Origin of the sequence: Variovorax sp. dw_954, from assembly GCF_018449755.1 — a bacterium.
In the GTDB taxonomy this organism is placed as follows: domain Bacteria; phylum Pseudomonadota; class Gammaproteobacteria; order Burkholderiales; family Burkholderiaceae_C; genus Variovorax.
Window position 1 is genome coordinate 56,380 of sequence record NZ_JAAVVD010000028.1, and the last position, 53,783, is coordinate 110,162.

Here is a 53,783-nt window from a genome sequence, read left to right on the forward strand (position 1 = left end):
GAGTTCGTCCCGCAGCGTCGACAAAGCGCCCGCCGCGAACACGGTGCGCGGCAGCTCCAAGGTCGAAAGGATGGGTACTGGCGTGGGCACGGTCTCCTGCAGCCCTTGTCGTTCAATCTCTGATGCTTGCGCTGTCATTCCTCGGGTCTCCTGCATTGGTGATGCAGCGAACTGTAGGTTCGGGAATAGAGCGACGGAAGATGGCAAAAGAAGGTGGTCGATAGCTGAATCTGATCACGCGCCCGGCATTCAGCTTGCGATCGCTTCGCCTTCGCCCGGTCGTCAGCGTCGCGCGTAGTGCACGGCGGCGCGGCGAAACATGTCGGCCAGGTATTCAGCGGCCGGCGTCAGCGGCAGGGCGCTGCGGCGGATGAGGACGATGCTCGGCGCCGGCAGAGCTTCCTTGACGTCGATCACCTGAAGCGCGTTGCGCGTCAGTGGAAACTCGCTGTATTGACGCAGCGTGATCGCCAGCGCATCGGAGGACATCAGCGTCGTCATCAGGCTCAGCATCGAATCCGCTTGAATGGTCGTTTGGGGCGGCTGCAACTTGTGCCGGGCGAACAATTGCGCGAACTCGCTCTCGGCTCTGCTCGTGATGCCCGTGGTCGCCCACACCTCGTCCGTCAGTTCTGCCAGCGAGCGCGCCTTGGCACGCGGATGCCCGCGCCGCGCGAAAACGGCGCGAGTGTTGTCGAACATCTTCTCGACCGCGAATTCGCGCGACGGCGCGCGGTCGGGCGACGGTCCAATGTAGAAGTCCATGCTGCCATCGCGCAGCCGGGGTTCCGCCGCAGGGAACGCTCCTTCGACGATGCGCAGCCGCGTTCGCGCGTAGCGCTTCTGGAACTGCGGCAGCGCGTTCGGCAGCAGCGTCATGTGCGCGACGATCGACAGGCAGACCTCGACGTCGCCTTGGTCGCCACCGAGGAACTGGCTGACTTCCTCCTGTGCCCGGCGTGCCTCGCTGCCGATCACCTTTGCGCGCCGTATGAACACCTCGCCCACGGGCGTAGGCGTCATGCCTCTCGCGCGCCGCTCGAACAAGGTCGCGCCCAGTTCGCGCTCGAGCTCGCCGATGCTGCGCGTCAGCGCAGGTTGCGACATACCGAGATGCCGCGCCGCAGCCCGGAGGCTTCCCTGCTCGGCCACCGCGGTCACTGCCTCCAACTGGTTGAATTTCATGGTGATAGCTGAAGCTGATCAGTAGAACAACTCTGCCATCTTATGGGAATTGGAGCGTCTTCATAGACTTCGCTGCATCCAGGCTAGCGTCGGCGCCGCGGCAGTCGCAGCGACCGGCATGAAGCGATACAACGATTCCGGAGACACATGAAATGAACCGCCGCAAACTGCTAGCCGCCACACTCACCTTCGCCGCGCTCGGCACCGCCCTGGACCTGCATGCGGCCGACTACCCCAGCAAGCCCATCACGATCATCGCGCCCTCCGGTCCGGGCGGTGGCTACGACCTCACGGGTCGGATGCTGGCGGACGTTCTCAGCCGACAGATGGGCGCATCGTTCATCGTCGAGAACCGCGCCGGCTCCGGAACGCTGATCGGTACCCAGGCGGCAGCCGTGGCACCCCCGGACGGCTACACGCTGCTGGTCGGCGGCCTGAGCAATCTGGTCTTCAACGCCGCGCTCTACAAGAAGCTTCCTTACGACCCCAAGGACTTCGTTCCGATCGGGCTGGTTGCGCGCTATCCGTACCTGTTGGTGGCAAGAGCCGACCTGCCCCAGAACGACCTCAAGGAACTGCTTGCCGAACTTCGCGCCCACCCCGATCGGCTGACCATCGCCACATCCGGACCGGGCAGCGGACAGGAAGTTATGGCGACGCTGTTCGCCAAGTCGACGGGCACGAAGATCACTCAGGTCTCCTACAAGGCGGCAGCGCCGGCGTACCAGGATCTGATCGCCGGCCGGGTGGATCTCTTTCTGGACACTCTCACCACGGCCAAGCCCCAGGTCGACGCCAAGCGCATCAAGGCCATCCTCCTGACCAGCGAGAAGCGCAACCCCTCTCTGCCTGCGATTCCGACAGCCGCCGAGCTTGGCCTGCCGCAACTGCAGATGGGTACCTGGTTCGGTCTGTTCGCACAACGCGGCGTGCCGCCCCAGGTGCTCGAACAACTGCGCGTGGCCTTGCGCGCCGCCGTGCAAAGCGGAGAACTGGCTCGCCGGCTGGAGCCGCTGGGCATCGAGGTCATGAACCTCGATCAAGCCGCGACGGAAGCCTTCATCAACGCCGAATACGCGCGTTGGACCAAGACCATCAAGCAGTCCGGCACCACGCTCGACTGAGCCCTGCACCAATCCGACGACACATCACATGGACAAGCTTGAACTGACTCCCGCGGAGCGCGATGCACTCCGCCTGCTGATGGCGCGTGCCGAGATCGCGCGCGTGGCGCAAGACTGGGGGCTCGCGCGCGACGCGGGTCGATGGAACGAACTGCAGGCGCTCTTCGCACCCGACGCAATCATGCACGCGACCTGGTTCGTGGGCAGCGCGTCCGAGTTCATCGAACGCTCCCGCGAGGCGGCCAAGGCCGGTGCACGCGTGCAGCACTTCATCGGCACCTCGTCGATCGATATCAACGGCGATCGTGCCATTGCAGAGACCCGGATGATCCTCACGGTGCGCGGCAAGCTGCAGGGGGTCGAAGTGGACGTCACTTGCCAGGGCCGCTTCTACGACTTCCTGGCCAACGCAGACGGTTGGCGCATTCAGCGACGCGTGCCGATCTACGAGCGGGACCGGATGGATACGCTTGTGCCAGGCGCGCTGGTCACGCTGGACCCGGATCGGCTCGCGCGCCACCCGGAAGGCTATCGCCATCTGGCCTACCTGCAATCCGACGGCGGTGCCCGCATCGGCACTGACCTTCCGACGCCCCACAGCGATGCGCTGGCGCGTCTTTGCGCCGAAGGCGACGCCTGGTTGGGCCGCGGCGCCGGCGCGGCCACGTAGCGCGAGCGCCAACCCGGCAAAGCCGGGCCCCCTCCCTCGAATGTTTCGGACATGCCACCGCCGGTGGCGTGCGAACCCCTGCGCGCCATCAAGAAGTGCGCCTGTACCTGGAGACCTCACCCATGAAAAAAATGCCTCTCGGCGGCGTTGGACTCGGCCTGATGCTCGTCGGCGGTGCTGCGATCGCGCAGTCGTCCGTCACCCTGTTCGGGGTGGTCGATGCAGCCATCAGCGGCTTCACCAACAAGTCCGAGGACCGGTACGGCCGCAGCGCCACGATCAGCCAGCTCGTGCTGCGCAATTCCGGCTACAACACCAGCCGGCTCGGTTTCCGCGGCACCGAGGACCTGGGCGGTGGCCTGGCCGCCAGCTTCTGGCTGGAGGCCCCGATCACCAACGATGACGGCGGCGGCATCGCAACCTTCTCGCGCCGTTCCACGGTCAGCCTGTCGGGCGGGTTCGGCGAAGTGCGGCTCGGACGCGACCACACGCCTACTTACTGGACCAACAGCGTGTTCGATCCGATGGGGCAGGTCGGCGTGGGTGCCAACCTGCTCAACTCCATCGGTTCGACCTCGCCCGGCCGTGACTTCAAGGCCAGCACCAACTACCCGCGTGCGAGCAACTCGATCGGCTATTTCCTGCCGTCATCGCTCGGCGGCTGGTACGGGCAGCTGATGTACAGCTTTCACGAGAACGTCAAGTACGACCCGGGCACCGTGACGCCGCCCGGCGTCAACGCTGCGGGCACGCTGAATCCCGGCACTGTCGCGGCGACGCGCGCGGGTCGCTACGTCGGCGGCCGCTTCGGCTATGCGAACGGATCGCTCGACGTTGCCGCAGCCTACGCCGAGGACACGACCGGCGACAACTTCTATGCCGGCACCACCGACACCACCAAGACGGCAAACGTGGGCGCGAGCTACGACTTCGGGGTGTTGAAGCTGTTCGGCGAACTGTCGCATGAGCAGCGCGTGCGCGACTACGCGATCAGGCCGATCGGCGGCGGCACACCCGACATCAATCTCGACGGCTACCTCGTGGGCTTCACGGTCACTGTCGGCGTCGGCCTGATCCGTGGCGCGTACTCGGAGGTCCGCTACGACATGCACACGGCCGCACTGCCCAACCCCAAGTCGAGCAAGGTCGCGCTCGGCTATGTGCACAACCTTTCGAAGCGCACCGCGCTCTATGCGACGGTCGCCCGCATCAGCAACAAGAACGGCGCCGCCCTGACCATCAACGGCGGGCCTGCGTTCCTCAACAACGCGACCTATACACCGGGCGTCGCCACTGGCTACGACCTCGGTATCCGCCATGCCTTCTGAAGCGCAAACCTCGATGAAGCCCAGGCTTCACACGCTGGTCTGCAGCACGCGCCCCGGCCGCATCGGGCCGGCGATCGCTGGCTGGGCCCATGCGTTCGCGCAGGCGCATGCCAGCTTCGATTCGACGCTGGTCGAACTGGCGGACTTCGCGCTCCCTGTATTCGACGAGCCGGAACATCCGCGCCTCCAGAAGTACCACCACGCTCATACGCGCGCGTGGAGCGCATCGGTGTCAACGGCGGACGCGTTCCTGTTCGTCATGCCGGAGTACAACCACGGGCCGCCCGGCGCGCTGATCAACGCGATGAATTACCTGGTCGGCGAGTGGCACTACAAGCCGGTCGGCTTCGTCAGCTACGGCGGAGTCTCCGGCGGCATCCGTGGCGTCCAGGCGACCAAGCAACTGCTGAGCACGCTCAAGCTGGTGCCGATTCCGGAGGCGGTCGTGGTGCCGCATTTCAACCAGCACATAGGCGCCGAGGGCGTGTTCTTGCCGAGCGACCTGCACACCGCTTCCGCAAAGACGATGCTCGACGAGCTGCACCGGTGGACACGCGCTCTCGCTGCGCTGAGAAAGTAGAAAGCCGCACCGGCTGGATGCGCCTCGGTCACGCTGCGGCTACAGCACCGCGGCGCTGCGGGGATCGATGACGATCTTTGCATGCTTGTCCGGCGCGGCAAGGGCATCGAATGCGCCGGCGACACCATGGAGCCCGACAGTGCCAGTGACAAGAGGCGACGCGTCGATCTTGCCGTCGGCCAGCATCCGCAAGGTGTCGCGAAACTCCAGCGGGTCATAGCCCATGACGAAGCGCAGATCGATTTCCTTGTTGATCGCCATCACCGGGCGGAACCGGTCCGGCGTCATGCAGACGCCGGCAACGACGACGCGGGAATTGAGCGGAGCGTCGGTGATGATCCTGTCGATGATGCCGGGAACGCCGACGCACTCGAACACGATCGGCCGCTTCGGCGCGGTGGCGCCCAGCGCCTTCAGGGCACCGAGGGTCAGGTGCCACGGCAAGGGCAGGCTGCGCAGCCCCTTCATGGTCTTCAGCCCGCCTGCCGCATGGTCAGCGATCGAGGTGGTGTAGCCACGAGATGCGAGCGCCTCGTAGGGCGAGGCAGCCGCGGGGTCGACCACCACGGTTGCGCCACAAGCCGTGGCGAGCGCGCGCCGGGCCGGCGTAGAAGAAAGGGGCGCTGGTGCATCACAGCGACAGGGGCTCGTACGTGTCGATCCGCTACAGCGAGCGGCTGGCCGAAGCCGGTATCGACCCCTCGGTGGGCAGCACCGGCGACAGCTACGACAACGCACTGGCCGAGACCATCAACGGCTTGTACAAGGCGGAGATCATCCACCGGCGCGGCCCCTGGAAGACGCGTGAGGCGGTCGAACTCGCCACCCTCGAGTGGGTCTCATGGTTCAACCACCACCGCTTGCTTGAGCCCATCGGCTACATCCCGCCGGCCGAAGCCGAGGCCAACTACTGGCGCCGACAAGCTCAGGCTGTGACCGCAACCAAGCCCCAAGCGGCAGTGCTTCAGGAGGGTTGAACCATGAGTACATGGCCCAACCGGGGGGCCTCCGGCGGCCCCTGCGGGGGCTGAAATAATGAAAGCCAGAACAGCCAGAAGAGAAGTCAGACCATCCCGGTCTGACTCAAGCCAATAGGCCTCCTCGAAAGCCGGTGCGGTCCAGTCTAGAAACTGTGGCCCAAACCGGTCCATCCCTCGTTCAGATCCGCCCATCCACGGCTGCAGGCTGGAGCCTCATCCAGCCGCAGATGGTAAGGCCCGGCGAGCGCCGTGCACTCGAGTTCCGCAGCGCTTGCTGTCCTTCCCAGAACTTCCGGCGGCGAGATCACCGCCTTCGGCAAGCTCCATGCGATAAATGCGCGGCCGACACAGCCGCCGCTCCACGGGCGCGTGATCGAGACTACGCGGTGAAATGCGACAAAAGTTGTAACCGTACGGGTGATGGACTCCGATTGAAATTCGTTCTCTTCGGCTGTGATTGTTGCCACCTTGAAGCGGACCGTTGCCGAAATCGAAGGCGCTCGGCATGGCCGTTGATCGGACAAAGCCGGCTGCCATGCCTCACCGCGTCGTCCGGCTTTGTCGAAGTCGCGCGTCCTAGCGGACCCCGGCGCCCTTCAGCATGAACGCCGTCACCTGCTCGATCAGGTAGCGTTGGTCCTTGTCGTCGCTCTCGGCGACCTTGCGGAACAGCGCCACCTGGGTCGCGTGGTCGGCATAGAACTGCGTCACGGCCCACAGGTGGAACAGGAACAGCATCGGGTCCACCGGGTCCATCAGGCCCTGGTCGATCCAGTTCTGGATCACCGCCGCCGCCTGTCCGGTGCGCTGCTGGCTGTGGCTCATCATCGAGCCTAGCACCGGGGCGCCGCGCATCATCTCGGCCGTGAATATCCGCGAGCGCAGCGGGTGCTCGAACGAGAACATCATCTTGCGCCGGATCAGGTCGCCGAGCACCTTGCGTGGCCCGAAGGCCTCGTCGCTGAAACCGAAGACGCCGATCCAGTCGTCGATGATGCCCTGCAGCACCTGGCGGTAAAGCGCTTCCTTGCTCTCGATGTAGTAATGTAGCTGCGCTTTCGACAGGCCGGCCTTGTCGGCGATCGCCTGGGTCGACGCGCCGGCCAGGCCTTCGCTCGCGAAGACCTCGACCGCGGCGCGGTGGATCAGGCCCTGCATCTGCGCGTATTTGCGCGCACGACCGCGCGTGGCGGGTGCGTCGAGCGGCTCGTCCGCCGCATCCACGGCGTCGGGGGTCTCGTTGTTCGGTGCTGTTCTCATCGGATGCGGATGGTGCCAGAGTGCCGCGCGGGCGGCTCAGAGATCGATCACCAACTCCTCGCCGCGGGCCCGCGAACAGCACAGCGCCACCTTGTGCGTGCGTTCGCTGCCCGTGAGGCAGAAGTCGCGGTGCTCCGCGCCTTCGCCTTCGGCGCCGACCACGCAGGTGCCGCACAGGCCCTGCTCGCAGGAGACCGGGATGTCGATGCCGACCGCATGCAGCGCATCGACCGCGCTCTGGTCGCCGGCCACCGGCACGCGGATGCCGCGCTGCGCGAGCCGCAGCACGAAGGGCTTGCCGGTGACGCCCGCGGCATCGGCAGGGGCTGCGAAGTATTCGGTGTGCACCGCGTCCTCGGGCCAGTGCGCGGCGGCGTCGCGCACGGCCTGCATGAATCCGCCGGGCCCGCACACGTACAACTGCGTGTCGGCTTCGCGCACCGCGAGCAGCCGCCGAATATCGATCTTCCGTGATGCGTCGCCGGCATCGAAATGCAGGCGCACGCGCGACGCCAGCAGCGGATCGCGCAGCGCCTCGGCAAAGGCCAGGTGCTCTTCGCTGCGAACGAACAGGTACAGCATGAAGTCGGCGCTGGCGCGTGCCAGCGTCTGCGCCATCGCGAGCAGCGGCGTCATGCCGACGCCCCCGGCCAGCAGCAGGTGGCGGCGCGCCTCGCTGCGGATCGGAAAGCTGTTGCGCGGCGAGCTGATCGGCAGCAGGTCGCCTTCGCGGACGCGGCCGTGCATCGAGGCCGAGCCGCCGCGGCTCGCGGCCTCGCGCTTGACGCCGATCAGGTAGCGCGAGGCTTCGCGGCCCCCGGCGCCGGCGTCGCAGGCGAGCGAGTACTGGCGCGAGAAGCCGCCGGGCATGTGGACATCGATGTGCGCGCCGGCCTGGTAGCCGGGCAACGCCCGACCGGCCGGATGCACCAGCTCGAAGGAAAGGATCTCCGGCGTCTGGCGCGCGATGCGCGCGACCCGGACGGTGAGAGTGCGCTCGGTCATCGTCGGTGCCGTTACTTCGCGGCCGCCTTGCGGATGTCGATGCCGACGCCCTTGTTGACGAACTGCCTGGTGTAGGCGTCGCGGTAGTTGAAGTCGGTCGGCTTGTAGAGCCCGGCCGACACTGCTTTGTCGTAGAAGTCCTTCATGCGCTCGTCGCTCATCGCGCCGATGCCTTGGGTAGTCGCGTCGCCGACGTCGATGTGGGCGCGCAGGATCGGCATCGACTTCTCGATGTAGTCATCGCTGATGTCCGGATTGATCTTCTGGATCATCGCATCCGCTGCCTTGCGGTCGCCGTAGAGATAGTTGTAGTAGCCGATGTTGGTGGCTTCCACGAAGCGCTTCACCAGGTCGGGTTTGGTCTTGACGAGGTCCTGCCGGGTTTCGACCACCATGCCGTAGGTCGACCAGCCGGCGTCGGCCAGAGACAGTACCACCGGCATGAAGCCGGCCTGCTTCTCGACCGCCAGCGGCTCCGAGGTCGCGTAGGCCTGCTGCACCGACTGCTTGTCGGCCAGGAACTGCGAGAGGCTGAAGTTGTAGGGGCGCACCTGCTCGTCGCGCATGCCGTAGGCCTTCTTCATCCACTGCCAATAGCTGATCTGGCCGTCCTTGGCGAGCAGCACGGTCTTGGCCTTGGCGAGGTCGGAGAACTTCTCGAAGCCCTGCCCCGGGTGGGCGATGATGGCCTGCGGATCTTTCTGAAAATAGGCCGCAACCACCACCGTCGGCACCTTCTGCTTGATGTTGTCGAAGGCCATCAGCATGTTGCCGGTCATCAGGAAGTCGATCTTTCCGGCCGGCAGCATCGGCCGGTTGTTGACCTGCGGCCCGCCTTGCTGGATCTCGACGTCGAGGCCGTACTTCTTGTAGGTGCCATCGGCCAGCGCCTGGTAGAAGCCGCCGTGGCCGGGCTGGGCGCGCCAGTTGGTGGCGATCGTGACCTTGTCCTGCGCGAAGGCCGCCAGGGCGGTGCCGGCAAGCAGGGTGGCGATCAGGCGGCGGGCGATGAAGCGGGATTCGGTTTGCATCGTGGGTCCTCGGGTTGTGTCTCGGTGGTGAAGGTTCAGGCGTCGCGCGCCATGTCGGGGTGCCAGCCGCGCGTCTTGCCGGGGTTCATCAGGCCCATCGGGTCGCTGCGCTTCTTGAAGTCGATCTGCTGCGTGTCGATGGTCTTCATGCCGCCGTCCTCGATCGTCACGACATGCGGGTTAAAGACCTGGCAGCCGCCCTGCGACTCGATCTCGCGGATCAGCTCGTACTGGTGGGCCTCGCCCTTCCAGCGCACCAGCAGGATCGAGAAGGTGCCGTACTCGCCACCGGCGCGCGCGAACTCGTGGTGCTGCAGCACGTCGTCCCCGAAGATCGCGATGTGGCGGTCGACCACCGCGGGGTCGAAGGGCTGTGCATAGGCCACCTGCAGATAGGTCCAGCTGCGGTCGACCTTGAGCGCCTGCAGTGTCGTGTGGTTGTAGGCGCATTCGTAGGCCGGCGGCAGGCCGGCGGCGTGCAGCTCGGCCTCGGTGCCCTCGAGCGACACCGTGCCGCCATGCTCGGCGACCAGCGCGCGGAAGGCCGGCATCGAAGCGGGCGCGACCATCGCGAACATCGCATGCTGGTCCGGCGGAAAGTGCGCGCCAAGGTTGGCGTAGTAGGGTGAGAAGCGCGCGTCGACGGCCGACAGCAGGAACAGCTCCAGCGCCGGCGTGCTTGCGGCGATTCCGAAATCCATCACGCGCCGGTAGCTGTCGAATAGCGCGATGCAATGCTCCCAGTCGACGGCTGGGCTCAGCGCCACCTCGACCTCGGTCAGGATGCCGTTGGTGCCATAGGCGTGGTGCACCTGCTGGATCTCGTCGCCCTGCAGTTCGATCACACGCGGCTCGCGCTCGACGGTCATGATGCGCGCCCGCAGCAGGTTGCCCGGATCGCGCAGGATGCCGTGGCGGATCGATCCGATGCCGCCGAATCCGCCGGCGATGAAGCCGCCGATCGAGGCCACGTGCCAGGTCGAGGGCCACATGCGCAGCGCCTGCCCGGTCTCGGCCACGGCGAGCTCGATGTCGTGCATGCGCGCGCCGGCCTGGACCCGCACGCTGCCGTCGCCGACATCGAGCACGCGGCTCATCGGCGTCACGTCGAGCACCAAGCCGCCCTCGAGCGGGACGCATTGGCCGTAGTTGCCGGTGCCGCCCGCGCGCACCGTCAGCGGCAGTTTCCATCTGGCGGCCACGGCGGCAGCCTGCCGCACGTCGTCCTCGGTCGACACCTTGATCACCAGGTCGGCGACGCAACCCGCGAGCTGCTCGGTGAGGATCGGGCTGTACCAGTAGAAGTCCTTCGAGAGCTGCTTGCGCTGGTTCGGCGCGGCGATCACGTTGAGGCCGTGCAGCTCGCGCCGGACGGCGTCCCAGTCGACGGCGGCGGGCTGCTGCAGCGGTTTCGGCACTGCGCTCATCGCTCCCTCCGCATCTCGCTTTCGTGCCAGTGGCCCAGCACGGCGCGCGACAGCGCGGCAAACACGATGAAGATCACGATGCCGAGCAGGGACACCAGCAGCAGCGCCGCGAACATCATCGGGATCTCGGTCCGGAAGCTCGACTCGAGGATGCGCGAGGCCAGCCCGGTCTCGCGGCCCGCGGTGCCGGCCGTGAACTCCGCCACCACCGCGCCGACCAGGCTCAGGCCGCCGGCGATCTTGAGTCCCGCCATGAAGTAGGGCAGCGCGCTCGGCGCCAGCAGATGGCGGAAGGTCTGCCAGGGCGAGGCCTTGTAGAGCTGGAACAGGTCGCGCAGGTTGCTGTCGGCGCTCTTGAGGCCGATGACGGTGTTCGACAGGATCGGGAAGAAGGCCACGATCCAGGCGCACAGCAGCAGTGCGGCCGTGGTGCTCGACACGTAGATCAGAATCAGCGGCGCAATCGCGATGATCGGCGTCACCTGCAGGATCACCGCGATCGGAAACAGCCCAATCTCGACCCACTTGAAGAGCGCGAAGGCGATCGCCAGCAGCACGCCGCCGACGATCGCCGCGGCCAGCGACAGCAGCGTGAGCTTGACCGTGAACCACAGCGCGCTCGACAGCGTGTCCCAGTTGTCGACCAGCGTCGTGAGGATCAGCGACGGCGCGGGGATGATGTAATGCGGCACGTTGTTGATCCGCACCACCAACTCCCACATCAGCAGCAGGCCGATTACCACCGCGACGGGCACTGCGGTGCGCAGCGTCGACTCGCGCCGTCGCAGGCGGTCGTCGCGGCGTTGCAGTTCGGCGGCCGATGGTGCCTCGCCGAGCGCGGCCAGCGCCGTGTTGTCAGTGATCGATGTCGACGCCATGGAGGGCTCCGTGCAGGGATTGCGACACCGCGGTGCAGTGCGCGTTGTAGCCGGTGGATGTGCGGAAGGCTTCGCCGCGCGGATAGGGCTCGTCGATGCGGATCTCGTCGACCACGCGGCCCGGGCGGGGCGCCATCACGACGATGCGGTTCGACAGGTAGACCGACTCGTAGACACTGTGCGTCACGAAGATCACCGAGAAGCGGTGCTCGCGCCAGATCGCCAGCAGGTCGTTGTTGAGCTTGATCCGCGTCATCTCGTCGAGCGCCGCGAAAGGCTCGTCCATCAGCAACAGGCGCGGCCGCGTGACCAGCGCCCGGGCGATCGACACCCGCATCTTCATGCCGCCCGACAATTCGCGCGGGTAGACGTCGGCGAAGCGCGAAAGACCGACCATCTCGAGCGCCTGTGCGACCACGGGCGCCGCGGCGTCGCGGCTCATGCCGGTCAGCTTGAGCGGCAGCCAGACGTTGTCGAAGACCTTGGCCCACGGCATCAGTGTCGGCTCCTGGAAGACGAAGCCCAGCTCGCGGTCGCTGGTCGATGCAGCGCTGTCGGCGCGCGACCAGGTCAGCTCGCCCGAGCTGATGCGTGTGAGGCCGGCGATCAGTCGCAACGCCGTGCTCTTGCCGCAGCCCGACGGGCCGAGGAAGCTGATGAAGTCGTGTTCGCCGCAATCGAGCGACATGCCCTGCAGCGCGAGCGTGCCGTTGGCGAAACGCTTGCTGACCTGGCGCAGGCTGACCAGGGGTTGTGTGGATGGCGTGAGGCTTTCCATGGCGGACTCCGGGGCCGAAGCCGTCAATGCCACGCGGGCTCGTTCGCCAGGCGCTCGATCGGGAAGCGGTGCACCTCCTGCAGCAGCTGGACGAAATTGCGCCCGACATGGTCGAGCACGGCGCGACCTTTTTCGGCCGTGGCCAGGGTCGCGTCGCCGGCCGCGCCGGCCGGGTTGATGTCGTGCATCTGCCAGCCGAGCTTGCCGCTTGGCGTGATCGACAGGAAGCGATTTTCCTTCGCCATGTCGTCGGTCAGCGAATGGAAATTGCGGAAGTTCTCGGACCGCACATGGTCGGGAGTCAAATGCAGCATGACCGAGCTTTCGAGGTCTCCGGCGTGCACGCCGTGCTTTCCCTCGTGGGCCGTGAACAGGCCTTCGGGCAGCCCCAGCGTGTACCAGTTGGCGGCCACCACCATCATGTCGTGCGACTCGCGCAGGTCTCGCGCCACGATGTCCATGATCGACATCTGGCCGCCGTGGCTGTTGTAGAGCACCAGCTTGCGTACGCCGGCGCGGGCGACGCAGGCGCCGATGTCTTTCCACTGCGCGATCAGCGTTGAGGCCGACACCGTCAGCGTGCCGGGGTATCGGGAGTGTTCGTTGCTCTTGCCGTAGGCGATGGTCGGCAGGAACAGCACGGGCAGGTCGTCGGGCAGGTGCGGCAGCGTCGCGCGCACCATGCCGTCGATGGTGGCGGTGTCGGTCGACATCGGAAGGTGCGGACCGTGCTGCTCGGTGGCGCCTACGGGCAGCACCGCGATCAGGTTGGCGCGGTCGAGCCGAGAGAACTGCTCGCTGGTCAGGTCAGACCAGTAGCGGCTGCGCGGGCGATTGGAAGGCATGAAGCGGCTCCTGCATCGGGAAGGAACCTAAATTATCCATATGGTAAAAAAAGATTGATTATGGTTTACCCATAATATAGGCAGCGACATTGAAACAATCTGAAAGGCGCGCAGCATTCATCCGACCGATTGGTCAAATGAAATGGAGTTGCAAATGAGCTCGGCGACGCACGGGAAACGCGAGTACTTGATCGCGCGGTGACCGGCTTCCTGCTGCATGGTGCGTACATCGAACAGTTCGGTTTTCGGCTGCAGCCCTGCGGCACCGACTCGGACAGACCGCGCCGCCGCGAGCCTCAACCTTGCGGCAGATACATCGTCGCCTCGACCTCGACGAGCACCTCGTCGCCCGGCAGGAAGCGCGACACCTCGACCACCGTACTCACCGGCGGTTCGCCCGGATAGAACAGCCCGCGCACCCGGTTGTACGGTGCGTAGTGGTGCAGGTGACGGAAATACTGGACCAGCTTGACCACGTTTTCCATCGTGCCGCCGTATTCAACCGCCAGCGTACGGATTCGCTCCAGCACGAACCAGCTTTGCGCGACGATGGGCGCCTCGAACACGTCGACGGACAACTGTCCGGTCGCATAGCCGAGGCCTTGGATCGCAGTGCGCGCGATGTCGGGGATGTCGTCGTAGCCGGCTACCGCGCGCCGGGTGGCCGGATCGAGCGCGACCACGCCGCTCATGAAGACGAAATCCCCCACTCGCTTGGCCGCCGCGTAGTTGGCCATCGGCTTGCCCATGCTCATTGTTCAATCTCCAGCACTGTTCCGTTGCGGATCACCGTGCGGCGGCGGCCGCGCGCGTCCAGCAACTCGTACTCGTCGGTGGCGGCGAGCAGCACGAGGTCGGCAGGACAGCCCGGCGCGATGCGTCCGTCCCAGGCGAGCCCCAGCGCCGTCGCCGGGCTCACGGTGATCGCGTCGAGCCAATCGGTTGCCGGTGCAAGGTGCGCCATCTGCACGCCGAGCCCGAAGGTCTCGACCAGATCGTAGCTGCCATAGGGATAGAAGGCGTCTTGCACGTTGTCGGTGGCAAGGCTGGCGCGCATGCTTCGCAATGCGGCTTCGCGGATGCGGGTGATGCCACGCGCCACCGGCGTGCGATGCCACTCGCCCTGCAGGTAGAGGTTGGTGCTTGGCAGGGCGATGAGATCGATGCAGGCCTGCGCGCACAAATCGAGCGTGCGCCCGGCCTGTGCATCGTCCTGTGTCGCGAGCGAGCACGCGTGCCCGCAGCTGATGCGCCGGCGCTCATGGCGCGCGAGCGCCAGTTGCGCGATGGTGCGCAGCCCGGTCGCATTCGCGTCCAGGCCTTCGTCGACATGGAAGTCGAGCGCCAGGCCGTATTGCTGCGCAAGGTCGAAGACCCTTCCGAGCTTGTGCACCAGACCTTCATTGCGATAAACGAAGGCGCCCATGACGCCGCCCGCGTGCTGAACGGCTTGCGCGATGCGGTCGCCCGCCGCCGAATCGGCAAACAGGTCCAGCGGGGTGAGCGAGACGAATTGCAGTTCCACGCGGCCGCTCCATCGCTCGCGCAACTGCTCGAAGGCATACAGCGACACAGGCGCGTTCGGCTCGACCCAGTCCAGATGCGTGCGCAGCGCGCGGGTGCCGCACTGCCACGCCTCGCCCACGGCGCGCTCCATGCGCGCGTCGAACGCCTCGCGTGTCCAGCGCGCGGCATGTTCGCGCATCCGTTGGATGGCGGCGAACAGGTCACCCTCGGCCGCACCCACCTCGCGCACCGTGTAGTTCTTGTCGATGTGCGCATGTGCATCGACCGTACAGCTGATGAGCGTGCCGCGCGCCACCGGATCGACGGCGGGCGCTATCGCGCTGACATGCCGATCCACGATCCGGACATCGAAGACATCGCCTTCGCCGAGATCCGAGGCCTGCAAGCGACGCGGAATGCGTACCGATTCGAGCTTCACGCCGTGGCCTGCCTCTTTGGCAGCCAGCCTTTTGCCAGCTTGGATCTCAGCATCCGGTTATCCACGATGCCCTCGTGAACGGACGGAAGACACTTCTGCGCTGCCGGCGGAAGCAGGCTGCTCTGCTGTCGAGTGTGCCTGCGCTGGAAAGGACGCAAGCCAGCAGAAGAAGGTGTCGGATGTTTTGCATTGGCATGCCCGTCGAGAGACGGGCGCGACATCATAGCTTCGACGGCCACGCGTATCTCCTCATGATAAGATCCTGCGACGCGTTCGCTTGTAAATTTGCGTGGGTTCTTGGCCTCCATCTCGGTGTCGGCGGTAGCCCTGCCCAAGCGCACTTTATTGGCGAGCCAGCAGCCGCGTTGATGGAGGTAGTCACCGACGCAATTGATCTCGTGCTGGCCGATTTGCTTCTTCCGCCTCAAGCTGTCCCGTGCAGGCTCGCGCGATGGAGGCAGGGCTGCAGGTGCTGAGAGAGCGTCTTGAAGTGATGGCCGGGTTTGCTGGATCGTCGACTAGGAGGCGCCGTCAAGCGGGAGCGCACGAGCAAAAGAACTCATGCCTTGGCGATCGTCTTTCCCGACGCATGCCCGGCGAGAACCATGTGCGGCTGCGGCATCGACGATAGTTGAACGTACTCGATTTTCCTTCAGTGTTCGCGCCGGGCGCGCCCCGACTCGTATAGGACGTGCAAGGCGCGATTGCGCCTCTGCCGCCCCCAGTCCAACGGACAGATGTCTACCAGGTCGGTCGGACGGATCGCTTCGCCACGCTGTGCCACTTTCCAGAGCAACTGCTCCAACAACTGGCCATCGTGCATGGCTTGCGTTTGGGGCGATCTGGTCGAGCAGGCGCCAACGCGGACACCGAGAATTCGCGCTGGCTGCTGGAGCACCTTCTGCAGGCAGAGAGCACGGAGCGGTCGATGCGTTCGGTGAGTCACCAGATGCATGCGGCGAAGTTCCCGGTGCATCGTGACCTGGCGGGCTTCGACTTCACCGTGTCGCCGGTGGACCGCAAGCTGATCCACCAGTTGGCCGAGGGCGAGTTCACCGAAGTCGCGCACAACGCCGTCCTGGTCGGTGGACCCGAGTACGCGACATGATGCTCACCTCAGTACGTTATTGATATTCAATGGGAATTTGCCGCGGATCTTCTGGGAGCGGGCGGCGACTGGGCGGCTGAGTCGCCGCACGAACCTCAGGACGCTGGAGATCGCAGCGCTTGATGACCCATGGCGCGCCTTTGCGCGCCTGCGAGGCATTCAGCGTGCCGGCAGTGATCATGCGCAACACAGTCATGTTGCTTGTTCCCAAGGCGTCGGCTGCCTGCTCCAGCGTGCCCCCGCCGCGTTCCTCTCGCTCGCCGACCTTGAAGACGCCGATGTCATGCGCGCAACGGAACGACCGTACCCGCGACTGGGTCCAGGTAAGTTCTCCGCCGGTGCGGTGCCCGAGTCGGTTGAGCAGTGAAGCGATGCTGCCGTCATTGAGTTGGCGTGCCAGCTGCGAGACAAGCGTTTGGACTTCGACATTGGCCGTCCAGCGATGTTGCCCGGTGCGGTTCTTCATCACGCTCAAATCAGTGTGGTCGCCGCCTTGCCAATGGAGCACAAGCTCAATCCGTCCTTCGCCTACCCGGGCGACGATCTCCTTGATCACGATGCGCAGGATGCGCTTGCGCACTTCGCTGGTCGCCGCGGGATGGCCCCACACTTGTGGCAGGTCGGTGCCCAGCGCGAGCAGCGCCTCGCGTTGCTGCGGTGTGATAGCGGGTGCCTGCTCGGCAACCAGCGCGTCTATCGCTTCTTGACGCTGCGACACCAGCGCCAGTCGTTCATTCCATCGCCGCTCAAGCTCGCCCGCCACAAGCCGGTTGCCCCGGTCCACGGCATCGAACTGTCGCTGAGCACGGGCGGCTTCGAAACGAGCTTGTTCCAGAGTAAGTTCGAGTTGCCGTCGCTTGGCCCGGCCGTCGTCGGCTCGTTGCTCGATCGCGCGCAATGCAGCCTGAAGGCCGATGGGCCTTAGTCTTACTGTGTTAGTTAATTTGCTCGCGCTGATGCCGTAGGCAGCAGGGACATCGAGGCAGGTTACGAGCCAGCAGCGCGCCGATTCGCAATCGCAAGCTCGTGATGGAGGATGGGACGTGGCGCTGCGCCCTCTGGGCTTCCCCGAGGCTTGTAATGCGTGGGTAGGGCAGGCTCCTCGCGTGCGGAGTTTTTTTTACCCCCGACCTCGTCGGGGTGCTGCAACCGCTGCGCCAGCAGGAAGCCGTAGGCGGCGATGCTGAGACTGGCGTGGTGGTGGAAGCCGCGCCAGCCGCGGCCTTCGTACTGTCCGAGGCCCAGGTCCTGTTTGAGATCCTGGTAGTCGCGCTCGATGCGCCAGCGCATCTTGGCCTCGTAGACCATCCGCTCCAGCGACGCGTCCTCGGGCAGCGTGGACAACCAGTACTTCAGCGGCTCATCGTGCCCTTCGAGCCACTCGATCAGCAGCCATTGCGGTTCGCGCAGCTCGCTGCGCTGCGCGTCGCGGTGCGCAGCACGCACGCGCACGCGGGCGAAGTGCGAGCGCAGCGCGGTGTTCGTGCCCTCGCGCCAGGTGACCTCCTGCCAGTCGTCTGGATCAATGTCGAAGGCCACGTCCTTGACCGTACGAGGCCGGTGCTCGGGGGCATTGGCGCCGCCGCGGCGCAGCAGTCGGGGGATGGGGCCCTTGCCGCTGTAGGGCCTGGGCGGCAGGGGTTCATGCCCGGGCGACCACACCGTGACGCTGCCTGTCACGCCCACGACGTAGGGCAAGCCAAGTTCGCTCAGGCGTTCGCGAAACGCCGTTTCCACGCCGTAGCCCGCGTCGGCCAACACGCAGTGCCTGGGCGCTCCCTGGGCCAGCAGGTTCTCGATCTGCTGCAGCGCGATCTGGGGCTTGGTGGCGAACTTGAGCGCTTCGGGCACGCCGGCCTTCTCGCGTCGGGGCGCATCGTCGGCCCACTCCTGGGGAAGGTACAACTGCCACGCCACCGGAATGCTGGCCGCCGCGCAAGCCAGCGATACGCTCACCGCCACCTGGCAGTTGTCCTGCTTGCCCAGCATCCCACAGTACTGGCGCGCGACGCCCACCGCGTGCCGCCCCTGCTTGGGAAACCCCGTGTCATCGATGATCCACCAGCCGCCGTCGCTGAAATCCATCAGCGGCACGACCCACTGGCATATCCCCAGCAGCATGCGCTCGTCCGACCAGTTCGCGTCAGCCACGAAGTGGTGCAGCGACTGGTGGCGCGAACGAACATTCAGCGGGTCCATATGCGCGGCCATCGGCTCCACGCTCTTGCGCTGCAACGGCGACATCAGCCCGGTGGTGTAGCCGCGCAGCCCGGCGTGCCGGTCTGAATGTCCCAGGCCCTCGCTCAGGTGGGCCATGTACTGCTCGAAATCCTTCAGGTCTTCCATCGATCGCCCTTTGCTGCGCAGTATGCACACGGCCCGCATTGCGCAGGTCATACAGGCCAGGAAACTTGCATGTTGATAATCTGGCGCTAGTATTAGCGACAGATAAACGAAAGTAAAGCCCATGGCGCATCGACCCGAAACCATCGTCAAGCAGGCGCGCGAGCGCATCGCGCGAATTCGAGACACCCTCGGCGAGATCGACTACCTGTGCTCGGGTACGCTGCTACAGCGAACGAAGGTCTGTGGAAAGCCGGGCTGCCGTTGCGCCAGCGACCCGGACGCTCGCCACGGTCCTTACTTCGAGTGGGGGCACATGAAGGACGGCAAGCTCGTTCACCGCACGGTGTCGCCCGAACAAGCCGCCATCCTGGAAGTCGCCATTGCCAACCATCGCAAGGCAAAGAAGCTCATGCAGGCTTGGGAGCAGGAGACAGAACGGCTCCTTGATGCGCAAGCGCCGCGCAACCCATAGCCCCGTGGACACGTCGATTCAGAAGGAGACCAATTTTAATGACACAGTAAGATTAGCAGAGCGAGAACCTCGTCTGCGACGGCGCGATCTACGCGCAATGAGCCAAACGAGATGCACATCTCTGCGCCGTGATTGATAGCCGCACCTCGGCAGTGGTAGCGGCGTATGGTGCCGTCGCTGCCACTGTAGGCCACATGCAGCTTGCGACCGCAATGCGCACAGCGCGGCAATCCGGCCAGAAGCGCCTCGCCCCGGCGAACGGCGCCGCGGACCATGCCGCCGCGCATGTTGGTGTTGTCGGCAATCACACGTTGAATGTGGTCGTAGGTGTCCCACCCAATGTAGCCTTCATGGTGCTCGACGATCAAGGCCTGCCAGTCCTCGCGCTCGCGTCGATTGCCGCGCACGATCCGCTTCCTTCCGCCCTCGATTCGGGTACGTGTTTCGGTGCGGCCGAAGGCGTATGCGCCTGCATAGTCCGGGTTGCTCAGGATGTGAAGCACGGTGTTGTAGGTTGGCAGTCTCCAGACGACGCTGCGGCGGCTGTCTTCGTAGATGGCCGTGGGGAGCTCGATCTTCTCCTGCCGGAACCACAGCAGCACCTGGCGAATACTGCCGACTTCGGCGAAGCGGGCGAACACCGAAGCAATGGCCTCGCGGATGCGCAAATCAGGATCCAGTTCGATACGATCATCCTCACTGCGAACGAACCCGATGGCCACGGTGGTGTGCAGATCGCCGCGCGCGGCCTTGAGCTTGATCGCCTCGACCGAGCGCTGACGCAGCAAGGACAATTCCATCTCCGACATGGTGCCCTTCATGCCGAGCAGCAGTCGATCGTTGACGCTGCGCGGGTCATATACGCCATCTGGTCAATATCGAATTGGCGCCGACAACCCAGGAGCCCAAAAGCCGCCAGCCCTGTCACCGACTGCGCTGGCAGCGCAACGCCGGCTCCTGCCCCGAGGAGATCGTGACGATCCGTGGACGCTGTAGAACCCGCGAGTGTCGGTGCAGTTGGCGTAGAAGAACTGAGCGGGTGCGCGCGGGTGCGCCCACGAGCTTGTCGAAGGAAGCGACGCGATTTTCAACCTTGATTGTCGTGAACGATCTGTCCCGCGCTCGCCGTGTTGACCGCAGCAGCAGCGGCGTCGATCACCAAGCGACTGCGTTCCGAAGTCATGTGAATAGTCAGGTGCTGAACCGGTAACTTTCGAAGGTCGTAGAGGAGCCGATCGAATCGCAGGAGCGGTGCCCCCGATGTCCGTCTTTAACAGGCGGACGATTTCGGGATCGGCCGCCACCGCCGAAATTGTGACCAAGCGCCGACAGAGGTAGTCGGTCAATCCAGTTGCGCGCCTGACGCCTTCACTGCAGGCCCCCAGCGCTTCAATTCCTGACGAACGAGTTGATCGAAGCTTGCGGCCGTCCCACCGTTGACGACCGAGCCAACGCTTTCATAGTGCTTTTGAACTTGGGGGTTCTTTAGTGCGCGGTTCACAGCGGCGTTCAGTTGCTCGACCACTGCGGGTGGCATTCCGGCCGGGCCCACCAATCCGGCCCAGGTCAAGGCCTGAAAGTTCGGGACGCCCTGCTCGGCGACGGTGGGAACCTTGGGAAAACGCGGGGAGCGCTCGGCACCGCTGGTTGCAAGTGCCTTGACCTTGCCGGCGCCGAGCATCGGCGTAATGGAGCTCGCCGCATCAAACCCGGCCTGCACGCGTCCGCCGATGAGGTCCGTGATGAGCGCGCTCGAGCCCTTGTATGGGATATGTGCGGCGTCGAGCCCGGTTTCGCTCTTCAGCATCTCCATCGCGATGTGGCCGGTGGTGCCGCTTCCGCTCGAACCGTACGAAACCTTGCCAGGGTGCGCCTTCGCATAGTCGATGAACTCACGAAGGGTGTTGAATGGCGAATCTGCCGCAGTTACCAGGAACATGGGGCTCGTATTGATCAGGACGATCGGCGTGAAGTCCTTGGATGAGTCGTAAGGGATATTGCGAAACAGAAACGGATTGATGGCGAGCGGGGCCGTCGAGGTGAGGAGCAACGTGTAGCCGTCGGGCGCGGCCTTCTTGACGAATTCGTGTGCGATGATCCCCGAGGCGCCCGGCTTGTTGTCAACGATCACAGGTTGGCCCATCTCCTCGCTGAGCCTCGCCGCAACGATTCGCGCACCCACGTCAGAGGACTGCCCCGCTGGAAAGCCAACGACGAGGCGAATGGGGCGGCTGGGAAATCGTTCCTCGGTGTGACCGACCTGAGCGAGGATGGTCAGAGCTGCGGCACTTGCCAAGATTTTTGAGAGTTGTCTCCGGTGCATGTTTTTTCTCCAAGCGCGTCTGTGAAATGAAAATTCGAGAGAAGGTCGATTGGGCCGTCGGCTAGTGAGGTGGCGGCATTCAGTGGCATAAGCAGCCCAGCGGCTTGTGACCGACCGGGCACAGGAAAGCGACATTGAAACCGGCTGGATTCAATGAACAGACACGAATTCGCTCTCAAGTGAACGCCGAGTCGTCTCGATGCCGAAGATCGAGAGAATGACTGCCTGTGCAATGCCCAATGCCATCACGGTGAAGATCACTCCATTGACGCCGTTGAACGCATACAAGACGGCAACCGCCTGCGGCGCAAAGATGGATGCAGCTCGACCGGAGACACTTGCGATGCCGGCACCGCGCAGTCGCACTTGCGTCGGAAAGATCTCCGGGACATAGGTCGAGAAACCCATGGTCGAGCCAAAGTAGCTAACGGTCATGAACGCTACGCCGACCACCGTTGTCGCAGTGAGGCTGCCCGCATTGGCATAGGCCCAGCCGAGCGCCACTGAACCGATGGATGCCAGCACAATCCACTTCTTGCGGCTCCATTTGTCGGTCACCTGCGCCGCGAGCAGGACACCCAAAAGGCTTCCACACGACATGAGCGCGGTGTGGCCCAAGGAAGAAGACATGGACAGGCCCTGCTTGACCAGGAAGGTGGGCAACCAGATGATGAATCCGTACAGCGAGGCAAGCGCCACCACGTTCAGTGTCACTGCGACGAGTGTCGAACGAAGCAGGGGCGGCCGGAACAAGTCAACGAATCGAAAGTTGGAAGGCATCACGTTGGGGACGGGGAGGGGGTCCGCCAACGGCCGTCCTGTCTCTGCTCTGACCTCGGCTTCGATCGCATCGAGGATCTCATTCGCCTCGGAGCCACGTCCAACCGATTCCAGCCAGCGCGGCGACTCGGGCATCTTTTGGCGCATCACCCAAACCATCAGACCACCTACACCCGCAATGCCAAACATCCAGCGCCATCCAAGGGTCGGGATCACGAAGTAGCTCACGACGTTCGACACGAGAAGCGCCGACGTCGCCAAGAAGAAGAGCACAGCTCCCCATTTGCCGCGTTTGGCGGGCGGAACGAACTCCGAGATGGTGGCGTAGCCGACAACGATCTCAGCCCCAAGGCCGATGCCCATCACGAATCTGAAGAAAATCAACCACTCCATGCTCGGCGAGAACGCAGCAGCGACGGAGGTGGCGCCGAACAAGATCAGGTTGAACTGGAAGGTGAATTTCCGGCCAAATCGGTCGCCCAGCCAGCCGGCCATGAATGCGCCGATCAAAGTGCCGAGTGCTCCGGCCGAGGCAAAGTTGGCATTGCCGGCCATCGTCGACCATCCGGTCGAGGTGAGCGCGACCATCACGCCGCTCGCAAGATAGAGGTCGAATGCGTCGAAGAAAAGACCTGCGCCGATCATCAGTGCCATCCGACGATGGAACATAGATTCGGGCAGGCGATCAAGCCGCTGCGCGGCGGTATAGGCCATTTTGATGTCTCTTTCTTTAATCGGTATCGGGCGACGGTCGCCTCCGCGGGGAGGCTCAGATCACGCAAAGCGCCATGATTTCGTCCAGTGACGACGCGGCTTCCAGGTTCAGTACCTTGTCGATCAGTTCCTCGGCGGCGCGAGGTGTGATGGCTCGCGTGGCATTGGTCATGAACTTCGCCTTGAGCGCAGCGCTCGACAGTGGCACGTCGGCTGTACCGAGGCTTGCGGGCTTGCGGCAACGCACGATGCGGCCATCCTTGAGGTGAACAATGACCTCTCCAGGAAAGTGCACCGGAAAATCGCTGGCCGGGTCGTCAACGCAGAACGTCTTGTCAGCGATTGCAAGAACGTCCGGCGAGTCGAGCGGTTCGTCATGGAACGCCGCAATATCCACCCGACCTCTGGCCAACGCGAGGGCCACCACATATTGAACGCTAAACAGTGCGCGATAGGGGATGGAGGGCTTGATGCAGGCTTCACGCGGCAGCGCCACCATCTTGTGGAGATCGGCCGTCAGGGGGCACTCGATGCGCTCGATCTCGTCCAATTCAAACTGGCCGCGCAGCTCCAGCGCCGCGTCCACGAAGGCATGAATGAAGTGGCAGCACGGATACGGCTTGAGCGCGATGCCCAGGGTCTGCCAGACCTGTTGCGGCTCGCCCAAGCCGAAGCTCGGCAACTTGTCGCCTTCAGGAATGCGCTGGATATGCGTGAAGTAGAAGCCGCCCTTGGCGGCCTCGAAGACGGTGTTCGGGCCGAGGAAGCCAGCGCGGCCAAGGGCCACCGCCGCGAGCGCGCCGTGCGCAGACCAGCCAGGGTGCAAGCGCTTGAGCCAGGAGATGCCACCGATCAGAATGCCGGAGGCCTGACTGCCGCACAGGCCGAGCGACGAAACCAGCGACTTATGGTCGACTTTGTAGAGACGTCCCGCCGCAGCCGCGGCTGCAAACGTGCCGCACAGAGCGGTCGGATGGAAGCCGCGATTATGGAAGTCCGGTGCGCCGACCGTGGCAAGCCGGCAGCCGATCTCCAATGCCGCGATGAAGGCGAGAAGAACCTCCTCGCCTGTCGATTTGTTGGCTTGCCCTGCTGCGACCGAAGCAGCCATGGCCTGCGCACTGGCATGGTAAATGGCGCCGATGTGTGTGTCGTCAAAGTCCAGCGCATGGGCGAGCACACCGTTGACCAACGCGGCAGATGCGGCGGGGAGCCGCACGCCACTGCCGATGGCCGTGGCGTCATCGCCACGCCCCAACTCCTGAGCACCCTGCAGTACGGACTGACCGATGTCGAATTTGGAGGAAGCCAGGGCGATGCCGATGACATCGAGAAAGTGCTCTTTCGCCAGCGCCACTACATCGGCCGGGACATGTTCTAACTTCAGATTCAGCGCAAACTGCGCGATCTTTTCGGATTCGGTTTGCGCGAGCGCATGGACTTCGGTTTGGCTGGTTGCGTTCATGATCTTTTTAAACTCTGACGTAGATGTGTTGATTAGGTAGAAAGCGATCTCACGCGACCTTGAGCCCGGCATCCTGACCAAGGCGCGGTTGGACACGTTCAGCCAGTTGCCACGCGAGCGTCTCGCGGTCCCCGTCGGGCGCGTGAAGCACGACGATGCATATTGGCTTGTCGGGAAACTCCGCCGCGGAGATCGGGAAAATGCTGCTGACCGTGACGTGACGTGACGTGACGTGACGTGACGTGACGTGACGTGACGTGACCGTGACCGTGACCGTGAGCGCGACAGCGACGCACGCAAGGCGAATGGCTGTCGCATTCAGTCATCTGGGTTCGGTTGGAATGTCGATCGTCATGAGGGGCGCATGCTGCTGCGCGCCGAACGTGTCACGTTCGTTGATGCTGCCCTGTGCCCAATTGCGACGCAGCGTGAACTTGAAGGCTTGAGCAGGCTTGAAGAACAGCAACGCGACGATGTCTTCCCTTTTGACGCCGTACAGGCGGCACATCAGGTCGTGAGTCAGTACACCGCTTTGTTCCACGAACTGGTAAGTAGAAGCATCCTTGAACATCACATCGAAGGTGATTTCAAACGGGCCGGAGTTCTTGCTACGGATGACCTGGGCCAAATCTTTCAGTTGCGTCATGCCACCTCCTCGATGCGGTATGGAAAGAGTTCAAGCGGCGATTCGACTTCCATCAGGTGGTAGAGCGAAAAGCGGCACACAGGTCCGATCGGGTTTTCCATCGGATTGAGCGGCAGGGCGAAATTCCCTGCGGTCGCCATCTGGCCGGGGTAGGGCATGTGCAGCACGCCGATGCGTGCGTTGCTGCAGATCGCGGTAGCCAGATCCTGCGTCGGTGCCGTCACTTCGCCCAGGATGCCGACTTCCAGCGGCACGAAATCCTTCTCGGGTTCGAGGGCGCCCATCACGCCGTTCTTGCCGTAGACGTGAAAGTTGATCTGTGCCTCACCCGAACGTAGTTCGGGATAGACGGTGTTCAGACGCTTCTTCAATGCTTCGAGGAAAGCGTCGATCTGGCCGATCAGTATCGGGTCGCGGATGCCGCCCATGAAGATCGTGCGTTGTCCGGCGATCGCGGCGGCCTCGAGCTTGACCAGGTACTTGGGTGTGGGGCGAAACACACTGCCGCTGACGCGCACGCTTCGGTCGTTCAACGGCGTGTATTGCGCGCCGTTCAGATCCAGCACCCCGCCAGGGCCGGATAGCAGATCCGGTCGCGTTTTTTCGTACAGCGTGTGGGCGGCAACGGACAGCGGCGTGCAGCGCTCGTTCGGGCTCATGGGCTCGAGGTCGAAGCTGTCCTGGCGGATCGTGGCGAGGATCACCTTGCCCTTGGGCTCGGCGCAATTGGCGCCGCACTCCATGATCTTGCCCATGTGCCAGAAAATGCCCGGGTCCTCGATGCCGTGGAGCATGCAGAACGCGGCGTAGGGCGCAGGATCGTAGGCGCGACCTGCCACGACCACGTTGACGTCGGGATGCTCTCTCAAAACCGCCAGGATCGGTTCGACGCCCATCTGCGCGACGATGTGTTCCGAAGTCTCGATGTCGTTTTTGGTTGCGGGGGGTGCGGAGGCGCAGGACGTGACGCGACCGGCATCGAAGCGTTCATGCACGAGTTCACGCTTGACGTCGGCATAGATGGCCGCGACCTTGAGCTTGTAGCCCTTGTCCTTGGCGATGCGACGAATGATGTCAATCGTCTCGTCGACGTGCTTCCCAATGCCCGGTCCTCCTGCAGAACCAAGGAGGAGGGGGATCTTGTTTTTGTCGCAGCCGGCGAGGATCAGGCGAAGGTCGCGCTCGAGCGCGCTTTCCGTCACGATCATCTTGCCGAGTCCGAGCAGATAGGGGCCGGGATCGGTCGAACCCGCATCTACGACCACGGCGTCGGCGCCTGCATCGATGCCGCGCAAATAGTCGACTTCGGGGATTCCATAGCCGAGCATGCCCACGGGCGTGAGGATCTTGATTTCAGGCTTCTTTGTCATACTGCTTTTGCCTTCTGCGCCAACAGAGCGTCTTGCGCGCGACGCCAGTCACGAGGTTGAGGACGCTTCAATCCAAGGTTTTCGCGCAGCGTGTCACCGCCGTACTCCTTGCGGAAAAGGTCGCGGCGTTGCAATTCCGGCACAACCAGACGAACGAAATCTTCGTAGCTCCCTGGCGTGTGCAAGGCTTGGATCACGAAGCCGTCGCAAGCACCGTTGAACCACTCTTCCATCTGGTCGGCAACTTGTGTGGGTGTGCCGACGAAGTTCGGACCTTCCGCGACAGTGCCGCGGCCCGAGGCTTCCACGAAATCCCTGACGGAAGGGTTCTTCTTGCCGCTCTTGGCAATCACCTTGTCGCGCAGGCCGTGCCAAGAGATCGAAGCGAGCTCTTCATCGGAGAACGGCTTTTCGTAGGGACGCGCAGCGAAATCGACGTTGAGGACTTCGCACAGCAGGGCCAGCCCGTCGAAGGGGCGTGCAGTCGACATGGCCAAGGCCAGCTTGTCCTGCGCATGAGCCTCTGACTCGCCGACCACGAACTTGACCGCGGGTGCGACCTTGACCTGCGCCGGGTCGCGACCCGCTTCGGCAATTGCGTTCTTGAAGTAAGCGTATTGCTTCTTGCCCACCTCGAGGTTGGGGTAGGCGGCAAAGACGAGTTCCGCCCAGCGTGCGGCAAACGCCATGCCGCGTCCGCTCGAGCCGGCCTGGAGGATCACCGGATTGCCCTGACGCGAACGCGGCACCGGAAGCGGGCCCTTTGATTTGAAGAATTTTCCGGAGTGATCAAGCCGGTGCACCTTGTCCGGATCCGCGAACCGGTCGTTCGCCTTGTCCAGGATCAACGCGTCGTCCTCCCAGCTGTCCCAATGGCCTTGCACGACTTCCATGAATTCATCGGCGCGGTCATAGCGCAGGTCATGTTCCAGATGCTCGTCGCGGCCGAAGTTTGCAGCTTCCGAATCGTTGAGCGAGGTCACGACGTTCCACGCCATGCGCCCCTTGGTCATCAGGTCGAGTGTCCCGAACAGGCGCGCCACGTGAAAGGGCTCGTAGTAGGTGGTGGAGTAGGTAGCGCCCAGTCCGAGCTTGGTCGTTGCGGCGGCCATGGCCATGAGAATCGTCGACGGGTCCATCTTCACGCAGCGAACGCCGTGGGCGACCGTCTCGCGGTGATCGTCGCCATAGATGTCTGGCATTGCCAGGCGGTCGTCGAAGAAGGCCATGTCGAACTTGCCGTCTTCCAGCGTACGGGCGATGCGCTGGTAGTACTCCGGCGTCATGAAGTCGCTCATGCTCGCGGGATGGCGCCACGAGCCGACGTAGTTGGTGCAGTTCTGCGCCTGCATGAAGGCGATCAGACTCATCTGCCGCGAAGGTGGGTTGTTTTTCATGGAATGTGTCCTTGCTGTGTGGAGTGGATGTATTCAGTCGACGCGTGCGCCTGAGGCGACGACGGCCTTACCCCAGCGCGCGTGCTCCTGAGCGAGATAGGCTTGGAGCTGCGGCGGTGGTCCGCCGAGCGCGTAGCTGCCAGTCGAGACGAACTGATCGAGCACGACGGGGTCCTTGAGGGCCGCGTTCACAGCCGTGTTCAAGCGCTGGACGATGGGTGCGGGCGTGCCCTTGGGTGCAAGGATCGCGGACCACGGCATCGCCTCAAAACCGGCTAGGCCTTGCTCGGCCAGCGTGGGCAAATCCGGCGCCGCTTCGAAGCGCTTGAGCGTGGCGATGCCCAGCAGCTGGATACGCCCGCCCTTGACCATTGCCAGCACCGCACCCGCCGTGTCAAAGGCCACGTTGACCTGACCGCCCATTACGTCGGTGATCATCGGCGGCGAGCCTTTGTAAGGCACGTGAAGCAGCTCGATGCCGGCTTCCTTCTTGAGCATCTCCATCGCGATGTGGCCGGTGGTGCCGTTGCCGCTTGAGCCGTAGCTCAGTTTTCCAGGGCGCGATTTGGCCAACGCGATCAGCTGCTTCAGGTTCTTGACCGGCGAGTCCACGGACGTGAACAGCACCAGCGGCGACGCCGAGACGGACGCCACTGGCTCGAAGTCCTTGATGGGGTCATAGGGCAGCTTCTGGTAGAGCCAGGGGTTGATCGCGAGCGTGCCGGTCGATCCCATCAGCAGTGTGTAGCCGTCGGCTGGCGCGTTCTTTACCGCCTCGTGCGAAATGATGCCGGCAGCGCCCGGACGGTTGTCGACGAAGACGCTACGCCCGAGCGTCTGCGACATACTTTGCGCGATGCGCCGGGCGCTCGTGTCGGTGCTCTGTCCCGCGGGAAATCCGACGATGAGCCGGATGGGTCTGTCTGGATAGTCGCCGGCGAGGGCGGGTTGCCATGTCGCGGCCAGCGATGTCGCCGCCATTGCCGACAGGCAGAAGTCTCTGCGATTGACCATGATTTTGTCTCCGAGGTTTGTCTGTCCCCGCCCCTTGGCGCATCTTTGTGCGGGCCCTATCGGCTTTTGGAGCGTGCATCGATTGTTCGGCGCGAGCTCTGCACAAACAAATCGAGAAGCGCTATATTCTTATAAATTGACTCTATAAGTAATCACGATGCCTCGTTCATTCATCTCGACTGAACTCCGCCGTGAAATGCCCCATGTCCCTGTGACGGCAGGACTCGAATTGATTGAGTTGCAGACATTCATCGTGGTGGCCAAGGCGCGCAGTTTCAGTGCCGCCGCGCAACAGCTGCACGTCACGCAGCCGACCATCACCGGCCGGATCCATCGGCTAGAGGCCTCGCTGGGGGCGCAGTTGTTGCGTCGCACGACCCGTAAGGTCGAAACCACGGAAGAGGGCGAGCGGCTTCTCGAGGAGGCAGTGAAGACGCTTGAGGGCCTTTCGCGATTGGTCGACGGGTTTCGCAAGAACGCACGCAGTGGTCGCCAGCGGGTGGTGGTGGCTGCAACGCCGACGATCGCAGCGCTGCGCCTGCCTCCGATCATCCAGGCCTATGCCGAGCGCTACCCGGATGTGGAAGTCGAGCTTCTCGACCTTCAGTACATGAACGTGCTCGCTGCCATTGACGATGGGCGGGCCGATCTGGCGGTGCTGGCATACGAGGGCACAGACAAACGCTATCGCTTCACGCCGCTCTGGCACGATGACATGGTTCTTGTTGCCCCCAAAGGTCATGCATTGGCCCGACGCAAGAGCGTGAACACCAAGGACATGTCCTCCATCGCGCTCATGGTCGTGGACCAGTACCAGGGCGTGCGTGCGCGCATCGCTGCCGCACTGCAGGCTCAAGGCCTCGCGCTGCCTGCGTCCAAGGTCGTAGGTAACCTTAATACGCTGCTCGGCATGCTCGATGCGGGCATGGGCGTGACGTTGCTGCCCCGCTCCGTGTCCTCGCGAGGCAGCGTGGCCAAGCACGCGCGCATCGAGATCGAAGGCGTCGACATGACACGCACCTTTGGCATTGCGACGGCGCGCAGTGCAAACCCGGGCGCGTCAGTACAGAGTTTCATCCGTTTTCTGCGTCAGTCAGACCTGCATCCGCAGGTTTGATTCATCAAGCTAAATTATCAATTCATAGCGACAGATGAATTGTTGAATAGGCGCTCGTTTCCTAGACTCTCTGCATCGACAAGCAGATGGAGACAACACATGGAATCGATCGCAGCATTCGAAGCACGGCAACTACGCGACGTGCTCGGCACGTTCGTCACGGGTGTCACCGTGATCACCACACGAGACGGCAACGGGGTGGCACACGGCGTGACCGCCAACTCTTTCAGTTCCGTGTCGCTCGACCCGCCACTCGTGCTGTGGAGCCAATCCCTATCTTCGCGCAGCTACGGCGCATTCCATGACAGCGACCATTTCGCGGTTCACATCCTGGCAGACGACCAGATCGAGGTGTCGAATCACTTTGCGAAGTCGCGCGACGACAAATTCAGCGGCGTCGCACACGGGCGAGGCATCGGCGACGTACCGCTTCTGGACGGTGCGGCCGCCCATCTGGAGTGCGTGAAGGTCGCAGAATATCCGGGCGGCGATCACGTTGTCTATGTGGGCCGCGTCGAACGCATCGCGCAGTCTGGGCGACGTGCGCTGGCATTCGGAGGCGGCAAGTACATGGTCGCCTACTCACACGATCTGGGCCCCACTGCGCTGCGCCTGGGCACCTCGAAACCAGCCGATCTTCAAGCCATCAAGCTTGCCACCGATGCGCTGCCAGCCGTCTCGACGCGCCTCGGAGAACACACGCTGTGCCTGGCCGTGTGGGGCAACCATGGACCGACCGCGGTGCACTGGGAGCCGTCGAAGCAACCTGTGAGCGACCAACTCAGGCCCGGGCTCGTGATGAGTATCACGCGCTCCGCCACGGGACGCGCTTTCGCGGCTTTCCTGCCAGCCGAGATGACGAAGCACCTCATCGATGAAGACCTTAGGGTGTCGACCGCCACGCATGGCAGCATCGCCGAGTGCCGCGCCGCGTTCGATGCGACGATGGTTGAGACGCGCAGCCACGGGTTGGCACGAGCCATCGGCTCGACGCCCTCCCCGATCCACCAGGTTGCCGTCAATGCGTTCAGCGCGCCGATCAGGAATGCCGAAGGGCACATGGTCATGGCGCTGTCGGTGACCTCCAACGCCGACCGATTGACATCCGACTGGGACGGAGATGTTCCACGCGAGCTGTCCCTCGCGGCCGCCGAAATCTCAACGCAGATTTCCAGGGCACAAGACAGCTCGGAGGCAGCATGAACGCAAATCATCTCCAACAGGCGTTCCCCGACGACGTGGCGCTTGACTATGTCTTGGATGAAGTCAAGACGGCGATCGCCGCTATCGCGCGTGGCGAGTTCGTGCTCGTGGTTGACGATGAACACAGAGAGATCGAGGGCAATCTCATCATCGCTGCTGATGCCTTGACGCCCGCACACCTGGCTTCATGGTGCGCCGGCCGCGCGGGCTCATTCACGCCGCCTCTGGGATTTCAACGCAACTCGGCTATGCGGCCCCTTCGCTGTAGCTTGGGCGGCGATTGCCACTCTCAAGAAAGTGTTCATGAATCAACTCGATAAGTTTTCATCGCCCGGTTCGCAACGTTGCGGACTCGAAGCTAATCGCATTGCCTTTGTCGAAGCACAATGGCTGCCCTTGCGATGGCAATTCCTCAAGCCCCATCCGCTTTCGCAATGGCCTTTTGCAGCGCTTGCACGACCAGGTCCGGCACATCGATGTGACCTGCGTCCATGCGACGACGTCGGATCTCAATGGACCGTTCGAACGGCACGCGCACCGGCTGCGCGGGATCCACTGGACGGGTCGCGCGAAGTTCTGCGGCAAACGTGCTGACTTGCTCGCAAAATTCCTGAGTCGAGCCGAAAAGTTGAGGGTCTACCACCAACAACAGGAAGCCGCAGTCCGTCAGCCGTGGCGCCGCGTTGTCCTGGCCGGCCAGCATGCCCAACAGTTGCACCGACATGGCCAGGCCCGAGCCCTTGTGGCCGCCCCACACCGCGATCGCGCCGCGCAACGCGGCGGCCGGATCCATCGTTGGTCCGCCGTCCTGATCAAAGGCCTGGCCTTCCTGCAAGCGTTCGCCGAGGCGGTCCTTCAGCACGACGTCGGCCATCATGATCGAGGACGTGCCGATGTCCCAGATCACGGGCGCGTTGGTCGACGGGAAACCGAATGCGATGGGGTTTGTGGAAAAGCGGCGCTGGGTACCGCCGTGCGGTGCGACGAGGGGCGCCCCACTGCCGGCAGCCATGCCGACGAAACCTGCCTGCGTGACCCTTTCCAGGTAGTAGGAGAACATGCCGGTGTACCAGGTCTTGGAAGCGCCGACGATCGCCACGCCGGTCTGCTTGGCCTTCTCGATGGCGATGTCGGTAGCGCGTTGGGCCACCAGGTAGCCCACCTGGTAGCCGCCGTCGAGATGTGCTGAGGCTGGCGAGTCACGCAGTACGGAAATCGGGCGGCGAGCGGGTGCGGTGCGCAGGTGTTCCACGATCGAGAGGCAGCGCGCGAGCCCGCCGTATTCCAGGCCGCGCAGCTCCGAATCGATGAGGTGGTCTGCAATGGTGTGCGCCTCCTCGGCCGTGTGACCATAAGCCGCCATGCTGTCGCGCGCGAGTTGGCGCGCCTCTTCGATGCTCATCCTCATGTCATCGCTCCATCGTGTCGCGGTGCCATGAAAACAGCGGCACGAAGCTGTCCCGCCGCGTGCCCGCCAGCGCTGCCTCGAGTACGGCGCGGCCCAGCGGTACACAGTAGACAGGACGCGCACGCTCGAAGCGCCAGCCTTCGCTCAATGCGCCGCAATCCAGAGGATCAAAGCCGAAGGCGTCCACCAGCGACGCCGCAGTTGCGCGGGCTTCCGCGTCATCGCCTGCGAGCGGCAGCGCCCTGCGACCAGGCGAGCCCGCGGGCAGGCCCTGCTGCTCCAGGTCGTCGGCCAGGATGGCGTTGAACGCCTTGACGATCCGTGCGCCATGAAGGTGGGCGGCGACCATCTCACTGGTCGTTGTGCGGCCCTCATCAAGATCGGGATGCTGGCCATCGCGCTGCGGGTAGTAGTTGTTTGCGTCCAGTACCACCTTGCCGCGCAACGGCACTGCGGGAACCGCCCGGAAGTGGCAGAACGGGAGGGCGAGCGCGACCACCTCGCCGAACGCTGCAGCCTGCTCCGGCGTGCCTGCCTGACAGCGGAGTTCAATTGCTGCGTCGCGCAGGCTGTCGGCTCCGCGCGAGTTGCTCAGCATGACCTCGTGGCCACAGCGTACGCCATGTGCCGCCAAGGCGCGTCCGATGCGGCCAGCGCCGATGATTCCTATCTTCATGCCATGCTCCTTTTCGTTTCCATGTTTGTATTTGGCTTGTCGGCCAGGCTGTCCCACGCGTCAATCGCGGGCACTGTCTGCATCAGAACGTGGCGCTCGATCTTGGCCGAGCCCGTCTTCGGTAGTGCCGCACGGAATTCGATGTAGCGCGGCACCATGAAGCGCGGCAGGCGCTCGGCCAGCCACGCGTGCAGCGTTGAGGGTGTCAGGGCCGGCGCCTCTCGCATGGCGGCTACCAGATACACGTCATCCTCGCCGTCGCCCGCCGGCACGCCCAGCACCGCACATTCGATGAGGGCTGGGTGTTGGGCCGCCATCGACTCGACCTCGTAGGCTGAGATGTTCTCGCCGCGACGGCGGATGCGCTCCTTCTTGCGGCCGGCGTAGGTGTACCAGCCTTCGTCGTCGCAGCGCATCAAGTCGCCGGTGCGGAACCACAGGCCGCGGTAGCTGTCAAGCGTGGCTTGAGGCTTGTTGACGTAGCCCTGCATCAGCACGCCGGGCACGCGCGGGCGCAGGAGCAATTCACCCGGCACGCCCGCTGGCACGGGACCGTCGTTCTCATCGACCAACCGGACCTCCCATTCGGCGCCAGGTTGGCCGCAGGTGCCCAGCTTGCGTTCCGGGAAGTGGGTGTAGATGGTCAGGCCCACTTCGGTCATGCCATGGGCCTCGACCAGGCGCACGTTGAAGCGCTCCTCGAACTCCAGGTCGTGGTGGGCGTTGAACATGACTCGCACCCGGTGGTCACGGTCCCTTGGCGAAGGATCGCGGCGCTTGAGCACGGGAGGGATGGTGAAGATGGTCGTGCTGATGGTGGCGCCCGACACACGCACATCGTCCCAGAAGGTGGTGGCTGAGAAGCGCGGCGCCAAGTGCACTTGTGCGCCCAGGGCGAGAGCGGGCAGCGTAGCCATGGAGCGTGACATGCCGTGAAACAGGGGCAGCGGCGAGAACACCTTGTCGTCTGCGCGCATGCCCACCGCGTTGACGAAGGTCTGCACTGTCTGGAAGGCCAGCGAATTCGGCAGCATCACGCCCTTGGACGGGCCGGTCGTGCCAGAGGTGTAGCAAATGAAGGCCATGTCATCAGGCCCGGCCTGCGAGACCACGGGTGGTCCGGGCGTCGCTGCCACCGCGGCCCAGTCAAGGCAGTGGATGCCCTCGGGCCGGGCGCCGTCGCCGCACACGATCAGCGTTGCCAGCGCGCCGCGGCGCGCCGGCGCCAGCGCGGCAAAAGCGCCGGCCAGCGTCGTGCTGGTGACCGCCACCCTGGCGCCCGCATCCTGCGCCACATAGGCCAGCAGATCGCCCGTGTACGCAGTGTTGACAGGCACCGTCACGGCGTCGAGCAGTGCGATCGCGAACCAGGCCAGGATGAACTCGGCCGAATTGTCCAACATCACCATCACCGGTTCACCGCGCCGCACGCCTGCGCTGCGCAGTCCGCGGGCAACGGCCTGGCTGATTTGGTGGACTTCGGCGAAGGACCAGGTCCGTCCGTCGACAGTGAGGAAGGGGTTGTTGCCGGAAACCAGTGCGCGCGTGGCCAGCACGCGGCCCAGCACACGGTCTTCATGGGGTATCAGGTAGGGCATATGGGGTGTCTCGGATAAGCGGCGGCGCGGAGGACTGTGCGTTACAGCGTGGTGCAGTGTAGAAACGGGGTCTGCCATTGCGCCAGCAGCAAACAGTCATCACGGACATACCGAACTCGCATGACGGATTTGTCAGTACCAACGATCCGATGCATCCATACCGTATCGACATGCCCAGCATGCTCCGGGCATGCTAGTGGGCGGGCTGCAATGTTTCTAGAGTTGATGCACCCATCCCTCTGGAGACAACAATGAACGAGAACCCTCCCTTGCGCGCACGCCGCCTGGTGCTGCTCACTGCCTTGGCCCTGCTGGCAGCGCCCGCTGTGCAGGCCCAAGCCTGGCCTTCCAAGCCGCTGCGCCTGGTCGTTGCTGCTGGTGCGGGCAGCAGCGTGGAAGTGTTCGCGCGGCTGCTGGCCGACCGGCTGTCGCGGTCGCTTGGTCAGCCCGTCGTTGTGGACCCGCGTCCGGGCGCCAACGGCACCATTGCCGGCCAAGTAGTGGCGACAGCCAAGAATGATGGCTACACCCTGCTGTTTGCCGGTAATTCCGCGCTGGTCATTGCGCCGCTGATGGCCAAGAACCTGCCCTATGACGGTGAAAAGAGTATGGTGGCCGTCGCGCCTGTTTCCCAAGTTCCACTGGCGATCGTCGTGCCTTCGGCCAGCCCGATACGCAGCCTGCAAGAACTGTTGACTCAAGCAAAGGCTCAAGAGATGTTTTTCGCGACGCCGGGGGCGGCATCGCTGTCGCGGCTGATTGGCGAAAACCTCAACGAGAAGGCCGGCACGCGCTTGGTTAACGTAGCGTTCCCGAGTTCCGGCCCCGCTCACACCGATGTGATGGGCGGCCGCATCCCCGTGCTAATCGACGGCTTGGGTGGCGTTGCCCCACACGTCAAGAGCGGCCGGATGCGCCTGCTCGCAGTGTCCACGGCAACACGCTTCAAGGAATTCCCCGATGTGCCCGCCATTGCCGAGGTGGTGCCAGGACTGATCGCGCCCGGCATCAACTCGGTCATGGCGCCGGCCGGCACGCCGGTAGAGGTTCTGGACCTTCTCAATCGCAGGATCAACGAAGTTACCAGCGACCCGGCCATCGCAGAGCGTTTCCTCGGCTTGGGGGGCGAAGCGATCCGAGGTTCGCGCGAGGACCTGGACAAGCTCCTTCGCGAGCAGCGCAGCACGTTCCGCCGGCTGATACAGACGGCCAACATCAAGGAAGAATGAGCGGAAGCAGCACCATGTCTGCCACCGTCCATCCGGTATTGCCAATCGCGGCGACATCGACAGCGTTGATGCACAGATCCACCTCGCACCGATTCTTCGAGCTTCTGCAGAAGACCGGCTGAAGGCGGAAGTCCCAAGGCGGCGCATGGAAGCGATTCATGCGCCGTCCGCGCTGCGCGGCTACTATCCCGCTCCGGGCACTGGTCACAGGCCCTGCATGGAGCGACGAGACAAATGGCTGAATATTCCCTGCCGGCACATGCCGACGTGCTGGACCCCGACCTGCTGACCGTGTTCTGCTGGGTCGCACAGACCCGCAACTTCTCCCGCGCCGCCGATCGGCTCAACACCTCGCAGCCTGTGGTCACGCGCAAAGTGGGAAAGCTCGAGGAGCAGCTCGGCGTCCAGCTGTTCGTGCGGACCAATCGCGGCTGCGACCTGACGCAGGCCGGCGAAATCCTGGCCTCACGCGCGCCGGCGGTGCTGTTGCAGCTGTCCCAGCTTCGCGAAGAGGTCGGCCATGCGGCACACGTCGTGTCGGGCACGCTGTCGATCGGCGTGACGCATCTGGCGGGCCAGGTCATGGTGCCGCAACTGCTACCGTTGATTGCCGAGCGCTGGCCGCTCCTGCGGGTGAACATGGTCGACGCAGACAGCCGCGTCCTGTGTTCTCGCCTGCTGTCGCGCGAACTGTCTCTCGCGGTCTGCTATGACCCGCCGACGGATGACGAACTGATCTGCAAGCCGCTCTTCATGGAGAAACTTCATCTGGTCGGCGTGCCAAGCGATGAACTCCGGCGCCTGATGAGCCCTACCGTGCGAGACCTCGCGTCCCTTCCGCTGGTGTTGCCGAGCGGCCCGCAAACGATCCGCGTGCTACTGGAAGACGCGTTCGCCGAGATCGACATGCCTCTGCGCCCGCTCTACGAGGCGACCACGGTGAACCTGTTGCGCGGCATGGCGCTGCAGGGCACGGGCTACACCGTGCTGTCAATGGGGAGCGTGGCCGACGACGTGGCGGCCGGCAGGTTGATGGCCGTGCCGCTGGCCGACAAGGGCATGTCGCTCGGCCTCACGCTGGTCAGCACGCGTCATCAACTTCAACTGCGCAACGTGCAGCTCATGTACGACTTCGTCCATTCCGAAATCATGAGCGTGGTAGAGCGGGGCCTGTGGCCGGGTCGGCAGGGGAACGCGGTAAGTTGACGACGCAGGGGCAGCCGCCAGCCTCAGGGGGCTGAGGGGGCGCACGTGTCCAGCGCATCACGATGTTCCGGCGCGGCGATCTCCAGCATGCGTCGCCGGCGCGCAGCCAGTCCGAGCCCGCGCAGGTCCGCGACGCCGTACTCGGTGACGAAGATGCCGGCGTCACAGCGAGGCGTGGTGACCGGCCCCGAAAGCGTCGACACGATACGGCTGCGCGACATCGCCGTTGCCGGCAGCGCGATGATCGAAAGGCCGCCGCGGCTGCATTGCGCAGCACGTATGAAATCCGGTGCGCCGCCAACCGCACCCACGTAGTCGCCCATCGCGACCTCTGCGTTGACCTGGCCGGTCAGGTCGACCTCGATCGCCGAGTTGATTGCGACGAAGCGCTCGACGCGGCGAAGCACCTCGCCGCCGTGCGTGTAGTCGCTGCCCCGCAGTTGCAATGCAGGGTTGCGGTTCGCAAAGCGATACAGGCGCTGCGAGCCCATCAGCATGCCCGCGATGCCGACGCCCGCATCGATGGACTTGCGCGCGCTGGTGAGCGCGCCGCATTCCATGAGCTCAGCCACGCCGTCGCCGATCACGCCGGAATGCAATCCGAGATCGCGCCGGTCGGCCAGCAACGGCAGCACTGCATCGGGAATGCCGCCCAGGCCGAGTTGAAGCGTCGCACCGTCCTCGATCCATCGCGCGACGTTGCGTGCGATCGCCAAGCTGGTTTCGGAGGGCGGCGCCGGTGGGTTCTCGAGCGGCGGCAGCGTGGCCTCGACCAGCAGGTCGATCTCGTGGGCTTGCAGCGTTCGTGCACCGTGGGTCCAGGGCACGTCCGCATGGCATTCCGCGATGACCACGCGCGCTGTCTCGAGCGCTGCGATCAGCAGGTCGTTCGCAATGCCCAGGCTGTGCCGGCCGTGCGCGTCGGGCGGCGAGACCTGGAGCAGCACCACGTCGACCTGGAGGTCGCCCGCACGCAGCTGGCGCGGCAGCTGCGAATAGGGGCAGGGAAGGATGTTCAGCACGCCGGCGCGCGCGAGTGCGCGATTGCCGCCGGCGCCGCAATAGCTCACGAAGTCGAAGGCATCCGCGTGCTCGGGCTGCAGCGTCCGGGAAAGGTCAATGCCCAGGACGAGGCGCAGACGCGCCAAGGCGTGCCGCTGAGCGACCAGTGCCTGCGTCAACGTGCGCGGCTCGGCATTGGCCTGTCCCCAGAGAACGGTGTCACCGGGGCGCACCCAGCGCGCGAGATCGATCATGCGTCTGCCTGCCCGACGATGCCGCGCTCCAGCAGCCCGCCGAACGCCGCGCTGTCGATGCCGAGTACTTCTGACAGCACCTGCGCCGTGTGTCCGCCGAGCCGGGGTGCGGGACCTGGCGCGACGCGCTTGATGCCCGAAAAATTCAGCGGCAGGCCGGGCACGAGGCTGCGGCCGATGCCGGGCTGCTCGACGTGCGAGAACATCGGATTGGCCGTCGAGCACGCCGGATCGGACTGCACGAGTTGCGTCACGGTCTGGTATCGGGTCCAGCACACGCCGTGGCCGTCGAACGCATCCGCCACCTGCGCGAGGTTGCGGCCGGCCACCCAGGGCGCGACCAGCGCCGCAATGTGTTCGCGGGCGCGGAAGCGATGGCCTTCCTCGTCGAGATCGAGGCCCAGGCGTGCCGCCAGTTCGGCAATCGCCGTGCCGATGGCGGTCGCCTTGCAGAGCGAGCGCCATTGCTTGCCCGTCAGCCCGACGACCATGACGCGTTCTCCGTCGGCGCAGACGAAGTCGCGGCCGAAGGCTCCGTACAGGTCGTTGCCGACACGGGGCCGCTGGAAGCCGCGCTCGGCCTCGGCAATGAATCCCAGGTGGCCGATGACCGACAGCGCCACGTCCTCGAGCGCGAGCCGCACGTGCTGGCCATCGCCGGTCGCACGCCGGTGGCGCTCGGCCGCCAGGATGCCCATGGCCGCCATGTAGCCGGTGCCGATGTCCCATGCGGGCAGCACATGGTTGACCGGCTGTTCTGCGCCGCCATGGCCTGTGAGGAAGGGCAAGCCGAGGCGCGGGTTCACGGTGTAGTCGACCGCCGATCCGCCATGCCGGTCGCCCGAAAGCGTGAGCTGGATCAGGTCTGCTCGGTGCGCGCGCAAGGCCTCGTAATCGAGGAAGCCGCGCGCCGGAAAGTTGGTCAGCAGCATGCCGGCATCGTCGCCCCGTGCGCAGATCAGCGCCATGGCCAGTTCGCGGCCCTCGGGCTTCGTGAAGTCGATCACTACCGAGCGCTTGGACTGGTTCAGTCCGGCCCAAAACAGGCTGGTGTTGTCTTCGGTCACCGGCCAGCGCCGGTAGTCGAGGCCACCCCCCGGCGGGTCGATGCGAATGACATCGGCGCCGAACTGCGCGAGCGTCATGCCGCCCAGCGGCGCCGCGACGAAGGCCGAGGCCTCGACGATGCGCAGCCCCTTCAGCACCGGCAGTACGCCGGTCGAGTTCTCAGGCATCGACCGTCTCCAGCGCCTGTTCGAGAAGGCTGCGCGCGACCACCTTGAGCGCCAGAGTCTCTTCTGCGCCTTCGAATATCGACAGCACCCGCGCGTCGACGAAGTAGCGGCTGACGGCAGTCTCTTCCGCATAGCCCATGCCGCCGTGAATCTGCAACGCCTCGCGCGTGATGGCCTCGGCCGAGCGGCAGGCGAAGAGCTTGACCAGGCTGGCTTCCATGCGGCCCTGGCCCGCCTCGAGCATCTCGCCCACCGCATAGGTGAGCCGGCGGCATGTCGCGAAGCGCGCGGCCATGCGGGCCAGCTTGACCTGCGTCAGCGTGTAGTCCGCCAGCGGTGCGCCGAAGACCTTGCGGTCGCCCGCATACGAGGTGGCTGCCTTCAGCGCCGCGCGCATCACGCCGCAGGCGCGCGCCGCGGTCTGCATGCGGCCACCGACCATGCCGGCCATCGTGAAGTAGAAGCCCTTGCCAAGCGCCTTCTCCTCGCCGATCACGCGGTCGTCGGCAACGAAGAAGTCTTCGAAGGACAGGTCGAAGGAGTGCATGCCGCGGTAGCCGATGGTGGGAATGGCCTTGCCTGAGAGGCGTCCACCACCAGGCTGCACGTGGGTGAATTCATGGGTGTCGAACGAAGGCTTCTCGACGAGCAGCAGGCTCAGGCCGCGATGGCCCAGCGTGCGGTCCGGGTCGGTGCGCGCGACGACCATCAGCAGCCCCGCCTTGCCGGCGAAGGTGCACCATGTCTTGCTACCGTTGAGCAGCCAGCCGCCCGTGGTCTTGGTGGCCTTGAGCGACAGCGATGCGACGTCGGATCCGTAGTCCGGCTCGGTGATGGCGATCGCGCACAGCGGTTGGCCGACGGCAATCTGCGGCAGCCAGTGGGCTTTTTGCGCCGGCGTGCCGCCGGTCATCAGCGCGCGGGCCAGGATCTCCGGCCGCGTGATCAGGCTGCCGGCGGCGGCGAGCGAGGCTTCGGAGAGCGCTTCGGTCACGGCGATCATCACGATCGCGTTTTCCTTGCCGTCGGGCGCGGTCCCGCCGAGCGATTCCGGGATCGAGAGGCCGAACACACCCATCTCGCGCATCTGCTGCAGCAGGGGCTCGGGCACGGTGAGGTCGTGGCGGTGGATCTTCTCGGCCATCGGCGCCACGGTGTCGGCAGCAAAGCGCTGGAAGGCGGCCTGCGCCATCGCGGCGTCTTCATGCAGCAGCACGTCGCCGACATCGCCCCCGACGCGGGACACGCGGCGGCCGATATCCGCCGCCACGGTGTGGCTCGCGGCTTCCTTCCGGCAACGTGCGAGTGCAGGCGAGGTCATCACGGCGTGGACTTCGGATACATCCAGTCCGGCGTCGCTGAACACCGTGTCGAGACGCGCAAGCACCGCCGTGACGGCGTCGGCCGCAAAGAGGCGGGCCAGGGCGGGTTCAAGTCCTTCGGTGGACTCGGTGGCCTTCACTGCCGTTTCCGCGGCGAGCAGTTCCGCCGCTGCCAACGCCAGTTCGTAGCACAGCGGCTGGTACAGGTCGAGCCGGTGTGCGTCGAGCGAGCCATCGACGGCGCACAACCCCGCCACGCCACACACGCTCGTCTCGAACAGCGCACGAACCTGCTGGAGCAAGGCGTTCATGCGGCAGCTCCCAGAATCAGCGCGCTCTTGTGGCCACCGCCGCCGCCGCTCGTCACCAGACTGTGGCGGACGTTGGGCACCTGCATGGTCGAATCGCCGCGCGCCTGCCGCACGGCCTCGATCACCAGGTTCAGGCCGTGCAGGTAGGCCTCGGAGTGCATGCCCCCGGCCGTGTTGACTGGAAGCCGGCCGCCTTGCCGCAACGCACCGGACTCGATCATGGCCGCCGCGCCGCCTTGCTCGCACAGGCCGTAGTCTTCGAGCGCCATCGGGATCAGGCCGCTGAACGCGTCATAGAGCTGCGCGACGTCGATGTCGACCGGCGTCAGTCCGGACTGCGCATAGATGGCCTTGGCCACCTCGCGCGAATTGATCGTCGGATAGTCCGCCAGCGGCATGTTGTGCGAGCCCATCGGTCCCAGCGACCAACGCTCCCCGCTGGCCTGCGCCGCCGCCAGGATCGGGACGGCAGGGCGGCCCAGCTTGTCGGCATGCTCGCGGGTCGTCACGATCACCGCGCAGGCGCCATCGGTCTCGAGGCAGCAGTCGTAGAGGCGGAAGGGGTCGGCGATCATGCGCGACGCGAAGTAGTCGTCGGTCGAGAGCGGCTTGCCGCGCATCACGGCGCGCGGGTTGACCTGCGCATTGGCGCGCGAGTTCGTCGCCAGTTCGGCCAGGTGCGCCGATCCGGTGCCGCGCTCGTGCATGAAGCGGCGATAGGTCAGGGAGGTCATGAGACCCGGCGACATCAGGCCGAACGGGCCGACGTAGGAGCCCCACAGCGGCCGGTCGCGGAACTGGCCGTAGCGCTGTTGGCCGTCGCCCTGGCAGATCGACCGGTAGGCGACCGCGAACTGCGACTGGCCGGTCGCCACCGACATCGCGGCCAGCATGACGGAGCCGGAGCACCCACCGCCGCCGGCGCCCCAGACGATCGAAGCAAAGCGTTGCGCAGGCGCGGCGAGCGCGGTCTGGACGACCGCCGGTTCATTTTTCTCGAAACCGAAGGAGCTGAATCCATCGAGTTGGCGGGCCTCGATGCCGGCGTCTACGGCGGCCTTCCGAATGGCGTCGATGCAGAGCGTCAGCTCGGGCGTGTCGCTGTGGCCGCCACGCTTTCGATATTCGCTTTCGCCGACGCCGACGATGACGGGTTGCAGCCTGCGGGGCCAATCGGGCATTGGGAACGTCATGGGGTCTCCGTGGCGTTTGTGGCGTTGGCTGTGCGAACGCGGAAGCGCGGCACGAGGGGACCTTCACCCGAGGCTTCGAAACACACGCTCACGGGCAGGCCGATCCGCAGCGTCGGTGGTTCGGCGTCGACGACATTCGAGACCAGTCGCACATCGTCCGCATCGTCCAGCAGCACCACCGACACGTTGTACGGCGCATGACCCTTCAGCGAGGGATGCACGGCGTAGTGACCGATGGTGTAGGTGTACACCGTGCCGTGGCCGGACACCGGCTTCCACGTCAGGTCCGATGATCCGCATTTCTGGCAGAACGGAAGCGGCGGATGGAAGAACTGCTGGCACGCCTCGCAATGGCGGATCACCAGCCGCTGGTGCTCGCACGCCTGCCAGAAGGGCGCGTCATCGAGGGTCGCATGGGGGGAGGGCAGGCCTCCGGGAAGGTAGCTCATGGTGTGCTGTTCCTTGGTGATGCGGCTAGTCGATCTTGAGGTCGATGCTCTTGGCCACCGCGCCCCACTTCTTCTGCTCGCTGTCGATGAACGCGGCGAATTGAGCAGAGGTGCCCCCTTGCACTGCGTTTAGCCCTTGCGCACGCAATTGCGCTATCACGTCGGGATTGGCCAGCACGGCGGCAATCTCGCGCTGAAGCAGCGTCACGATCTCGGCTGACGTGCCCTTAGGTGCGAGCACGCCGGTCCAGTCCTGGTACTCGAAGCCCTTGACTGTTTCGGCGACCGTCGGGATGTCCGGATACTGCGGATCGCGTGCGCTGCCGCTGAGCGCCAGCGCGCGCATCTTGCCGCCCTTGACCAGTGGCATGCCCAGCGAGAAGTTGCCGAAGGTGAAAGTGATCTCGCCGCCGACGACATCCGTGAGGGCAGGGCCCATGGTCTTGTAGGGCACATGGCGCATGGACACGCCGGCCAGTTTGTTGAGCGATTCGCCGGTGAGGTGGGCACCGTTGCCATTGCCGCCGGAAGAGAAGGTCAGCTTTCCGGGGTTGGCCTTCGCGTCCACCAGCAGGTCGGCGACGGTCTTGTAGCGCGAGTTCGCCGCCACCAGCAGCACCAGCGGGGAGTTGTACATCTGCGCGATCGGGATGAAGTCCCGGTTGGCGTCGTAGGGCAGGCTGCTGTAGATGTTCGGGTTGATGGCCAGCCCGCCGATGTGCCCGACGACGATGGTGTAGCCATCCGGCGCCGACTTGGCCGCGGCGCTGAGGCCGATGCCGCCGCCCGCCCCGAACTTGTTGTCGATCACGAAGGGCTGCCCGAGCTTGGCCTGCAGGGCGTGCATCACGATGCGGGTCGCGACGTCCGGATTCGAGCCCGGGCCGTAGGGCACGATCACCTTGACCGGCTTGGACGGATAGGTCTCCGCGAAGGCCGATGTCACCGGAAAGAGGGTGGCCGCCAAAGCGCAGGCGACGAGCACCGCGCGCCGCGATGGGTGAGTTACTGACATGAGGTTGTCTCCTTGTATTCTTTGAATGTGGTTTGCGGCGCTCAGGGACGCCACGATCCGTGCGGCAACTCGACGCCGCGTTGCGCTGCAGCGAGTGCTTTGTGCAGGCCGGCGACATCGAGCGGAATGCAATAGGCAGGCATCGCGCGCTGGAAGCGCCAGCTGTCCGCGAGGGGGCCGGCGTCCACCACGTCGAAGCCGAACTGGTCGATGAGCCCGCTGCAGATTCGCTTGGCTTCGGCGTCGTCGCCCGCGATCGGCAAGGCGCGGCGGTCCGGTGCGCTGGCTGGCCGGCTGTCCTTCTCGAGGTCGGCTTGCAGGATCGCGTTGAACGCCTTCACGACCTTTGCGCCCTTCAGGTGCGCGGCGAGCAGTTCGCTGGTGGTGGTCGTCTCGTTGTCGAGCGCCTCGATGCGGCCGTCGCGGGCGGGGTAGTAGTTGTTGGCGTCCATCACGATCTTGCCGGCCAGGGGCTCGACCGGGAGGTCCGCATGGTTCATCAGCGGAACGGCGACCATCACCACGTCGCCGAAGGCCGCGGCCTCCTGCGCCGTGCCGACCTTGCAGCCGATGGCGACCGCTGTACTGCCCAGCGTCTTCGCGGCGCGCGAGTTGCTGATCATCACGTCGTGGTCGCTACGCACGGCCAGCCGTGCGAGTGCGCGGCCGATGAAGCCCGCGCCGATGATTCCGATCTTCATGCTTCGACTCCTGGTTGTGCCTGGGTTGCGCCGGCTGCCTCGCGCAGGCCTTCGTAGACGAGGTCCGGTACCTCGATTGCGTTGGCAGCAAGGCGACGCTCGCGTTCGGCCGAAGACCGCTCGAAAGGCACGCGAACCGGCCGTGCCGGATCGAGCGGACGGGTGGCGCGCAGGCTGTCGGCATAGGCCGCTACGCGTGCCTGGAAGTCCGCCGCATCGCCAAGCAGCGCGGGGTCGACGACGATCATGAAAAAGCCGCAGTCGCGCAACGACAGCGGCGCCGCGGCCTGGCCGGCCAGCATGCCCAGAAGCTGTACGACCATCGCGAGGCCCGAACCCTTGTGCCCGCCCCAGACCGTGAAGGCGCCTTTCAGCGCCGCCGCAGGGTCGCGCGTGGGCTGCCCGTCGGGTCCGAAGGCGAGGCCTTCGTCCAGTTCTTGGCCAAGCCGCTCCTTGAGCACGACCTCGCCGAGCATCACGCCGGCGGTGCCGATGTCCCAGATCACCGGCGCGCCGTCGGAAGGGAAACCGAAAGCGATCGGGTTGGTGCTGAAGCGGCCTTCGGTTCCGCCGTGCGGCGCCACCTTCTGGCCGCCGCTGCCGGCGATCATGCCGGCGAAGCCGGCCTGGGTGACCCTCTCCAGGTAGTAGGAGAACATGCCCGTGTACCAGGTCTTGGAGGCGCCCACCACGGCCAGGCCGGTGCTGCGTGCCTTCTCGATCGCCATCTCGGTCGCGCGAAGGCCCACCAGATACCCGACTTGGTCGCCGCCATCCAGCGACGCTGACACGGGCGACTCCTTGAGTACGGTGATGGGCCGGCGCGGCGTGCTCGTATCGCGCAGCCGGTCGATCACCGACAGCGCCCGCGGCAGGCCGCCGAACGAGAGCCCGCGCAGTTCGCAATCGATCAGGTGGTCGGCAATGATGTCGGCTTCGGCATCGGTGTGATCGAAGGCGAGCATGGCGGCGCGTATTAGCTGACGTGCTTGTGGGACCGTGAGAATCATCTTTGTCTTTCTGTACCGAGTTGGATTGCGTGCTGCTTGCGCGTCACGCGGCAAGGCTGTCCCAGGCCGTCGGGGCCGGCAGCGTCTTAAGCAGCGTGTGCTTCTCGACCTTGGCCGATGGCGTCTTGGGAAGCTCGGCGCGGAACTCGATGAACCGGGGCATCATGAACCTGGGCAGCCGGCTGCCAAGCCAGTCGTGCAGTGCGGCAGGGGTGACCGAGTCCGGGTGCTTGAGGACGCCGCAAAGGTAGACATCGTCCTCGTTGTCGCCGGCAGGCACGCCAACCACCGCGCACTCGACCAGTTCGGGGTGCTGCGCCGCAATGGCCTCGACTTCGTAGGCAGAGATGTTCTCGCCGCGGCGGCGGATGCGCTCCTTCTTGCGCCCGGCGAAGAAGTAGTAGCCGTCTTCGTCCGCGCGCATCAGGTCTCCCGTGTGAAACCAGAGCTTGCGCAGCGCGCCCAGCGTGGTCTCCGGCTTGTTCAGGTAGCCGTCCATCAGGATGCCGCGCTTGCGCGGGCGCAGGACCAGCTCGCCGATGTCGCCCTGCGGCACGGGCTCGTCGTTCTCGTCGAACAGCGCCACATCCCAGTCCGGCCCCGCCCGGCCCGATGCGCCGAGCTTGCGTTCGGGGAAGGGTGTGAAGATGGTCATGCCGGTCTCGGTCATGGCGTGCGACTCGACGAGCGTGACGCCGAAGCGCTGCTCGAACTCCGGATCGTGGTGCGCATTGAACATCACGCGCACCTTGTGGGCACGGTCGTTGCTGCCCGGTGGCTTGCTCTTGAGGATCGGCGGGATCGTGAAGATGGTCGTGCTGATCGTGGCGCCTGCTTCGCACACCTGCTGCCAGAACGTGGTCGCGCTGAAGCGCGCGGCGATATGCACCTGTGCACCGAGCAGCAGTGCTGGCAGCGTCGCCATCGAGCGCGACATGCCGTGAAAGAGCGGCAACGGCGAGAACACCGTGTCGTCGGCCCGCATGCCGACTGCCTTGATGAAGTTCTCGCTGGTCTGCAGCACGACCGAGTGCGCCAGCATCACGCCCTTGGAAGGGCCGGTGGTGCCGGATGTGTAGCAGATGAAGGCGATGTCGCCAGGCTTGGCCGGCATGGCGACGGGGTTGCCTTCGGGCACCTTGAGCGCATCCCAGCCGATGGTGTCGAGGCCCTTCACCGGCTCGCATTCGCCATGCACCACGAGCGTTGCCAAGGCACCGCGGCGCTCCGGAGGCAACGCCGCAAAGGCGGGCGCCAGGTTGTGGCTCGTGATGGCGATGCGCGCCTTCACGTCCCCTGCGACGTAGGCCAGCAGTTCGCCCGAGTACGCCGTGTTCACCGGGACGATGGTGGCGTTGAGCAGTGCGATGCCGAACCACGCGAAGATGAACTCCGCCGAGTTGTCGAGCATGACCATCACCGGCTCGCCCGCGACCACGCCGAGCCGTTGCAGCCCGCGCGCCAGGGACTGGCTGATGTCGTGCGCCTCGGCGAACGAATAGCAGCGTCCGTCGACGGTAAGGAACGGACGGTGGCCGAATCGCCGCGCGCTGTCGGTGAGGATCTTGCCGAGGATTCGCTCCTCGTAGGGGATCTGGTAGGTCATGGTGTTGGCCGTTTCAGCAGGCCCGGTGGTCGCAGTCGGTGCGGGCCATCCGGTTTGTCTCGGTGGGTGATGGAGGAGTCAGGGCAGACTTTAGGAGTGCGTCATCGATCCGGCTAGAAGCGCGGCGGCATCGCCACCATGCACAAACGTCATGGCAGGGGCGAGGCCTCGGCGCCGCCCACGTCCGCCGTGCGCCAATGGCTCGTCACGCCCAGCAGGGCGGCATGCGGCGTACTGCATTCCAGGCCCGGGGACATGGCGCGCGCCACTTGCATCACGTCGTCTGCCAACTCATGCAGCCGATGCAGCGGCAACCGGTGCGCGAAACCCGAGACGCCGACCGCGGCGACCACCGTGCCAGCTGCGTCGAAGATCGGCGCGGCCAGGCCGTGGAGGTCGAGGCGCCATTCACCGTGATTGACGGCGAACCCGTCGCGCCGGATGCGCTGCATCTGCGCCATGAACACGTCGGGCACCGTGAGGGTCATGGGCGTCGCGGCGTCGAGGTGCATGACGGCATCCGCCAGCCAGTGCGCGCCCTTGAACGCCATCATGGCCTTGCCGGTCGCGACGCAATGCGCGGGCGCGCGACCGCCAATCTGCTTGTGCGCGGGCACCGGGTCGGGTCCGGTCACCTTGTGCACGTAGACGACTTCCCGGTGGTCCAGCACCGACAGGTGGACGGTCTCGCCGGTTCGTGCCGTCAATTCATCCATGAACTTGTCGGCATGGCGGCGCAAGTCGAAGCCGGACAGCGCGGCCGAGCCCAGCCCCCAGAGCTTGATGGTTGCGCCGTAGGTGCCGGACCCGAAGCGTTGCACGTACTGCGCGTCGACCAGTGCCTGGAGAAGCCGGTGCGCGCCACTCTTGGGCAGGCCGGTGGCCAATGCGAGCTGGCTGACGCCCATCGGCTTGCCGCTGCGTGTCAGCGTTTCGAGAAGGCCCAGACCCTTGACCAGCGTGTTGTTCATCGCTCAGGCGGCCGTGGCGCCGGCACCTACCGCTGTCGGCCACTGGTAGGCCGCACGCGCTGCCCTTGAGAGCAGCCATTCGCGATCACCGGCCGACAACGACGGGGATTCGCGCACGTAGTAGAGGAGGTCGGCCCAGCTGACGTTGCCGTGGTCGTGCGTGATGTCACTGGCCCACAGCACCCTTTCGGCACCATAGGAATCGACCGCGCGCAGCAACTGCTTCTGAAGTCCTGGAAACGGGTAGGGCCCCGCCTCGAAGAAGTGGTGCGCGTGGCACCATTTCAACCACAGGTTGGGGCACGCGCCCAGCGACAGCACGCTGTCCCACTGCTCGGGTGCCTTGGGATAGCCGCAGTGGTCGAGCACGAAGCGCACATCGGCGAATCGACCGAGCGTGCCGCGCAGCACCTCGGCAGTGTCGCGACCATGGATATGGAGCCCGACAGTGAGGTCGCGTTCGCGCGCCAGCCCGAGCAACTCGTCAAAGCCGCCGCTTGCGAAGGCCTGCCGTTCCTCGCGCGAGCGAAGGTCGACGCGCACGGCCCGGCATCCGGGTGTGGTGCCGAGGATCGCAAAGAGCGCGGCCAGTTCGGGGTCCGCGCGGTTCACGCGCTGAACGAAGGCGAAGCGGTCGGGGTGTTTCAGCGCGGCGACCTGCGCCAGCGGGCTCAGCGCACGTCGAACTCCGTTCGCCTGGGTCGCGTGCGGCCACGCGACCCAGTTCTCGAGGTGGCCCCACAACTCGTCGATGATCACTGCGCGGATGCCAAGCGCATCCATTGCCGCGAGCATCTCGTTCTCCTGCAGCTTGAAGAAGGCGTGCACCTGGGCGTCGACGATGTCCATCGTGTCTCCAATCAAATCTTGTTGAGGATTATTGGGAGCGGGGAGTCGTCTCCTGACATGGCGTTTTGGTATGGCGTCCATGTGAAGCCGTCATGCCGGCAGCCCCCGTGTTCCGGAATGCAGAACGTTTGGCGACGCGCGTCGTGCTTCCTAGCATGCCCGGCGATTCGAACGATTCACCAGAACCAGAGACACCCATGAAATTGAATTCAACAAGACATCTCGTTGCCATGGCTTCGATGGCCATTGCAGGCACGGCCTCGGCCCAGTCGACCGTCACGCTGTTCGGCGTGGTCGATGCGGCCATCAGCGGCACCTACAACAAGTCGAAAGACAACAACGTGCCCACGCTGGCCAACCCGTCGTACGTGAACCGTGGCAGCGTCACGGTCAGCAAGACCGAACTGCGTCATTCAGGGACGTCAACGAGTCGGCTTGGATTTCGCGGGACCGAAGACCTCGGCGGTGGGCTGGCCGCGAGCTTCTGGCTCGAGGCCCCGATCACCAATGACGATGGCGCCAACGGTATCGCGACCTTCGCGCGCCGCTCCACGGTGAGCCTGTCGGGTGGCTTTGGCGAGATCCGCCTGGGCCGCGACTACACGCCAACGTTCTGGAATGACAGCATCGCCGATCCGTGGACCCAGATCGGCTCGGGCGCCAGCCTCATGCTCTCGGCCGGCGCCGCCGCTCCGGGCAGTGTCTACAACGCCAACGGCAACTACGCGCGGGCGAGCAACACCGTGGGGTACTTTCTGCCACCGACGCTCGGCGGCGTCTATGGCCAGTTCATGTATGGCCTGCCTGAGAACGTCAAGTACGCCCCCGGCACCACGACCCCGCCCGGTGTCAATGCCGCGGGTGCCGTCAATGCCGGCGCGGTGGCGCCATCACGGGTCGGGCGCTATGTCGGCGGTCGGCTCGGCTACGCCAATGGAGCGCTCGACGTGGCGGTCGCTTACGCGGAGAGCACGCTCGCCGATAACTACTACGCCGGAACCACCGACAGCGTAAAGATCATGAACGCCATGGCGATCTACGACTTCGGGGTGGTCAAGTTGTCAGGGGAGTTGTCGCGGCAGCGCTATGTGCGTGACTACGCAGTTATGCCCGCAACGGGTGGCATCACTCGTATCGACGTCAACGGCTACCTGGTGAGTGCGCAGGTGCCGGTGGGGCCGGGCCTGATCCGGGTGGCCTACTCCCATCTGAAGTACGACCTCGACCTGCCCGGCGTGGCCGACCCGACCGCCGGCAAGCTCGCGCTGGGCTACATCTACAACCTGTCCAAGCGGACGGCGCTATATGCCACGGTGGCGCGGGTCAACAACAAGAACGGCGCCTCGCGAGTTGTCAATCCGCCAGCTTTTATCAGCAATGCAACGTATACGCCCGATACCTCCACGGCGTACGACGTCGGCATAAGAACCGCGTTCTGATAAGCGGCCTTTGCATCTTGAGTTGCTGCGGGCCAGCGGACTTGCGAGAACCCGTTTTTTCCATGGAGCCGCGCCGCCCGACTAGGTAGACGCTTATCCGTCAAACAGGCTCGTGGCTCGCCGGGGCGATCTCTTATTTCCAAGGTACGTCAGCCGACCGCAAGAAAACCTAGAAGTTCTGCTTCCGGCAACTCCAGACGTTGACAGGATGAACGCGAAAGACTGGTACCAGTCTTGAGCGCCAAGTCGCGGCGGCCGCCCAAACACCAGCGTATGGCAGGTTCCCGAAATCCAGGCGAAACGCCGCCGCTCGCACATTCCTCGCCGCCGTACTTGGCGCGCCACCTGTAGAAGCTCGCGCCGCTGAAGCCGCCCCCGCGGCGCAACTCCTTGATCGGGAGGCCGGCCTCGGCCTGCCTGATGCAACCGATGATCTGCTGTTCGGTGAATCTGCTCTTTCTCATGTCCGCCATTTTCCAAGTTGACGGACTTCACTGCCATTACGCTGGTATGGCTGGGAGGGGGCAGGTCACGACGCCCCGCAGGAACTGCGGCGATGAGCGTCGCGGCTTCGTGCGTCACATCGGACACAAGCACACCGAAAAAGCGGAGAAGAAAAGTGATTTCAAAAGGTTATGAACGCGCCCTGTTCGACAGGGCGACTCCCAAGCGACACGCGTATGTCTATGGATTGAACAGCAAGGGACGACTGACGCAGACGACCGTCCTCGGCAAGGAGCACGAGATGGCTCAAAACGTGAAAGACGCGGTGCGTGCGACGTATGCCATCGCACGCTCCAACGGCCCCGTCTTCGAGCTCGAGAGCGACAAGAGGCATCCCTTCTGCAAGGCCATTCGTGCGAACAAGGAGGGACAGGCGCTGCGGCAGGCGCTGCTGCTTGCCTTTGACGACATTCGGGCGACGCCGACATGACCGATGCGCAGGATCGCCGCACTGCCGTTCGAGATGTACCGGCAGGGCTATGAGTACTACTGGAAGACGCACGCCCACCCGGGCGCAAACTTCAAGTACACCACCAGCAGCCTGCTGGACCTCATGCGCTGCGACGCGACGCACCTGATCGAGGTGATCGACAAGCCGCTGCTGATGATTGCCGGCAGCAAGGCCGACAGCCTCTACATGAGCGAAGACGCCTTCCCCAAGGCCTCGGGCACGCAGGACAAGGAACTGTTCAAGATCGAAGGTGCCACGCACATTGAAACCTATTGGGTTCCGAAGTACGTGGACGTCGCCATGTACAAGCTGACGACGTTTTACGCCAAGACCCTGTAGTTCGGCAGCTTCCCCGGGGCAGCCGCCCGAGCCTGCGGCTCGAGCCCGATAGGAAACTTCCTCATGGACGGTCCAGCATTTAGATGTCGTCGCTTTGGCGCTGCTCGGGATCTCCGGACGCTTGGGCAAAATCAGCCAGATGGACGAGTTCGCTGAATTCACCGACGATGAGTTGCTTGTGCTCGCGCACGAATGGCGCAGGCGGTCTCCGCAAGGCGACAAGGATGCGCGGGGCCGGGCTCACGCCTTGGAGGCCGAGATTCGTCGCCGATGGGGTAACCCGAAGTCATCTTTCTCCACCCTAGACATCCGACCACTTGAAGAAAGGTTGCGACCTTGGTGGCGATTCTGGTGAGGCGTAGGGCAGCGAACACGAGTGTCAACCGTCCCGAGTCATTCCGGCAGGCTAGTGCCCTTGTAGGCGATTCTGACGATCCGGAGACTTGCTGGTCGCAAATAAGCCTTAGAGCCAGAGACCTACGGGTCACTGGCTATTCCTTTCCAACTTTTTTTTGACTTATGGTTCGCTGCGGTAGGAATCGTACGCTGCTCCTCCTACCACTACCGGAGTTGTTTAGGGTTGTGGGATACCTGCCCGGAGACTGGCGCAAGTGATGCACGACACGACCGTAGGGCAGGTGTCCCACAAGCCTCGAGGGAGGAAACCGCGGAGGCAAGCCCAGCGCGCGTGTTCAGGGCGCAGAAGCTATGGGGATTTGGGCGTGCGCGGGTTGGTCTTTGGCTGCGGGTGACCGATATGCGCATACCCAGCTTGTCCGGATCGATCCTTCGCAGTGCTACGCCGCGCATGCTGCAACGCGCGCCAGCGGCTGCATTGAACTGATGGCTGGTGGCGGCACGCGTTGACCCCGCTGACGAGCGCACCGCTCATCGGCACCGAGTCCAGTTGGGCTGTAGAGCCGGTCATGGCGGTGGTGGTGCGCGGATCGGCGCACTCTGAGCAAAGGTCTGCACGATAACCATGACGTGGCCGCAGTGTCGGCAGATGAAGGTGGGGCGTACGGAGTGAAGATCTGTACCGACGGCTTCGGTGCTGCTGCCCATCTCGGTTGGCACTGGCACCGCATGCAAGAGTTCGCGCGCTGCCGCCAGACTCGCCTTGCGCGAGCCATTGGCCAATAACCCGTAATGGCGAATGCGATGGAAGCCACCGGGCAGCACATGCAGCAGGAACCGGCGCATGAACTCCTGGGGCGACAGCGTCATGGCCTTGTAGCGCGTCTTGCCCTTGGCGCGGTAGTCCTTCCACCGGAAGCTCACGCCGCGCTCGTCCAGCGCAAGCAGGCGGCTGTTGGAGATCGCCACCCGGTGGGTGTAGCGAGACAGGTAGGCCAGCACCGCCTGTGGCCCCGCGAAGGGCCGCTTGGCATAGACAACCCACTCGACCTTGCGCAGCGGCGCGAGCCACGCCTTGAAGGCCCGCGCGTCGCCCAGTCGGGCATGCTCGCCGAAGAACTGGAGCTTGCCACCTTCGTGCATCCGCTGCAGCTCTTCCAAGAAGCGGCGCCGGAACAAGCGCGACAGCACCCGCACCGGCAGGAAGAATCCGGGGCGGCACGCCACCCAGGTCTTGCCATCGGAGGCCAGCCCTCCACCGGGCACGATGCCGTGCACATGCGGGTGGTGGGTCAGCGCCGAGCCCCAGGTGTGCAGTACCAGTGTGGCGCCGATCCTTGCGCCCAGGTACCGGGGATCGGCGGCGATCGTCAACAACACTTCCGCGGCCAGGTCGAACAGCAGGCCGTAGATGGCGGCCTTGTTCTGGTACGCGATGTCGGCGACGGGCGCCGGCAGCGTGAACACGACGTGGTAATACTCGACCGGCAGCAGATCGGCTTGGCGCGCATCGAGCCAACGCTGCGCGGCGACGCTCTGGCACTTGGGGCAGTGACGATTACGGCAGGTTCTGGAGAGCTCTCCCGAACGTGCCTTATGGTGAGACTCCCAATACGGGGAGTTCGGCGATCGAAGGCGCGTCAAGTCGTGGCGCTCGCATCCATTCG

Annotated in this window: 51 protein-coding genes and 4 pseudogenes (1 of these 55 running past the window's edge); 15 read left to right on the top strand and 40 right to left on the bottom strand. The window is 64.7% G+C overall.

Annotated elements, in window-relative coordinates; all coding sequences use genetic code 11:
• Positions 1-138, bottom strand: the start of a protein-coding gene (locus tag HB681_RS31250; protein WP_213958777.1) for an iron-containing alcohol dehydrogenase. 1,053 nt of this gene lie to the left of the window's left edge; only the first 138 of its 1,191 coding nucleotides appear in the window; it begins with the start codon at positions 136-138; its stop codon lies off the left edge, out of view.
• Positions 139-282: 144 nt separating this feature from the next.
• On the bottom strand, positions 283-1,185 hold the full coding sequence (locus HB681_RS31255) for a LysR substrate-binding domain-containing protein (RefSeq protein WP_213958778.1): 903 nt from the start codon (positions 1,183-1,185) through the stop codon (positions 283-285).
• Positions 1,186-1,337: 152 nt separating this feature from the next.
• On the opposite strand from HB681_RS31255, the gene HB681_RS31260 reads away from it, so the two are divergent.
• The 4 genes from HB681_RS31260 to HB681_RS31275 all read left to right on the top strand — a co-directional run bounded on the left by HB681_RS31260 (position 1,338) and on the right by HB681_RS31275 (position 4,887).
• Positions 1,338-2,309 carry a tripartite tricarboxylate transporter substrate binding protein gene (locus HB681_RS31260; protein WP_213958779.1) on the top strand — a complete coding sequence of 324 codons (972 nt, stop codon included), beginning with the start codon at positions 1,338-1,340 and terminating at the stop codon, positions 2,307-2,309.
• A gap of 28 nt (positions 2,310-2,337) precedes the next feature.
• Positions 2,338-2,979, top strand: a complete 642-nt coding sequence (locus tag HB681_RS31265) for a nuclear transport factor 2 family protein (RefSeq protein ID WP_213958780.1) — start codon at positions 2,338-2,340, stop codon at positions 2,977-2,979.
• A gap of 122 nt (positions 2,980-3,101) precedes the next feature.
• Positions 3,102-4,307, top strand: a complete 1,206-nt coding sequence (locus HB681_RS31270; RefSeq protein WP_256354364.1) for a porin — start codon at positions 3,102-3,104, stop codon at positions 4,305-4,307.
• A 13-nt stretch (positions 4,308-4,320) separates the two neighbouring features.
• A complete protein-coding gene (locus HB681_RS31275; protein WP_213958781.1) occupies positions 4,321-4,887 on the top strand; it encodes an NAD(P)H-dependent oxidoreductase in 567 nt (188 codons plus the stop codon).
• A 39-nt stretch (positions 4,888-4,926) separates the two neighbouring features.
• Here HB681_RS31275 and HB681_RS31280 read toward each other — a convergent pair whose 3' ends face one another.
• A complete protein-coding gene (locus HB681_RS31280; protein ID WP_213958782.1) occupies positions 4,927-5,454 on the bottom strand; it encodes a hypothetical protein in 528 nt (175 codons plus the stop codon).
• A 50-nt stretch (positions 5,455-5,504) separates the two neighbouring features.
• Between HB681_RS31280 and HB681_RS31285 the strand changes: the two are divergent.
• A pseudogene (locus HB681_RS31285) lies at positions 5,505-5,864 on the top strand (integrase core domain-containing protein); the annotation flags it as partial.
• Positions 5,865-6,443: 579 nt separating this feature from the next.
• On the opposite strand, the gene HB681_RS31290 reads toward HB681_RS31285, so the two are convergent.
• The 10 genes from HB681_RS31290 to HB681_RS31335 all read right to left on the bottom strand — a co-directional run bounded on the left by HB681_RS31290 (position 6,444) and on the right by HB681_RS31335 (position 15,464).
• On the bottom strand, positions 6,444-7,127 hold the full coding sequence (locus HB681_RS31290) for a TetR family transcriptional regulator C-terminal domain-containing protein (protein ID WP_213958783.1): 684 nt from the start codon (positions 7,125-7,127) through the stop codon (positions 6,444-6,446).
• 36 nt (positions 7,128-7,163) lie between these two features.
• Positions 7,164-8,132, bottom strand: coding sequence for a PDR/VanB family oxidoreductase (locus HB681_RS31295; protein WP_213958784.1), 969 nt, complete (start codon positions 8,130-8,132; stop codon positions 7,164-7,166).
• Between the two features lie 11 nt (positions 8,133-8,143).
• Positions 8,144-9,163, bottom strand: coding sequence for an ABC transporter substrate-binding protein (locus tag HB681_RS31300; RefSeq protein ID WP_213958785.1), 1,020 nt, complete (start codon positions 9,161-9,163; stop codon positions 8,144-8,146).
• Positions 9,164-9,198: 35 nt separating this feature from the next.
• Complete coding sequence (locus HB681_RS31305; protein ID WP_213958786.1) at positions 9,199-10,590, bottom strand: FAD-binding oxidoreductase; 1,392 nt, start codon at positions 10,588-10,590, stop codon at positions 9,199-9,201.
• On the bottom strand, positions 10,587-11,468 hold the full coding sequence (locus HB681_RS31310; protein WP_213958787.1) for an ABC transporter permease: 882 nt from the start codon (positions 11,466-11,468) through the stop codon (positions 10,587-10,589). Before HB681_RS31310 ends, HB681_RS31305 begins: the two co-directional genes overlap by 4 nt.
• A complete protein-coding gene (locus tag HB681_RS31315) occupies positions 11,446-12,246 on the bottom strand; it encodes an ABC transporter ATP-binding protein (RefSeq protein ID WP_213958788.1) in 801 nt (266 codons plus the stop codon). Before HB681_RS31315 ends, HB681_RS31310 begins: the two co-directional genes overlap by 23 nt.
• 23 nt (positions 12,247-12,269) lie before the next feature.
• Positions 12,270-13,091: a creatininase family protein gene (locus HB681_RS31320; protein WP_213958789.1), complete on the bottom strand. Its 822-nt coding sequence runs from the start codon at positions 13,089-13,091 to the stop codon at positions 12,270-12,272.
• A gap of 296 nt (positions 13,092-13,387) precedes the next feature.
• Positions 13,388-13,846, bottom strand: a complete 459-nt coding sequence (locus HB681_RS31325; protein ID WP_213958790.1) for a RidA family protein — start codon at positions 13,844-13,846, stop codon at positions 13,388-13,390.
• Complete coding sequence (locus HB681_RS31330) at positions 13,843-15,036, bottom strand: amidohydrolase family protein (RefSeq protein WP_213958791.1); 1,194 nt, start codon at positions 15,034-15,036, stop codon at positions 13,843-13,845. Before HB681_RS31330 ends, HB681_RS31325 begins: the two co-directional genes overlap by 4 nt.
• Entirely contained in the window at positions 15,033-15,464 is a 432-nt protein-coding gene (locus HB681_RS31335; protein WP_213958792.1) for a hypothetical protein, read from the bottom strand. The genes HB681_RS31330 and HB681_RS31335 overlap by 4 nt, the downstream gene beginning before the upstream one ends.
• Before the next feature lie 389 nt (positions 15,465-15,853).
• Between HB681_RS31335 and HB681_RS38460 the strand changes: the two are divergent.
• Positions 15,854-16,129 (top strand): annotated as a pseudogene (locus tag HB681_RS38460) (ATP-binding protein); the annotation flags it as partial.
• A gap of 31 nt (positions 16,130-16,160) precedes the next feature.
• On the opposite strand, the gene HB681_RS31345 reads toward HB681_RS38460, so the two are convergent.
• Entirely contained in the window at positions 16,161-17,042 is an 882-nt protein-coding gene (locus HB681_RS31345; protein WP_213958794.1) for a helix-turn-helix domain-containing protein, read from the bottom strand.
• An 89-nt stretch (positions 17,043-17,131) separates the two neighbouring features.
• On the bottom strand, positions 17,132-18,490 hold the full coding sequence (locus tag HB681_RS31350) for an IS701 family transposase (protein ID WP_213958795.1): 1,359 nt from the start codon (positions 18,488-18,490) through the stop codon (positions 17,132-17,134).
• A gap of 121 nt (positions 18,491-18,611) precedes the next feature.
• On the opposite strand from HB681_RS31350, the gene HB681_RS31355 reads away from it, so the two are divergent.
• On the top strand, positions 18,612-18,962 hold the full coding sequence (locus tag HB681_RS31355) for a DUF6788 family protein (protein WP_213958796.1): 351 nt from the start codon (positions 18,612-18,614) through the stop codon (positions 18,960-18,962).
• Positions 18,963-18,997: 35 nt separating this feature from the next.
• On the opposite strand, the gene HB681_RS31360 is transcribed toward HB681_RS31355, so the two are convergent.
• The 8 genes from HB681_RS31360 to HB681_RS31395 form a co-directional block, all read right to left on the bottom strand.
• Complete coding sequence (locus tag HB681_RS31360; RefSeq protein WP_213958797.1) at positions 18,998-19,783, bottom strand: recombinase family protein; 786 nt, start codon at positions 19,781-19,783, stop codon at positions 18,998-19,000.
• A gap of 521 nt (positions 19,784-20,304) precedes the next feature.
• Entirely contained in the window at positions 20,305-21,285 is a 981-nt protein-coding gene (locus tag HB681_RS31365) for a tripartite tricarboxylate transporter substrate binding protein (RefSeq protein ID WP_213958798.1), read from the bottom strand.
• Between the two features lie 150 nt (positions 21,286-21,435).
• A complete protein-coding gene (locus tag HB681_RS31370; protein ID WP_213958799.1) occupies positions 21,436-22,779 on the bottom strand; it encodes an MFS transporter in 1,344 nt (447 codons plus the stop codon).
• A gap of 55 nt (positions 22,780-22,834) precedes the next feature.
• Positions 22,835-24,244, bottom strand: coding sequence for an MmgE/PrpD family protein (locus HB681_RS31375; RefSeq protein ID WP_213958800.1), 1,410 nt, complete (start codon positions 24,242-24,244; stop codon positions 22,835-22,837).
• A gap of 322 nt (positions 24,245-24,566) precedes the next feature.
• On the bottom strand, positions 24,567-24,890 hold the full coding sequence (locus HB681_RS31380; RefSeq protein WP_213958801.1) for a DUF4387 domain-containing protein: 324 nt from the start codon (positions 24,888-24,890) through the stop codon (positions 24,567-24,569).
• Positions 24,887-26,218 (bottom strand): acyclic terpene utilization AtuA family protein, encoded by a 1,332-nt coding sequence (locus HB681_RS31385; protein WP_256354382.1) that lies wholly within the window; start codon positions 26,216-26,218, stop codon positions 24,887-24,889. The genes HB681_RS31380 and HB681_RS31385 overlap by 4 nt, the downstream gene beginning before the upstream one ends.
• A gap of 38 nt (positions 26,219-26,256) precedes the next feature.
• On the bottom strand, positions 26,257-27,657 hold the full coding sequence (locus HB681_RS31390) for an LLM class flavin-dependent oxidoreductase (protein WP_213958803.1): 1,401 nt from the start codon (positions 27,655-27,657) through the stop codon (positions 26,257-26,259).
• Between the two features lie 33 nt (positions 27,658-27,690).
• On the bottom strand, positions 27,691-28,671 hold the full coding sequence (locus HB681_RS31395) for a tripartite tricarboxylate transporter substrate binding protein (protein WP_213958804.1): 981 nt from the start codon (positions 28,669-28,671) through the stop codon (positions 27,691-27,693).
• A 157-nt stretch (positions 28,672-28,828) separates the two neighbouring features.
• On the opposite strand from HB681_RS31395, the gene HB681_RS31400 reads away from it, so the two are divergent.
• The 3 genes from HB681_RS31400 to HB681_RS31410 all read left to right on the top strand — a co-directional run bounded on the left by HB681_RS31400 (position 28,829) and on the right by HB681_RS31410 (position 31,311).
• The gene (locus HB681_RS31400) at positions 28,829-29,788 is read left to right on the top strand and encodes a LysR family transcriptional regulator (RefSeq protein ID WP_213958805.1); all 960 of its coding nucleotides are present in this window, start codon (positions 28,829-28,831) and stop codon (positions 29,786-29,788) included.
• Positions 29,789-29,887: 99 nt separating this feature from the next.
• On the top strand, positions 29,888-30,991 hold the full coding sequence (locus HB681_RS31405) for a flavin reductase (protein ID WP_218628358.1): 1,104 nt from the start codon (positions 29,888-29,890) through the stop codon (positions 30,989-30,991).
• Positions 30,988-31,311 carry a 3,4-dihydroxy-2-butanone-4-phosphate synthase gene (locus HB681_RS31410; RefSeq protein WP_213958806.1) on the top strand — a complete coding sequence of 108 codons (324 nt, stop codon included), beginning with the start codon at positions 30,988-30,990 and terminating at the stop codon, positions 31,309-31,311. The genes HB681_RS31405 and HB681_RS31410 overlap by 4 nt, the downstream gene beginning before the upstream one ends.
• A gap of 92 nt (positions 31,312-31,403) precedes the next feature.
• Here the strand turns inward: HB681_RS31410 and HB681_RS31415 are convergent, their stop codons facing one another.
• Genes HB681_RS31415 through HB681_RS31425 form a run of 3 tightly spaced genes read right to left on the bottom strand, consistent with a single transcriptional unit; the run spans position 31,404 to position 34,673 of the window.
• Entirely contained in the window at positions 31,404-32,399 is a 996-nt protein-coding gene (locus HB681_RS31415) for an Ldh family oxidoreductase (RefSeq protein WP_213958807.1), read from the bottom strand.
• Position 32,400: 1 nt separating this feature from the next.
• Positions 32,401-33,075 carry an NAD(P)-binding domain-containing protein gene (locus HB681_RS31420; protein WP_213958808.1) on the bottom strand — a complete coding sequence of 225 codons (675 nt, stop codon included), beginning with the start codon at positions 33,073-33,075 and terminating at the stop codon, positions 32,401-32,403.
• Positions 33,072-34,673, bottom strand: coding sequence for an AMP-binding protein (locus HB681_RS31425; protein WP_213958809.1), 1,602 nt, complete (start codon positions 34,671-34,673; stop codon positions 33,072-33,074). The genes HB681_RS31420 and HB681_RS31425 overlap by 4 nt, the downstream gene beginning before the upstream one ends.
• 251 nt (positions 34,674-34,924) lie before the next feature.
• On the opposite strand from HB681_RS31425, the gene HB681_RS31430 reads away from it, so the two are divergent.
• Positions 34,925-35,902: a tripartite tricarboxylate transporter substrate binding protein gene (locus HB681_RS31430; RefSeq protein WP_213958810.1), complete on the top strand. Its 978-nt coding sequence runs from the start codon at positions 34,925-34,927 to the stop codon at positions 35,900-35,902.
• On the opposite strand, the gene HB681_RS31435 is transcribed toward HB681_RS31430, so the two are convergent.
• Positions 35,889-36,062, bottom strand: a complete 174-nt coding sequence (locus HB681_RS31435; protein WP_213958811.1) for a hypothetical protein — start codon at positions 36,060-36,062, stop codon at positions 35,889-35,891. The two genes, HB681_RS31430 and HB681_RS31435, sit on opposite strands and share 14 nt — an antisense overlap.
• A 74-nt stretch (positions 36,063-36,136) precedes the next feature.
• Here HB681_RS31435 and HB681_RS31440 point away from each other — a divergent pair, with 74 nt between their 5' ends.
• The gene (locus tag HB681_RS31440) at positions 36,137-37,108 is read left to right on the top strand and encodes a LysR family transcriptional regulator (RefSeq protein WP_213958812.1); all 972 of its coding nucleotides are present in this window, start codon (positions 36,137-36,139) and stop codon (positions 37,106-37,108) included.
• Between the two features lie 23 nt (positions 37,109-37,131).
• Here the strand turns inward: HB681_RS31440 and HB681_RS31445 are convergent, their stop codons facing one another.
• The 11 genes from HB681_RS31445 to HB681_RS31495 form a co-directional block, all read right to left on the bottom strand.
• The gene (locus tag HB681_RS31445) at positions 37,132-38,364 is read right to left on the bottom strand and encodes an acetyl-CoA hydrolase/transferase C-terminal domain-containing protein (protein ID WP_213958813.1); all 1,233 of its coding nucleotides are present in this window, start codon (positions 38,362-38,364) and stop codon (positions 37,132-37,134) included.
• On the bottom strand, positions 38,361-39,599 hold the full coding sequence (locus tag HB681_RS31450) for a CoA transferase (RefSeq protein WP_213958814.1): 1,239 nt from the start codon (positions 39,597-39,599) through the stop codon (positions 38,361-38,363). Before HB681_RS31450 ends, HB681_RS31445 begins: the two co-directional genes overlap by 4 nt.
• Positions 39,592-41,232 carry an acyl-CoA dehydrogenase family protein gene (locus HB681_RS31455; protein WP_213958815.1) on the bottom strand — a complete coding sequence of 547 codons (1,641 nt, stop codon included), beginning with the start codon at positions 41,230-41,232 and terminating at the stop codon, positions 39,592-39,594. Before HB681_RS31455 ends, HB681_RS31450 begins: the two co-directional genes overlap by 8 nt.
• Positions 41,229-42,413 carry a hypothetical protein gene (locus HB681_RS31460; protein WP_213958816.1) on the bottom strand — a complete coding sequence of 395 codons (1,185 nt, stop codon included), beginning with the start codon at positions 42,411-42,413 and terminating at the stop codon, positions 41,229-41,231. The genes HB681_RS31455 and HB681_RS31460 overlap by 4 nt, the downstream gene beginning before the upstream one ends.
• An 8-nt stretch (positions 42,414-42,421) precedes the next feature.
• Positions 42,422-42,874: an OB-fold domain-containing protein gene (locus HB681_RS31465; RefSeq protein WP_213958817.1), complete on the bottom strand. Its 453-nt coding sequence runs from the start codon at positions 42,872-42,874 to the stop codon at positions 42,422-42,424.
• Positions 42,875-42,899: 25 nt separating this feature from the next.
• Positions 42,900-43,889, bottom strand: coding sequence for a tripartite tricarboxylate transporter substrate binding protein (locus HB681_RS31470; protein WP_213958818.1), 990 nt, complete (start codon positions 43,887-43,889; stop codon positions 42,900-42,902).
• Between the two features lie 41 nt (positions 43,890-43,930).
• Positions 43,931-44,590, bottom strand: coding sequence for an NAD(P)-binding domain-containing protein (locus HB681_RS31475; protein WP_213958819.1), 660 nt, complete (start codon positions 44,588-44,590; stop codon positions 43,931-43,933).
• Entirely contained in the window at positions 44,587-45,600 is a 1,014-nt protein-coding gene (locus tag HB681_RS31480) for an Ldh family oxidoreductase (RefSeq protein ID WP_256354363.1), read from the bottom strand. The genes HB681_RS31475 and HB681_RS31480 overlap by 4 nt, the downstream gene beginning before the upstream one ends.
• Before the next feature lie 43 nt (positions 45,601-45,643).
• The gene (locus HB681_RS31485) at positions 45,644-47,206 is read right to left on the bottom strand and encodes an AMP-binding protein (RefSeq protein WP_213958821.1); all 1,563 of its coding nucleotides are present in this window, start codon (positions 47,204-47,206) and stop codon (positions 45,644-45,646) included.
• 149 nt (positions 47,207-47,355) lie between these two features.
• Entirely contained in the window at positions 47,356-48,177 is an 822-nt protein-coding gene (locus HB681_RS31490) for an IclR family transcriptional regulator (protein ID WP_213958822.1), read from the bottom strand.
• A 3-nt stretch (positions 48,178-48,180) separates the two neighbouring features.
• The gene (locus HB681_RS31495; protein WP_213958823.1) at positions 48,181-49,026 is read right to left on the bottom strand and encodes an amidohydrolase family protein; all 846 of its coding nucleotides are present in this window, start codon (positions 49,024-49,026) and stop codon (positions 48,181-48,183) included.
• Between the two features lie 197 nt (positions 49,027-49,223).
• Between HB681_RS31495 and HB681_RS31500 the strand changes: the two genes are divergently transcribed.
• Positions 49,224-50,465, top strand: coding sequence for a porin (locus HB681_RS31500; RefSeq protein WP_213958824.1), 1,242 nt, complete (start codon positions 49,224-49,226; stop codon positions 50,463-50,465).
• Between the two features lie 323 nt (positions 50,466-50,788).
• Here the strand turns inward: HB681_RS31500 and HB681_RS31505 are convergent.
• Positions 50,789-50,929: pseudogene (locus HB681_RS31505) on the bottom strand (transposase); the annotation flags it as partial.
• 92 nt (positions 50,930-51,021) lie between these two features.
• On the opposite strand from HB681_RS31505, the gene HB681_RS31510 reads away from it, so the two are divergent.
• Complete coding sequence (locus tag HB681_RS31510) at positions 51,022-51,399, top strand: hypothetical protein (RefSeq protein ID WP_213958825.1); 378 nt, start codon at positions 51,022-51,024, stop codon at positions 51,397-51,399.
• Positions 51,378-51,759, top strand: a pseudogene (locus tag HB681_RS31515) (alpha/beta hydrolase); the annotation flags it as partial. The gene HB681_RS31510 and the pseudogene HB681_RS31515, both read left to right, overlap by 22 nt.
• 924 nt (positions 51,760-52,683) lie before the next feature.
• On the opposite strand, the gene HB681_RS31520 reads toward HB681_RS31515, so the two are convergent.
• Positions 52,684-53,783 (bottom strand): IS91 family transposase (locus tag HB681_RS31520; protein ID WP_256735167.1); only part of this gene is annotated, 1,100 nt, incomplete at its 5' end.

What these genes read in the sequence shown, in the direction of transcription:
- HB681_RS31255 (WP_213958778.1), bottom strand. Translation starts at nt 1,185, where the DNA reads ATGAAATTCAACCAGTTGGAGGCAGTGACCGCGGTGGCCGAGCAGGGA.
- HB681_RS31260 (WP_213958779.1), top strand. Translation starts at nt 1,338, where the DNA reads ATGAACCGCCGCAAACTGCTAGCCGCCACACTCACCTTCGCCGCGCTC.
- HB681_RS31265 (WP_213958780.1), top strand. Translation starts at nt 2,338, where the DNA reads ATGGACAAGCTTGAACTGACTCCCGCGGAGCGCGATGCACTCCGCCTG.
- HB681_RS31270 (WP_256354364.1), top strand. Translation starts at nt 3,102, where the DNA reads ATGAAAAAAATGCCTCTCGGCGGCGTTGGACTCGGCCTGATGCTCGTC.
- HB681_RS31275 (WP_213958781.1), top strand. Translation starts at nt 4,321, where the DNA reads ATGAAGCCCAGGCTTCACACGCTGGTCTGCAGCACGCGCCCCGGCCGC.
- HB681_RS31290 (WP_213958783.1), bottom strand. Translation starts at nt 7,127, where the DNA reads ATGAGAACAGCACCGAACAACGAGACCCCCGACGCCGTGGATGCGGCG.
- HB681_RS31295 (WP_213958784.1), bottom strand. Translation starts at nt 8,132, where the DNA reads ATGACCGAGCGCACTCTCACCGTCCGGGTCGCGCGCATCGCGCGCCAG.
- HB681_RS31300 (WP_213958785.1), bottom strand. Translation starts at nt 9,163, where the DNA reads ATGCAAACCGAATCCCGCTTCATCGCCCGCCGCCTGATCGCCACCCTG.
- HB681_RS31305 (WP_213958786.1), bottom strand. Translation starts at nt 10,590, where the DNA reads ATGAGCGCAGTGCCGAAACCGCTGCAGCAGCCCGCCGCCGTCGACTGG.
- HB681_RS31310 (WP_213958787.1), bottom strand. Translation starts at nt 11,468, where the DNA reads ATGGCGTCGACATCGATCACTGACAACACGGCGCTGGCCGCGCTCGGC.
- HB681_RS31315 (WP_213958788.1), bottom strand. Translation starts at nt 12,246, where the DNA reads ATGGAAAGCCTCACGCCATCCACACAACCCCTGGTCAGCCTGCGCCAG.
- HB681_RS31320 (WP_213958789.1), bottom strand. Translation starts at nt 13,091, where the DNA reads ATGCCTTCCAATCGCCCGCGCAGCCGCTACTGGTCTGACCTGACCAGC.
- HB681_RS31325 (WP_213958790.1), bottom strand. Translation starts at nt 13,846, where the DNA reads ATGAGCATGGGCAAGCCGATGGCCAACTACGCGGCGGCCAAGCGAGTG.
- HB681_RS31350 (WP_213958795.1), bottom strand. Translation starts at nt 18,490, where the DNA reads ATGGAAGACCTGAAGGATTTCGAGCAGTACATGGCCCACCTGAGCGAG.
- HB681_RS31355 (WP_213958796.1), top strand. Translation starts at nt 18,612, where the DNA reads ATGGCGCATCGACCCGAAACCATCGTCAAGCAGGCGCGCGAGCGCATC.
- HB681_RS31360 (WP_213958797.1), bottom strand. Translation starts at nt 19,783, where the DNA reads ATGAAGGGCACCATGTCGGAGATGGAATTGTCCTTGCTGCGTCAGCGC.
- HB681_RS31365 (WP_213958798.1), bottom strand. Translation starts at nt 21,285, where the DNA reads ATGCACCGGAGACAACTCTCAAAAATCTTGGCAAGTGCCGCAGCTCTG.
- HB681_RS31370 (WP_213958799.1), bottom strand. Translation starts at nt 22,779, where the DNA reads ATGGCCTATACCGCCGCGCAGCGGCTTGATCGCCTGCCCGAATCTATG.
- HB681_RS31375 (WP_213958800.1), bottom strand. Translation starts at nt 24,244, where the DNA reads ATGAACGCAACCAGCCAAACCGAAGTCCATGCGCTCGCGCAAACCGAA.
- HB681_RS31380 (WP_213958801.1), bottom strand. Translation starts at nt 24,890, where the DNA reads ATGACGCAACTGAAAGATTTGGCCCAGGTCATCCGTAGCAAGAACTCC.
- HB681_RS31385 (WP_256354382.1), bottom strand. Translation starts at nt 26,218, where the DNA reads ATGCTCGGCTATGGAATCCCCGAAGTCGACTATTTGCGCGGCATCGAT.
- HB681_RS31390 (WP_213958803.1), bottom strand. Translation starts at nt 27,657, where the DNA reads ATGAAAAACAACCCACCTTCGCGGCAGATGAGTCTGATCGCCTTCATG.
- HB681_RS31395 (WP_213958804.1), bottom strand. Translation starts at nt 28,671, where the DNA reads ATGGTCAATCGCAGAGACTTCTGCCTGTCGGCAATGGCGGCGACATCG.
- HB681_RS31400 (WP_213958805.1), top strand. Translation starts at nt 28,829, where the DNA reads ATGCCTCGTTCATTCATCTCGACTGAACTCCGCCGTGAAATGCCCCAT.
- HB681_RS31405 (WP_218628358.1), top strand. Translation starts at nt 29,888, where the DNA reads ATGGAATCGATCGCAGCATTCGAAGCACGGCAACTACGCGACGTGCTC.
- HB681_RS31410 (WP_213958806.1), top strand. Translation starts at nt 30,988, where the DNA reads ATGAACGCAAATCATCTCCAACAGGCGTTCCCCGACGACGTGGCGCTT.
- HB681_RS31415 (WP_213958807.1), bottom strand. Translation starts at nt 32,399, where the DNA reads ATGAGGATGAGCATCGAAGAGGCGCGCCAACTCGCGCGCGACAGCATG.
- HB681_RS31420 (WP_213958808.1), bottom strand. Translation starts at nt 33,075, where the DNA reads ATGAAGATAGGAATCATCGGCGCTGGCCGCATCGGACGCGCCTTGGCG.
- HB681_RS31425 (WP_213958809.1), bottom strand. Translation starts at nt 34,673, where the DNA reads ATGCCCTACCTGATACCCCATGAAGACCGTGTGCTGGGCCGCGTGCTG.
- HB681_RS31430 (WP_213958810.1), top strand. Translation starts at nt 34,925, where the DNA reads ATGAACGAGAACCCTCCCTTGCGCGCACGCCGCCTGGTGCTGCTCACT.
- HB681_RS31435 (WP_213958811.1), bottom strand. Translation starts at nt 36,062, where the DNA reads ATGAATCGCTTCCATGCGCCGCCTTGGGACTTCCGCCTTCAGCCGGTC.
- HB681_RS31440 (WP_213958812.1), top strand. Translation starts at nt 36,137, where the DNA reads ATGGCTGAATATTCCCTGCCGGCACATGCCGACGTGCTGGACCCCGAC.
- HB681_RS31445 (WP_213958813.1), bottom strand. Translation starts at nt 38,364, where the DNA reads ATGATCGATCTCGCGCGCTGGGTGCGCCCCGGTGACACCGTTCTCTGG.
- HB681_RS31450 (WP_213958814.1), bottom strand. Translation starts at nt 39,599, where the DNA reads ATGCCTGAGAACTCGACCGGCGTACTGCCGGTGCTGAAGGGGCTGCGC.
- HB681_RS31455 (WP_213958815.1), bottom strand. Translation starts at nt 41,232, where the DNA reads ATGAACGCCTTGCTCCAGCAGGTTCGTGCGCTGTTCGAGACGAGCGTG.
- HB681_RS31460 (WP_213958816.1), bottom strand. Translation starts at nt 42,413, where the DNA reads ATGCCCGATTGGCCCCGCAGGCTGCAACCCGTCATCGTCGGCGTCGGC.
- HB681_RS31465 (WP_213958817.1), bottom strand. Translation starts at nt 42,874, where the DNA reads ATGAGCTACCTTCCCGGAGGCCTGCCCTCCCCCCATGCGACCCTCGAT.
- HB681_RS31470 (WP_213958818.1), bottom strand. Translation starts at nt 43,889, where the DNA reads ATGTCAGTAACTCACCCATCGCGGCGCGCGGTGCTCGTCGCCTGCGCT.
- HB681_RS31475 (WP_213958819.1), bottom strand. Translation starts at nt 44,590, where the DNA reads ATGAAGATCGGAATCATCGGCGCGGGCTTCATCGGCCGCGCACTCGCA.
- HB681_RS31480 (WP_256354363.1), bottom strand. Translation starts at nt 45,600, where the DNA reads ATGATTCTCACGGTCCCACAAGCACGTCAGCTAATACGCGCCGCCATG.
- HB681_RS31485 (WP_213958821.1), bottom strand. Translation starts at nt 47,206, where the DNA reads ATGACCTACCAGATCCCCTACGAGGAGCGAATCCTCGGCAAGATCCTC.
- HB681_RS31490 (WP_213958822.1), bottom strand. Translation starts at nt 48,177, where the DNA reads ATGAACAACACGCTGGTCAAGGGTCTGGGCCTTCTCGAAACGCTGACA.
- HB681_RS31495 (WP_213958823.1), bottom strand. Translation starts at nt 49,026, where the DNA reads ATGGACATCGTCGACGCCCAGGTGCACGCCTTCTTCAAGCTGCAGGAG.
- HB681_RS31500 (WP_213958824.1), top strand. Translation starts at nt 49,224, where the DNA reads ATGAAATTGAATTCAACAAGACATCTCGTTGCCATGGCTTCGATGGCC.
- HB681_RS31510 (WP_213958825.1), top strand. Translation starts at nt 51,022, where the DNA reads ATGAGCGTCGCGGCTTCGTGCGTCACATCGGACACAAGCACACCGAAA.